This window comes from Vreelandella glaciei (genome assembly GCF_013415125.1).
Lineage (GTDB): Bacteria > Pseudomonadota > Gammaproteobacteria > Pseudomonadales > Halomonadaceae > Vreelandella > Vreelandella glaciei.
Genome location: NZ_JACCDE010000003.1, coordinates 113,481 through 171,151, shown reverse-complemented (window position 1 = coordinate 171,151; position 57,671 = coordinate 113,481). Strand labels below are relative to the sequence as shown.

General features: G+C 54.5%; 49 protein-coding genes and 2 pseudogenes (2 of these 51 cut by a window edge). 23 read left to right on the top strand and 28 right to left on the bottom strand.

Features of this window, described 5'->3' with window-relative positions; translation table 11 throughout:
- The 11 genes and pseudogenes from HZS80_RS03325 to HZS80_RS03275 form a co-directional block, all read right to left on the bottom strand.
- A protein-coding gene (locus HZS80_RS03325; RefSeq protein WP_035558471.1) for an ABC transporter ATP-binding protein crosses the window boundary here: on the bottom strand, window positions 1–17 show its 5' end (the start). The gene continues 1,144 nt to the left of window position 1, outside the view; the window shows 17 of its 1,161 coding nt (coding positions 1–17); its start codon is at window positions 15–17; its stop codon lies off the left edge, out of view.
- 42 nt (window positions 18–59) lie between these two features.
- Window positions 60–725, bottom strand: coding sequence for an ABC transporter permease (locus HZS80_RS03320; protein WP_179915167.1), 666 nt, complete (start codon window positions 723–725; stop codon window positions 60–62).
- Between the two features lie 681 nt (window positions 726–1,406).
- Window positions 1,407–2,090: an HAD-IA family hydrolase gene (locus HZS80_RS03315; RefSeq protein WP_179915166.1), complete on the bottom strand. Its 684-nt coding sequence runs from the start codon at window positions 2,088–2,090 to the stop codon at window positions 1,407–1,409.
- Between the two features lie 66 nt (window positions 2,091–2,156).
- On the bottom strand, window positions 2,157–3,464 hold the full coding sequence (locus HZS80_RS03310; protein ID WP_179915165.1) for a TRAP transporter large permease: 1,308 nt from the start codon (window positions 3,462–3,464) through the stop codon (window positions 2,157–2,159).
- Entirely contained in the window at window positions 3,461–4,084 is a 624-nt protein-coding gene (locus HZS80_RS03305) for a TRAP transporter small permease (RefSeq protein ID WP_179915164.1), read from the bottom strand. The genes HZS80_RS03310 and HZS80_RS03305 overlap by 4 nt, the downstream gene beginning before the upstream one ends.
- Window positions 4,085–4,134: 50 nt before the next feature.
- A complete protein-coding gene (locus tag HZS80_RS03300) occupies window positions 4,135–5,142 on the bottom strand; it encodes a TRAP transporter substrate-binding protein (RefSeq protein WP_179915163.1) in 1,008 nt (335 codons plus the stop codon).
- Window positions 5,143–5,203: 61 nt separating this feature from the next.
- Window positions 5,204–6,295: a LacI family DNA-binding transcriptional regulator gene (locus HZS80_RS03295; protein WP_179915162.1), complete on the bottom strand. Its 1,092-nt coding sequence runs from the start codon at window positions 6,293–6,295 to the stop codon at window positions 5,204–5,206.
- 92 nt (window positions 6,296–6,387) lie between these two features.
- Window positions 6,388–7,050: pseudogene (locus HZS80_RS03290) on the bottom strand (NAD(P)-dependent oxidoreductase); the annotation flags it as partial.
- Between the two features lie 14 nt (window positions 7,051–7,064).
- Window positions 7,065–7,490 (bottom strand): PfkB family carbohydrate kinase, encoded by a 426-nt coding sequence (locus HZS80_RS03285; RefSeq protein WP_179915160.1) that lies wholly within the window; start codon window positions 7,488–7,490, stop codon window positions 7,065–7,067.
- A gap of 28 nt (window positions 7,491–7,518) precedes the next feature.
- On the bottom strand, window positions 7,519–8,331 hold the full coding sequence (locus HZS80_RS03280) for a sugar phosphate isomerase/epimerase family protein (protein ID WP_246361683.1): 813 nt from the start codon (window positions 8,329–8,331) through the stop codon (window positions 7,519–7,521).
- Window positions 8,332–8,352: 21 nt separating this feature from the next.
- Window positions 8,353–9,375 carry a LacI family DNA-binding transcriptional regulator gene (locus HZS80_RS03275; RefSeq protein ID WP_179915159.1) on the bottom strand — a complete coding sequence of 341 codons (1,023 nt, stop codon included), beginning with the start codon at window positions 9,373–9,375 and terminating at the stop codon, window positions 8,353–8,355.
- 255 nt (window positions 9,376–9,630) lie between these two features.
- Here HZS80_RS03275 and HZS80_RS03270 point away from each other — a divergent pair.
- Window positions 9,631–10,487: pseudogene (locus HZS80_RS03270) on the top strand (IS3 family transposase); the annotation flags it as partial.
- 336 nt (window positions 10,488–10,823) lie between these two features.
- A complete protein-coding gene (locus HZS80_RS03265; protein WP_179915158.1) occupies window positions 10,824–13,490 on the top strand; it encodes a bifunctional acetate--CoA ligase family protein/GNAT family N-acetyltransferase in 2,667 nt (888 codons plus the stop codon).
- 104 nt (window positions 13,491–13,594) lie between these two features.
- On the opposite strand, the gene HZS80_RS03260 is transcribed toward HZS80_RS03265, so the two are convergent.
- From HZS80_RS03260 to HZS80_RS03240, 5 genes are all read right to left on the bottom strand, one after another.
- Window positions 13,595–15,088 (bottom strand): MFS transporter, encoded by a 1,494-nt coding sequence (locus HZS80_RS03260; protein WP_008958060.1) that lies wholly within the window; start codon window positions 15,086–15,088, stop codon window positions 13,595–13,597.
- A gap of 58 nt (window positions 15,089–15,146) precedes the next feature.
- Complete coding sequence (locus tag HZS80_RS03255; protein WP_008958059.1) at window positions 15,147–15,605, bottom strand: universal stress protein; 459 nt, start codon at window positions 15,603–15,605, stop codon at window positions 15,147–15,149.
- Window positions 15,606–15,677: 72 nt separating this feature from the next.
- Window positions 15,678–17,270: an MFS transporter gene (locus HZS80_RS03250; RefSeq protein ID WP_179915157.1), complete on the bottom strand. Its 1,593-nt coding sequence runs from the start codon at window positions 17,268–17,270 to the stop codon at window positions 15,678–15,680.
- Window positions 17,271–17,508: 238 nt separating this feature from the next.
- Entirely contained in the window at window positions 17,509–18,177 is a 669-nt protein-coding gene (gene narL / locus HZS80_RS03245) for a two-component system response regulator NarL (RefSeq protein ID WP_008958057.1), read from the bottom strand.
- The gene (locus HZS80_RS03240; protein ID WP_179915156.1) at window positions 18,177–20,075 is read right to left on the bottom strand and encodes a type IV pili methyl-accepting chemotaxis transducer N-terminal domain-containing protein; all 1,899 of its coding nucleotides are present in this window, start codon (window positions 20,073–20,075) and stop codon (window positions 18,177–18,179) included. Before HZS80_RS03240 ends, narL begins: the two co-directional genes overlap by 1 nt.
- Window positions 20,076–20,170: 95 nt before the next feature.
- On the opposite strand from HZS80_RS03240, the gene HZS80_RS03235 reads away from it, so the two are divergent.
- The 3 genes from HZS80_RS03235 to HZS80_RS03225 all read left to right on the top strand — a co-directional run bounded on the left by HZS80_RS03235 (window position 20,171) and on the right by HZS80_RS03225 (window position 21,709).
- Window positions 20,171–20,821 (top strand): hypothetical protein, encoded by a 651-nt coding sequence (locus tag HZS80_RS03235; RefSeq protein WP_179915155.1) that lies wholly within the window; start codon window positions 20,171–20,173, stop codon window positions 20,819–20,821.
- A gap of 70 nt (window positions 20,822–20,891) precedes the next feature.
- Window positions 20,892–21,284: a hypothetical protein gene (locus tag HZS80_RS03230; protein WP_008958054.1), complete on the top strand. Its 393-nt coding sequence runs from the start codon at window positions 20,892–20,894 to the stop codon at window positions 21,282–21,284.
- A gap of 11 nt (window positions 21,285–21,295) precedes the next feature.
- Window positions 21,296–21,709, top strand: coding sequence for a SirB2 family protein (locus HZS80_RS03225; protein WP_035558440.1), 414 nt, complete (start codon window positions 21,296–21,298; stop codon window positions 21,707–21,709).
- Window positions 21,710–21,723: 14 nt separating this feature from the next.
- On the opposite strand, the gene hmpA is transcribed toward HZS80_RS03225, so the two are convergent.
- A complete protein-coding gene (hmpA, locus tag HZS80_RS03220; protein WP_179915154.1) occupies window positions 21,724–22,896 on the bottom strand; it encodes an NO-inducible flavohemoprotein in 1,173 nt (390 codons plus the stop codon).
- Between the two features lie 158 nt (window positions 22,897–23,054).
- Here hmpA and HZS80_RS03215 point away from each other — a divergent pair, with 158 nt between their 5' ends.
- The gene (locus HZS80_RS03215) at window positions 23,055–24,266 is read left to right on the top strand and encodes an NnrS family protein (protein WP_179915153.1); all 1,212 of its coding nucleotides are present in this window, start codon (window positions 23,055–23,057) and stop codon (window positions 24,264–24,266) included.
- A 41-nt stretch (window positions 24,267–24,307) separates the two neighbouring features.
- On the opposite strand, the gene HZS80_RS03210 is transcribed toward HZS80_RS03215, so the two are convergent.
- Entirely contained in the window at window positions 24,308–24,754 is a 447-nt protein-coding gene (locus HZS80_RS03210; RefSeq protein WP_035558431.1) for an Rrf2 family transcriptional regulator, read from the bottom strand.
- A gap of 284 nt (window positions 24,755–25,038) precedes the next feature.
- On the opposite strand from HZS80_RS03210, the gene HZS80_RS03205 reads away from it, so the two are divergent.
- The 11 genes from HZS80_RS03205 to HZS80_RS03150 all read left to right on the top strand — a co-directional run bounded on the left by HZS80_RS03205 (window position 25,039) and on the right by HZS80_RS03150 (window position 39,398).
- On the top strand, window positions 25,039–28,821 hold the full coding sequence (locus tag HZS80_RS03205; protein ID WP_035558428.1) for a nitrate reductase subunit alpha: 3,783 nt from the start codon (window positions 25,039–25,041) through the stop codon (window positions 28,819–28,821).
- On the top strand, window positions 28,818–30,380 hold the full coding sequence (narH, locus tag HZS80_RS03200; protein WP_035558424.1) for a nitrate reductase subunit beta: 1,563 nt from the start codon (window positions 28,818–28,820) through the stop codon (window positions 30,378–30,380). The genes HZS80_RS03205 and narH overlap by 4 nt, the downstream gene beginning before the upstream one ends.
- On the top strand, window positions 30,373–31,185 hold the full coding sequence (gene narJ / locus HZS80_RS03195) for a nitrate reductase molybdenum cofactor assembly chaperone (RefSeq protein WP_035558421.1): 813 nt from the start codon (window positions 30,373–30,375) through the stop codon (window positions 31,183–31,185). Before narH ends, narJ begins: the two co-directional genes overlap by 8 nt.
- A 13-nt stretch (window positions 31,186–31,198) precedes the next feature.
- Window positions 31,199–31,882 (top strand): respiratory nitrate reductase subunit gamma, encoded by a 684-nt coding sequence (narI, locus tag HZS80_RS03190; protein WP_179915152.1) that lies wholly within the window; start codon window positions 31,199–31,201, stop codon window positions 31,880–31,882.
- A 39-nt stretch (window positions 31,883–31,921) separates the two neighbouring features.
- The gene (locus HZS80_RS03185) at window positions 31,922–32,743 is read left to right on the top strand and encodes a peptidylprolyl isomerase (RefSeq protein WP_035558415.1); all 822 of its coding nucleotides are present in this window, start codon (window positions 31,922–31,924) and stop codon (window positions 32,741–32,743) included.
- Between the two features lie 35 nt (window positions 32,744–32,778).
- Entirely contained in the window at window positions 32,779–33,357 is a 579-nt protein-coding gene (moaB, locus tag HZS80_RS03180; RefSeq protein ID WP_035558412.1) for a molybdenum cofactor biosynthesis protein B, read from the top strand.
- Window positions 33,354–34,616: a molybdopterin molybdotransferase MoeA gene (locus tag HZS80_RS03175; RefSeq protein WP_179915151.1), complete on the top strand. Its 1,263-nt coding sequence runs from the start codon at window positions 33,354–33,356 to the stop codon at window positions 34,614–34,616. Before moaB ends, HZS80_RS03175 begins: the two co-directional genes overlap by 4 nt.
- Window positions 34,617–34,669: 53 nt before the next feature.
- Complete coding sequence (locus HZS80_RS03170) at window positions 34,670–35,077, top strand: putative zinc-binding protein (protein ID WP_179915150.1); 408 nt, start codon at window positions 34,670–34,672, stop codon at window positions 35,075–35,077.
- The gene (moaA, locus tag HZS80_RS03165; RefSeq protein WP_179915149.1) at window positions 35,074–36,063 is read left to right on the top strand and encodes a GTP 3',8-cyclase MoaA; all 990 of its coding nucleotides are present in this window, start codon (window positions 35,074–35,076) and stop codon (window positions 36,061–36,063) included. The genes HZS80_RS03170 and moaA overlap by 4 nt, the downstream gene beginning before the upstream one ends.
- 802 nt (window positions 36,064–36,865) lie before the next feature.
- Window positions 36,866–38,395, top strand: coding sequence for a UxaA family hydrolase (locus HZS80_RS03155; RefSeq protein WP_179915148.1), 1,530 nt, complete (start codon window positions 36,866–36,868; stop codon window positions 38,393–38,395).
- Between the two features lie 37 nt (window positions 38,396–38,432).
- The gene (locus HZS80_RS03150) at window positions 38,433–39,398 is read left to right on the top strand and encodes a GntR family transcriptional regulator (protein ID WP_035558395.1); all 966 of its coding nucleotides are present in this window, start codon (window positions 38,433–38,435) and stop codon (window positions 39,396–39,398) included.
- 27 nt (window positions 39,399–39,425) lie between these two features.
- Here HZS80_RS03150 and HZS80_RS03145 read toward each other — a convergent pair whose 3' ends face one another.
- Genes HZS80_RS03145 through HZS80_RS03125 form a run of 5 tightly spaced genes read right to left on the bottom strand, consistent with a single transcriptional unit; the run spans window position 39,426 to window position 44,398 of the window.
- Complete coding sequence (locus HZS80_RS03145) at window positions 39,426–40,316, bottom strand: NAD(P)-dependent oxidoreductase (protein ID WP_179915147.1); 891 nt, start codon at window positions 40,314–40,316, stop codon at window positions 39,426–39,428.
- 56 nt (window positions 40,317–40,372) lie between these two features.
- Complete coding sequence (locus HZS80_RS03140) at window positions 40,373–41,419, bottom strand: Ldh family oxidoreductase (protein ID WP_179915146.1); 1,047 nt, start codon at window positions 41,417–41,419, stop codon at window positions 40,373–40,375.
- Complete coding sequence (locus HZS80_RS03135; protein ID WP_179915145.1) at window positions 41,416–42,930, bottom strand: tripartite tricarboxylate transporter permease; 1,515 nt, start codon at window positions 42,928–42,930, stop codon at window positions 41,416–41,418. The genes HZS80_RS03140 and HZS80_RS03135 overlap by 4 nt, the downstream gene beginning before the upstream one ends.
- 3 nt (window positions 42,931–42,933) lie before the next feature.
- Entirely contained in the window at window positions 42,934–43,374 is a 441-nt protein-coding gene (locus HZS80_RS03130) for a tripartite tricarboxylate transporter TctB family protein (protein WP_235272560.1), read from the bottom strand.
- Between the two features lie 43 nt (window positions 43,375–43,417).
- Window positions 43,418–44,398: a tripartite tricarboxylate transporter substrate binding protein gene (locus HZS80_RS03125; RefSeq protein ID WP_035558381.1), complete on the bottom strand. Its 981-nt coding sequence runs from the start codon at window positions 44,396–44,398 to the stop codon at window positions 43,418–43,420.
- Window positions 44,399–44,646: 248 nt separating this feature from the next.
- Between HZS80_RS03125 and HZS80_RS03120 the strand changes: the two genes are divergently transcribed.
- Window positions 44,647–45,783: an iron-containing alcohol dehydrogenase gene (locus HZS80_RS03120; RefSeq protein WP_179915144.1), complete on the top strand. Its 1,137-nt coding sequence runs from the start codon at window positions 44,647–44,649 to the stop codon at window positions 45,781–45,783.
- 30 nt (window positions 45,784–45,813) lie between these two features.
- Window positions 45,814–46,602, top strand: a complete 789-nt coding sequence (locus HZS80_RS03115; protein ID WP_179915143.1) for an SDR family oxidoreductase — start codon at window positions 45,814–45,816, stop codon at window positions 46,600–46,602.
- A 133-nt stretch (window positions 46,603–46,735) separates the two neighbouring features.
- Here HZS80_RS03115 and HZS80_RS03110 read toward each other — a convergent pair whose 3' ends face one another.
- Entirely contained in the window at window positions 46,736–47,623 is an 888-nt protein-coding gene (locus HZS80_RS03110; protein ID WP_179915142.1) for an NAD(P)-dependent oxidoreductase, read from the bottom strand.
- Between the two features lie 282 nt (window positions 47,624–47,905).
- Here HZS80_RS03110 and HZS80_RS03105 point away from each other — a divergent pair, with 282 nt between their 5' ends.
- Window positions 47,906–48,742, top strand: coding sequence for a DUF6694 family lipoprotein (locus HZS80_RS03105; protein ID WP_339934466.1), 837 nt, complete (start codon window positions 47,906–47,908; stop codon window positions 48,740–48,742).
- A gap of 101 nt (window positions 48,743–48,843) precedes the next feature.
- On the opposite strand, the gene HZS80_RS03100 is transcribed toward HZS80_RS03105, so the two are convergent.
- The gene (locus HZS80_RS03100) at window positions 48,844–49,044 is read right to left on the bottom strand and encodes a hypothetical protein (protein WP_179915141.1); all 201 of its coding nucleotides are present in this window, start codon (window positions 49,042–49,044) and stop codon (window positions 48,844–48,846) included.
- A 168-nt stretch (window positions 49,045–49,212) separates the two neighbouring features.
- Window positions 49,213–50,595: a nucleotide 5'-monophosphate nucleosidase PpnN gene (gene ppnN / locus HZS80_RS03095; protein ID WP_035558365.1), complete on the bottom strand. Its 1,383-nt coding sequence runs from the start codon at window positions 50,593–50,595 to the stop codon at window positions 49,213–49,215.
- 147 nt (window positions 50,596–50,742) lie between these two features.
- On the opposite strand from ppnN, the gene HZS80_RS03090 reads away from it, so the two are divergent.
- The gene (locus HZS80_RS03090; RefSeq protein WP_179915140.1) at window positions 50,743–51,651 is read left to right on the top strand and encodes a LysR family transcriptional regulator; all 909 of its coding nucleotides are present in this window, start codon (window positions 50,743–50,745) and stop codon (window positions 51,649–51,651) included.
- A gap of 25 nt (window positions 51,652–51,676) precedes the next feature.
- Here HZS80_RS03090 and gcvP read toward each other — a convergent pair whose 3' ends face one another.
- On the bottom strand, window positions 51,677–54,571 hold the full coding sequence (gcvP, locus tag HZS80_RS03085; RefSeq protein WP_179915139.1) for an aminomethyl-transferring glycine dehydrogenase: 2,895 nt from the start codon (window positions 54,569–54,571) through the stop codon (window positions 51,677–51,679).
- 84 nt (window positions 54,572–54,655) lie between these two features.
- Window positions 54,656–55,045 (bottom strand): glycine cleavage system protein GcvH, encoded by a 390-nt coding sequence (gcvH, locus tag HZS80_RS03080; RefSeq protein WP_008958023.1) that lies wholly within the window; start codon window positions 55,043–55,045, stop codon window positions 54,656–54,658.
- A gap of 325 nt (window positions 55,046–55,370) precedes the next feature.
- On the opposite strand from gcvH, the gene HZS80_RS03075 reads away from it, so the two are divergent.
- Together HZS80_RS03075 and gcvT are read left to right on the top strand one after the other, a co-directional pair.
- Window positions 55,371–56,777 (top strand): alanine/glycine:cation symporter family protein, encoded by a 1,407-nt coding sequence (locus tag HZS80_RS03075; RefSeq protein ID WP_179915138.1) that lies wholly within the window; start codon window positions 55,371–55,373, stop codon window positions 56,775–56,777.
- Window positions 56,778–56,903: 126 nt separating this feature from the next.
- Window positions 56,904–57,671: the 5' portion of a glycine cleavage system aminomethyltransferase GcvT gene (gene gcvT, locus HZS80_RS03070; RefSeq protein WP_179915137.1), read on the top strand. It continues 345 nt past the right edge of the window; 768 of the gene's 1,113 nt are visible here — the first part of the coding sequence; its start codon is at window positions 56,904–56,906; the stop codon falls past the right edge of the window.

The following is a 57,671-nucleotide window of genomic DNA, read 5'->3' as shown; positions in this document are numbered from 1 at the left end:
CTATCAAGTCGAATCATATGGGTGTCTCTTATAGTAGCAATTACATCAAGAAAGAGGCGTTAGGTCGCCGCAGCCTCACGGCTCATTCCTTTAGGGGTTAGGCGCTTTTGTAAATACAGTAGTGAATAGTCAACGATAATGGCCAGCAGACTCACAGCAATCGCGCCGACGATTAGCTGGCGTGGATCCGATTGAGAAATGCCCCGGCTAATAAAGGTGCCTAATCCACCGGCGCCGATGTAGGCGGCGATCGCCATGACGCCAATATTGAGCACTACGGCCGTGCGTACGCCAGCCATGATGACCGGGATGGCGAGTGGAATTTCAACCAAACGCAGGCGCTGATTGGGGTTCATGCCAATGCCTCGAGCGGCTTCTCGTAATGCCGGATTAACATTATTAATCGCCGTGTACGTGTTGCGGATGATAGGTAGCTGGGAGTACAGCAATACCGCGATCACAGCTGGCACATAGCCGATGCCATGCCCGATGAGCGATAAAACCGGAATCATGATGCCAAAAAGGGCGATTGAAGGGATGGTAACGATGATGGACGCTAGATAGAGCACACTTTGTGCGACACGCTCATTTTTAGTAATGGCGATGCCGATTGGCACTCCCGTCAAGGTGGCAATGCCAACGGCAACGCCAACAAGGGCAATATGCTCGACTGTGCGTGACAGCAGCAGACCTGCATTATTCAAGGCGAAGTGAAATAGCTCCAAACGCTGCCTCCTGATTATTAATAATTATATAAGAGCCGTTATAAAACTGCTCATGTACGCTAATGGTGGCTAGAGCGCAGTCCGTCAGGGCACACATCTCTTGATGTGTTTAGAACAAAAGTAGTTTAACAAAAGGGACGCGTGATTATTGAGTATTAGTATGATGATGGGTAATAGGCACAATCAGGGAGCGTAATAGTTAATTTTTATGAATCAGTGCACTTTACTTACGCTTCGGCTGTTCTAGTGGCTAAGCCCTTCAGTTTGATTGGGTGGCTAGGCTAAATTATTTAGTAGTGTTTTTTTTATTAATGAAAGCTGAACAACGGAATCTCTTTTTTGCTCCGATAGGGGCCGCATTCTTGGAAGTATAATCTTCACGCAAATATTCGCAGCGAACAGATTGAAGCGCAACAGCGAAAGGTGACTGGCCTTGGAGAGTAGGCATGTAGCACAGGCAGTTAGCCAATGAACAAGAACAGAGTAAGAGGCTCTGCTGAGCAGGGCGAAAGATTTTCCCCGCAAATTATTATCATGACTTATTGGTATGGCCTCTTTCGTTTGAAAACCATGCCGCTATATACCTAGTGCGTTTACGTCGCTACCAGAAAAATCCCAGCCAGCGCCCCGATCAAGCGTTGGCCGAAACCTTTATTGTAGACAGCAGGGTGGCGATGCATGTCAAAGCGGCTGAAGAGCGCTCTCCTTTGCGGTGAGCTGAACCACTGACTTGGGTAGCTCGCTGGCGTGATGGATGACGATGGCACCTTTCGGCGTCTCCTCCTCTTCGGGAAAGCGATTGAGGTGAATTACCTGCATGCCAGCGGCCAATCCAGCGACAACGCCGACGGTGGCATCGTCGATCACTATGCAGCGCTCGGGTGCTTGGCCCATGGCCTCGGCCGCCTGTAGATAGAGTCTCGGATCGGGCTTCCACACACCCAAGGTATAGGCGCTGAAGAGGTTGTTGCCGAAGTGCCGTGCCAGGCCAGCACTTTCCATGGCGCAGCGAATCTTTCGATCCGGGCCGTTGGAAACAACCGCTTTGGGGTGGGCGGCAAGGATTTCCAGAACCTCGGGTATTCCGTCGATGGGCAGCAGCTCGGCGCGCATACGTTGCTCCATCAGGCGGCGCATCTCACTCTCCATTGCCGGGAAGTGCTCTTCGTTCAGGGCACCGTGGCGCTCGCCAAGGCTGTCAACGATGGTACGAAAACGCACGCCGCGGAATTCTTCCATGTATTGACGGGCGGAGAAGGGCAGGCCGAAGGTCGGCAGAATATTGCCCATCACCTCGCCGAGAAGGATCTCGCTATCGACCAGAGTACCGTCGGAGTCGAAGAGCAGGCAGAGAGGTAAGGACATAGAGGTCTCACGATGTTGAACAATGTAGCGCCGGCTCACTTTAACAGCAACCGGCGTCGGGGTAGATCAGACGAAGTCCGGCACCAAGGCACGGGGGATCGCCAGAATTAACTGAGGGTAGACAATCAGCAGCAGGATCACCGCAAGCATCACTGCCAGATAGATCAACGTGGTACCAAGCGCTTTGAGCAGTGGAATACCACCGATCTTTGCCGAGATCATCAAGCACAGCCCGTAGGGTGGTGTAATGAGCCCAAGGCCCAGTGCCATCACGCCAATTACCCCAAACTGCACCGGATGGATGCCCGCTTGCATAGCTAACGGCTGGAAGATCGGTGCCATGATCGCCATGGCCGGTAGCGAATCCATGAAGGTGCCGATGAGCAGCATTACGGCAGTCATCACCAGTAGCAGTATTATCGGATCTGAGATGTTGACCCCAGCCATCAGCTTGGGTGGAATCTGGTAGAAGCTGATTAGGTAACCAAAAATCGCCGCTCCCACCAAGCTGAATAGCGATAGCGAGCAGAGCCTAACGGTCGCCGTGGAGGAATCCAAGACATCGCTGAACGTCAGCTCTCGATAGACAAGAAAACCTAGTGCCAGTGCATAGAGCACGGCAATCATCGCCGCTTCGGTGGGGGTGACAATACCCAACGTAATGCCGCCAATGATCACCACTGGAATGCCTGCTGCCATCAGACCGTCCTTACCTGAGTGCAGCAGCTGGCGGAAGGTGGCACGCGGTCGAATCGGTACGTTATAGCGGCGCACGTAGCCTAGGTTTAACAAGAGCTGGGCTACGCCGATCATGATCCCGGGTAATATGCCGCCGAGGAAGAGGCCAGCGATGGACGTGTTGGTCAAGGCACCCCAAACAATCATGTTGATTGAGGGAGGAATGATGATGCCCATCACCGACGAGGCTGCTGTGACGGCTACGGCGAAGTGTGTCGGATAGCCTTCGCGCTTCATGGCTGGGATTAGCACCGTGCCTATGCCTGCGCTGTCGGCAGTAGAGGAACCGGAAACGCCCGCGAACAGCATGCTGACCATGACGTTAACGTGGGCCAGGGCGCCCTTAAAGTGACCCACTAATAGCATGCACAGCGTGATCAAACGATCCGTGATACGTGCTGCATTCATTAAGTTACCGGCCAGCAGAAAGAGCGGAACGGCTAGTAGCACGAATGAGTCCATGCCGCTGTACATGCGCTGGAAGAGCACCCAAGTGGTCAGCCGCGGGTCGAGGAAGATTAGGCTGAACGAGGTAAGGATGAGCGCCATGGCGATGGGCACGCCTACCACGATGAGCACGGAGAGCAAGCCGAACAACAGCCAGGGCAATAGGAAAATCCAGTCGGCAGGCATCATGGGCGGGGCTCTCCCTGTTCAGTGTGTGTCTTACTTCTGGGGGCCGGCTCAAGGCTTTCCACGCTGTGACCAGACGCGCTGCTGACCTTCAGCGTCTCGATCTCGCTCGGCGTATTGAGTGACGCTTCCATGGCATCCAAGCCGTGAAGAAGTGTATGCAGTAGGCGCTGTATACTGAATAGCAGAATGAACACCCCACTGACCAAGAAGGTGGAGTAGACGTAGATCATTGATAGCCCCGAGGCGGTGGCGCTACGGCGCAGCCCGGATAGGGCAAATTCGTAGCCGTGGAAGACGAAGATAATACCGATGGCCAAACACGCCAGGTCGCGAATCACCCGGGTAGCGAGATCGGCCCGTGAGCCGTGGGGGAAGGCTTCAAGCACAAAGTGGTCGGCGTGAAGCACTCCCACTGCGGCGCCCAGCATTACCATCCACTGGAAGGCGAAGCGGCTGAATTCCTCGGTCCAATAGAGATTTGGCATGAACGCCAGATTTCGGCTGATCACCTGGTAGATGACCATTAATATGAAGCCGAACACTAGCGACAGCAGAATCCAGTGGAGCACACGCTCCAGAAACCGGTTGAGCTGTGCCAAGCCAGCGAGCAGTCGGGACATGGTGATTACCTATGGCAAGCGAGGCGCCGGCCAGGCCGGCGCCGGGTGGGTTATTCCGCGTTGATGATCATCTGGTGGTACTCGGTCAGTCCCATGTCGGCGATCACGCTCTCTAGCGGTCCCGCGACGGCTTCCATCATTTTCTCGCGATCCATTTCGTGCAGGGTGGCACACTCTTCAACCAGCAGGTCGAGCGCTTCGGCATCTTGTTCTAGTTGCACGCTGCGAGCGTAGCTAGCGGATTCGGTGGCAGCCTTCATAACCTGCTCTTGCTGGGATTCGTCGAGACGATCCCAGGTTGCCTGAGAGAGTGTCAGCAGTCGCACCGTAATATCGTGCTCGGAGAGGCCGATGTGTGGGGCAACTTCGTGAAAGCGCATGCGGTGAATCCACTCTGCTTCATTGAGCAGTCCGTCAATGGCGCCCAGTTGCAACCCGGTGTAGATCTCGCTCCACTGCATGACGGTGGGGTCCGCGCCGAGTGCCTCCCAAGCAGTGATCAGTGGTTGGGTGGGGTTCGTGCGGATCTTTAAGCCTTCGAGATCATCAAGGCTCTCCAACGGCTCGGTGCTAACGACCTGGCGCTTGCCGCCACCGTAGAAAGCCAATACGCGCACGTCGGTTTCCGCAGTGATCTGGTCAGCAATTGCGCGGCCCACTTCGCCGTCAAGCACCTGGCTCCAATGATCTTCATCACGATACAAAAAAGGAATCGAGAAAACGTTGGCGGTGGGAGAAAAGTCGGTGATCAGGCCGGGGTTGATGATCGACACGTCCAGTGCGCCAGCCATCTGCTGTTCAAACATTTCAGTCTCGTGGCCGAGCACTGAATTCCCCATGATCTGGACGCCCATCTCGCCATCGCTGGCCTCGGCAAGCAGCTCTTTGAAGCGCTCGGCGCCCAATTGGTAAGCGGTGTCTTCGGTACCGCCGTGGCCGAAGTGAAGATCTAAGGCCTGGGCCGTGCCAGCGAACCCTAGAGCGGCCGTCGCCAGCAGGGCGGAGCCTAACAATCCACGAGTTGAGGTGTTTTTTAGATCGATCCATTTCTTAGTCATAATTCTACCTTTTTGTTATCGCCGCTTTGAGCGGCGTTGAGTTGCAGCATGGGACAGAACGCTAGGCGTGAGTCCCAGCAGCACGGTTGGGCAGGGTTGAGTCTGACGTAGGCCTGGCGGCCCCGCAGGAGTCGCGAATCTGCAGTCGGGGCGCTAATACCACTTGCTCCCGTGCGCCTTCCGGGTTGGCGATGCGTCGCAGCGCTAAGCGTGCCGCCTCTTCGCCGATTGCATAAGGATGGGTGGCGATGCTGGTCAGTGACGGTTCGCTCAGGCTGGCTTCTTCGACGTCATCCGTGCCGATCACCGCGCAGTCGACGCCTGGCACTAACCCTAGGCGCTTCAGGCCAAGCATGGCACCGAAGGCCACCATGTCGTTGTGGCAAACGACCGCTGTGGGCGCTGGCGATTCAGCCATTAGCTGCGTAATCATGTCGACGCCATCGCGGCGAGTCACGGTGGAGCGCAGCAGGCGCTGGTAGGTGAGCTGATGGTGTTCTAATGATTCCCGGTAGCCTTGCCAACGCTCGCGGGTCGCCGAGTGCTCGCTGTGACCGCCAAGGAAGGCGATGCGTTGATGGCCCAGTCTCACAAGGTGATCCATGGCTTGGCAAACCCCTTGGTGAAAGTTGGCGCCAGCATAGTCGAAGGGCGGCTCGGCCACGTGGCGTAGTACCTGCACGCAGGCCATGCCCCAATTGTCGAGAGTGTCGATCAATCCTGGGTCGGTGCCCTCCGCTGGGCATAACAGGATGCCGTCGACGCTGTGTTCGCGCATGCGCTCCAAAAAGCGCTGTTGGCGCGCTGGTGAATCCTCGCTGTTGGCCAAAAAAGAGACATAGCCTTCGCGGTTCAGTGCGGCATCAATACCCGCCACCATAGCGCCAAAGAAGGGATTGGCGATGTCGTAAACTACCACTCCAAGTGTCGAAGTGCGGCTGCCGCGCAGGGCGGCAGCGCCGCGGTTATAGACATAGCCCAGCGCTTTGATGGAATGCTGCACTTTTAGACGGGTTTGCTCGGCGACCAATGGGCTCTCGCGCAATACCAATGACACCGTAGAGCGGGATACCCCAGCGTGGGCGGCGATATCCTTCAGAGTCACACTAGCAGTATCGCGCTGGTTCTGATGGGGTAAGGCATCAAGGTGCATGGTAGCTACCTGTATAGTTGTTTTTAGATTGATCTAAAAGTTAGCTGAGATGATGAGCTTCTACCAATCGTCTTTAGTCTAAGAGTGCCCAATTAAGCACCCCGGCGCGCCTCCCAGGCCTCTTCGTTGACTAGGCTAATAGGTCGGCTGCCGGATAGTGCCAAGGTGAGGTTGTCAACCGCCCGTTGAGCCATGGCGTCGCGGGTTTCGTGGGTCGCCGAGCCGATGTGCGGCAGCGCTACCACATTGTTCATGTGAGGTAGAGGTGACTCCTGCGACAGCGGTTCCCGAGTGTAGACGTCGAGGCCAGCGGCGCAGATGCGTCCTTCCTCCAGCGCCTCAATCAGCGCTGCCTCATCCACTACTGGGCCACGGGCAATATTGATCAGAATCGCCGAAGACTTCATACGGCTGAGCTCATGAGCGCCGATTAGATGATGGGTGGTGTCGGAGAGTGGGACAGTAACGCATACGAAATCGGACTCGGTGAGCAACTCGTCAAGTGTACGGCGTTCGGCGCCCAACTCTTCTTCCAGGGCTGGCTTGGGCGAGGCCATGGCGTAGCGCACCTGCATACCGAAGCCCAATGCGCCGCGCCGGGCCACAGCTGCGCCGATGCGCCCAAAGCCCACGAGGCCGAGAGTCTTGCCGTGTACGTCGCTGCCGAAGTGCTCAGGTCCGATACTCTTCTGCCAGTCGCCGCGCCTGACAAAGTCGGCCAGTTCCACAACCCGGCGGGCGGTGGCCATGATCAGCGTCTTGGGCCCGATCAAGCATGGTCTCGGCGAGCTCGCGGGCGCTCGATGAGAGCGCTGTCGGCGTCCGTCGGTGCCAAGTGGCTGGCGGCACTGCCACGGCGATAGTATTCCACGTGAGGATCTGCACCGCCTTGGGCAAGCTCCTTGAAGACAAGGCCTGTGGGGTGTTCGGGGTCGGTGCGCAGATGGCGGCAGTCGAGCCCCTCGGCCTCCAGGGCTTGGCGAATGAAAGGCCCAAAGCCATCGTCGCCGACCCGGCTCAACCAGCCCACATGAAAGCCTAGGCGGGCTAGGCCGATGGCCACGTTGGTGTCGGCGCCTGCAATGCGACGCTGAAAGTATTCGACGTTGGCCAGCTTACCGGGCGCTTCGGCGACGAGCATTGTCATTGCCTCGCCGAAAGCAAGAATTTCGGGAGCGGCATAAGGTCGAATCATGACGATCTCCTGTGTCGTGGGTGGAAAGTTAGAGGTGGCGCAGTCGCGACAATTGTTTAGCGGTAATGGTCGTCAAATCCTGACCCTGTAAGGGGTATTCGATAGCGCGGGGGACTTGAGTTGGTAAGTGGGCTAGCAACGTATGCCAAGCAGCGAGTTCACCATCGTCGGGCACGCTAGCTCTGAGGTGTCCTTGATCGGACACGACTCCCTTGCAGTGTAGATAGCGCACGAAAGGCCCCAGGCGCTGCGCCGCGGCCAACGGGTCATTGCCAGTCCAGTGCCAGTTGCCAATATCAAAGGTCATGCCTAGCGGGCAGCCCGCTGAAGCGGCGTCTTCCAAGCAGGCGGACAAGGGTTCCAACGTGCCGCCTTCGAGGGTCTGGTCATTTTCTATCAGTAGCGGCGGGGCGGCCGCGAGGCGTTCCCGCAGCGCTGCCCAATCGACCTGACTCCCACCGGGGTAGTGGCCCATGGGGATTTTGACCGCGCCCGCGCCAAGTTCGGTGGCCTCGATCAGTTGCTTATCCAGACACGTAGCGAACCGGTCGACCTCCCAGAGCCTTTCGGGTGCGGAGTAAACGATGGCAAGGCCTAGGTCGGCGCAGGCCTGACCTAGGCCGATGAAGTCCGCGAAGTCAGGCGGCAGCAGCTCACGGCGGATCTCTACGCCGTCGGCGCCAGCCGCGGCGAGCCACGACAGCACTGCGGTATGGCCGTGGGCAGCGATGGCCTCGTGGCCATAGGCAGAGGTGGCGACCAGGGTGGCGGGTGAATCTGTAGTGCCAGAAAGCAACAGTGGGAACGATACCATTCGAGAGCGAGAAAATTGAAGGGACATGAGGAGTCCTGAATGAGTGGATTAGCGGCAGGTAGAGCCACGTGGAATCAGACTGGCCTGAAAATGTACGCGGCGTGCTGGCATGGTGCGGCCACCGGTGTCACGGCGACGCATTAGGCACTCGACTGCAGCACGACCGATCGCCTCGGTGGGCTGGGCCAGCGTGGTGATGCCGGGGCCAACGAGTTCGCACCAGTCGAGCTCGTCGATGCCCAGCAGCCCAGTCTCGCCAAGTCGGGCGCCTAGGGAATGTAGTGCCCGGGTAGCGGCCAGGGTGGCGTTGCCGTTGGCACAGAGCAGCGCCTTGGGTAGCGTGCCGGGACGTGCCAAAAAGTTGCCGATAGCACGGTTCAGAGACTCAGTCTCGCCGAGTGTCTGGCAATGAACCTCACCGGCCAGGGCGCGCGCAGCGACCCCTTGCTGGAAGCGAGTAAGGCGTGCCTGGCGTGGACTGGCCAGGCCCGGGGGTTCGCTCAGGTAGAGCAGTTCTCCATAACCCCTGGCTTGGAGGTGGTCTAGGGCTAAGTCGAGCGCACGAGCGTTGTCTAGGCCCACCACTTCAGCCTCTACCTGGCTCAACTCTCGCTCAAGGAGGACTAGAGGGGTGCCCTGTTCAACCAGCGCCTGCAGTTCGCGGTCCAGGCTGCCGACAGCGTTCATTACCAGACCCTCTACTCGGTAAGAGGTGAGTAGGGCGAGATGTTCGCGCTCTAGTGCCGAGTCATTGTCGGTGTTGCAGACCATCAGTGAGAGGCCGCGCTCGCGGCAGGCTTGTTCCACACCGTGCATCACTGCCACCGAGAACGGGTTCCGAATGTCTGCCACAAGCATGCCTATGATCCGCGAGCGACCACCCTTGAGGCCACTGGCCATCCGGTTGGGGTGGTAGCCTAGGCGCTGGGCCGCGGCGGCGATGCTCGTCTGCAGGTTCGGAGATAGCCGCTCACGTTCTCCACTGAAGTAGCGGGAAACGCTGGTCTTGGAAGCCCCTGCCTCGCGTGCAACCTCAAGGATTGTCGCGTGTTGATGAGTAGGTGTTGTCATTTTATCTCTACTTATGGGACCGTTCCCATCGTAGGCTCCAGATGTTAATAAGGCAAATGCACGTTGTTTAAGTCGTTCGAATGAAATTAGGATTGCATCAGCGTCTTAATGGAGTATTAGCTCTGTCCTCTCACACGTGATAATGATAATCTCATTATTATTAATAGTTTATAGCTATGTAGCAAGGTAATCCCCCGAAAAACCAGGGTGCTCAGAAGTAGAATGTTCCGTAAGCTAAACGAAGGGAGATTCTGCATAAAAAAATCACGTTTTTCAGACAGCCAAATACTGTCGATCCTTAAGCAAGCCGAAGGCGGTGCCCCGGTTCCGGAGCTATGCCGTAAACACGGTATGAGCAGCGCGACCTTCTATTAAGTGGCGAGCTAAATTCGGCGGTATGGATGCGTCCATGGTGGCACGGCTGAAAGAGCTAGAGGATGAAAACCGACGGCTCAAGAAAATGTATGCCGAGGAACGATTGAAAGCGGATATCCTCAAGGAAGCGATCGAAAAAAGTGGTGAAGCCGTCTCGTCGCCGTGAGATGGCGCAGAAAGCCGTCATGGAAAAGCACGTCAGCATCCGCCTGTCCTGCTGGATGTTTAGCCTCAGTGAAAGTTGCTATCGATACCAAGCGAAGCTCAGCGGCGAGAACGATCAAATCGCCGACTGGTTGATCACGCTGACGCATAACCAGAGAAACTGGGGCTTTGGCTTGTGCTTCCTGCACCTGCGTCATGTGAAAGGCTTTCGTTGGAACCATAAGCGGGTCTACCGAATTTACCGCGAGCTGGAGCTGAATCTTCGGAACAAACCGAAGAAACGGTTAATCCGCGAGAAGCCTGAGCCTTTAAAGGTGCCCGAAACGATTAATGACAGCTGGCCTATGGATTTTATGCATGACCAACTGAGCGATGGTCGTCGCTACCGCCTACTGAATGTGACCGACGACTTTAACCGAGAAGGTCTTGGTATCGAAGTAGACATCTCGTTGCCCACTGAACGAGTTATCCGGGCGCTAGACCAGATCATTGAATGGCGTGGTAAACCACACTCTATTCGTTGTCACTACGGGCCAGAATATATCAGCGGTAAGTTATCGGCATGGCCTGAACTCTACTTTTGAAACCCTCTGAAAATAGGGGGATTACCATTGTCTTGGTTTCTCCTGTGAAGTTAAACCTTCTGTGAAGTTAAAACAGTATAAATGTCCTTGGCCTAGCTGCCTTACGCGATACACGATGACTTGACGGTCATCATGGTTCGTTTAAATAATTTCAAGTTAAATTTTATGTAGCCATCTCGGTATACTTTATTAGATAGTCGTCTTGATGTTTTTTCGATGCAAGGCGTGAGAACGGCGATTTAGCTGTAATATTTCTTCCTTAACTAACGTTGATGAACGCGCAGCATACCGCGCTGACCTGCCATTGCTAGACGGAGATGTTTAATGTCAATTCGCAATTTAGATGCGTTGTTTTCTCCCACCACGATCGCTTTGATTGGTGCCAGCAATCGCCCAGGCTCAGTAGGTGCTGTGCTGGCGCGTAACTTGTTTGATGCCGGATTCGAAGGGCCGATCCTGACCGTGAATCCAAGAGAGCGGGCTATCCGCTCGGCTCTCAACTACCACACGGTAAGTGAGCTGCCGCTAGCGCCTGACTTGGCCATTATTGCGACGCCACCAGATACGGTCCCCGGGCTTATTCGCGAGCTTGGGGAGCGTGGGTGCCGGGCTGCAGTGGTGATTACCGCGGGCTTCGGTGAAGGTGAGCATGCCGATGGCCAAGTGCTCAAACAGGCGATGCTTGATGCGGCAAAGCCTTACTTGATGCGCATTGTTGGCCCTAATTGCTTGGGGGTCTTGGCACCGCACCGGGGAATCAATGCCAGCTTTGCGCATATCATGCCCCAAAAGGGGAATGTCGCCTTTGTGACGCAGTCAGGCGCGGTGGCTACTTCTATCCTCGATTGGGCGTCAGCGCGGGGGGTCGGCTTTTCGCATGTGGTGTCCCTCGGTTCGATGAGCGATGTCGATTTCGGCGATATGCTCGACTACTTGGCCCTCGACCCCAAGACGCATTCCATTCTGCTTTATGTTGAGGCCATTACCGAGGCACGCAAATTCCTATCGGCGGCCCGCAAGGCCTCACGTAATAAGCCTGTGGTGGTGGTTAAAGCAGGGCGCAGCGATGCTGGCGCCAAAGCCGCACTGTCACATACTGGGGCGCTGGCGGGTGCTGATGCCGTTTACGATGCAGCGTTTCGGCGCGCAGGTATGCTGCGGGTCAATACACTTGATGAACTGTTTCAAGCCGCAGGCACCCTGGCCACCGGTATTCACGTTAAAGGCGACCGGCTAGCTATTCTCACCAATGGAGGGGGAATCGGTGTGCTGGCAGTGGATGAGCTGGCCGAGATGCAGGGTCGCTTGGCCGAGCTTTCTGAAGCAACGCTAGCGCGTTTGGATAGTGTGCTGCCACCCACGTGGTCGCATGCCAATCCGGTCGATATCCTCGGCGATGCGCCGGGGGAACGCTACACAAGCGCACTTGAAGCCTTGCTTAACGAGAAAGAAGCGGATGCGATTCTTGTTATGAACTGTCCCACCGCGGTCGCAGATAGCCTGGACGCTGCCCAAGCGGTGGTTGATACCCTGGGGTCGCAACGTCCGGCCGTTCTTACCTGCTGGCTGGGAGAAGGGGCGCCAGCTAAGGCCCGCCATTTGTTTGCGGCACAAAAAATTCCAACCTACGAAACGCCTGAGCAGGCCATCCGGGCCTTCTGGCACTTATCCAGCTACTGGCGAAACCAGCAAACGTTGATGGAAACGCCACCGCCCATTTCCACTGACGGTACCATCGATAAAGCCAGCGCGAACGCTATTATTGACCAAGTCCTTAAAGATGAGCGCAACGTGCTGACCGAGCCAGAGGCCTCGGCAATATTGTCGGCTTATGGGATTCCAACCGTCCCTGCCATTGCTGTGCATACACCTGAAGAGGCGAGTGAGGCAGCAACGCAGTTGGGCTTCCCGGTCGTGCTGAAGATCCTCTCGCGTGATATTTCGCATAAGTCTGATAGCGGGGGCGTGCAGTTGAACCTGGCCTCGCCCGGTGCGGTGGCACAGGCGGCCGAGGATATGCTGGCGACGCTGCGCCAAGTGGCGCCTGAGGCGCGGTTAGATGGTTTTAATGTGCAGCCGATGATTCGTCGCCCTGGGGCGCATGAGCTGATTTTAGGTGTCGCGGAAGATAGCGTTTTCGGGCCGATTATTATGTTTGGCCAGGGAGGCACGGCAGTAGAGCTAATCGGTGACCGGGTGGTGGGTCTCCCGCCACTCAACCCGCTGCTAGCACAAGAAATGATCCAGGCGACACGTATCTCACGTTTGCTGCGCGGCTACCGTGACCGCCCTGCGGCCGACTTGGAAGCGATTTCTCTCACGCTCATTAAACTGTCACAGTTGATCAGCGATCTGGATCGCGTGGTTGAACTGGATATCAACCCGCTACTGGCCGATGCTACCGGAGTGATTGCCTTGGATGCGCGCATCGTGGTCAGGGCCGACCGTGAAGGGCGGCCTCCTTTTGCCATCCGACCCTATCCGCAGCAACTTGAGCAAACTATCGAAACACGCATTGGCCAGCATTATTCACTGCGCCCCATTCGTCCCGAAGATGAGGGTGCGCTGGTGGATATGCTTCGTCATTCCACGTCCGATGATGTGCGCCTACGCTTCTTTGCCGCCATCCGGCGGTTCGACCATGCCTTCGCCGCCCGGCTGACTCAGATCGATTATGATCGGGAAATGGCGTTTATTGCGATGCCACAAGGTAAACAGGAAATCGTGGGTGTTGTCCGTTTGTCTGCTGATCCCGACAAGGAAAAGGCGGAGTTTGCGATCATGGTGCGTAGTGACATGAAGGGCACCGGGCTTGGCTATCGGCTTATGCAGCAGATGATCGACTATGCGCGTGAAAATGGCCTTCAGCAGGTCTTTGCCGATGTTCTGCGAGAAAACCATGCCATGCGAGAAATGGCGAAAGAGTTTGGTTTCGTGGTCCAGTCAACCAAAGATGAAGCAGATACCGTCATGATTGTGCTTAATCTGTAACGCCGCTATCCGGCAACTGCCTGAGTTGGTAACCCAGGGAGCTATCTTGGTCATCTGCTCTGACACCCCGGGTTATGTGTGTTAATTAACGATGGTCTGAATGTTCAAGGTTTCGCATTCTGTAGCGCTTGTTCTTCGATGGCCCTATCGACTGAAGAGACATAGTACTCGTCGTCGAAAGCGCCTTCTGGTTCCTTGAGCCACACTAGGCAGATCACCCAACTGATGAAGGCACCCGTCGCGATGATGTAGAAGAACTGCGAGGGTGTGACAAACGTAAAGATGGTTAGGTAGACCACCGCGCCAACATTACCGTAAGCGCCCGCCATGCCCGAGATCTGCCCAGTGATGCGGCGTTTGATGGAGGGAATGATACCGAAGGTTGCCCCCTCAGCCCCTTGCACGAAAATCGAGGTGCCGATGGTCACCGCAATGGCCAGAATGAGTGGCCAACTCGAATTGAGCATGGCCATCAGCAAGAACCCAACGCTAATGCCAAACATGTAGCACAGCATTACGAAACGCCGGTTACCCATGCGGTCGGAAACCATGCCGCCCATGGGGCGTGCGACCAGATTGACGAAAGCGAAAGACGCCGCGATCAGGCCGGCCGTGGCGGCATTCAACCCCCAGGTCTCCTCAAAGAACATGGGCAGCATCGATACCACCGCCAACTCAGCGCCGAAATTGGCAAAGTAAGTGCTGTTAAGCGCGGCCACGCTGTTGAATGAGTACTTATCATCCTCAGGTACACCCTTGCGTAGAATCGGCAGATTGACCCGTAGGATTTGTACTATCTGATAAATGACGATCGCTACGATGGTGAGGTAAGCGATGACCGCACCAGTGACCGATAAATAGCCCATGTACTGGATGCGCCAGACCAGAATCGCGAGTACGCCGACCAGCGGGATTGTCCAGATAATCAGCTTGATCATATCGCCCCAGGAGCTCACTTCCATAGCGGCGGTTTTGCGTGGCTTGCGGTGGGCTTTAGCGTCCGGGCCATCGGTGATCGCGAACCAGTAGTAAACGCCGTAGGCTGCCATCACAATAGCGCTCTGGGCAATTGCCCAGCGCCAGCCATCGGGGCCGCCGTACATGCTCAAGGCGATGGTCGGCAGCGACATGGCCGCGACGGCGGAGCCGAAGTTACCCCAACCAGCGTAAAAGCCCTCGGCGAAACCGATGTCTTTCGGCTTGAACCACAGCGCGGTCATGTGGATACCGACCACAAAGCTGGCACCAATCGAACTCAGCACCAGGCGCGCCACCAGCAGTTGCGTCATGCTGTTACCGAAAGCGAACGCCAACGCCGGTAGCGCCATAGTGACCATGAGCACCGAGAACACCCGTCGCGGGCCGAATCGATCCAGCGCCATGCCGACGATGATGCGGGCGGGAATGGTCAAGGCCACGTTGCAGATGGCGAACAGCTTGAGATCATCCGTGGTCAGCCAGTCGACGCTCTTGAGCATGCTCGACGCGAGCGGCGCCATGTTGAACCACACGTAAAAGGTAATAAAGAAGGCAATCCAGGTCAGGTGCAAGGCCCGAATCTCGGGGCTGCGAAACTTGAATACAGCGGAAACTTTCATGGTCGTATCGTCCTGTGTCCCAAAGGTGGTTTGTACCAAAAAGAGGGGGAGGGGCTGTTCAAGGGCTGGGTAGGATCAACAAGGGACACTCGGCGCGCCGGGCCAGGAACGAGCTGACGCTGCCGAAAGTCATGTAGTCGAGTTCATCAACAAAATAAGTTAACGACTTGGCGATGATGCCGCCGTCCGGCTGATGGCTATGGCGGGCAATAACCAGTAGGTCTGGCGAGAGTTTGCGAGTGGCCTGCAGCAACATCTTGCGCGCATCCCCTTCGGCGAGAAGCTGCTCGGCCTGGAAGCCCTCGCCGATGGCGAATGCCACACCCTCTTGAAGGTGCCGTTTAACCTCATCGCGTTCCTGCTGAAAAAGCGTTTCGTTGCTATCGGTAGCGTCGAGTGGGTTCTCCACCACGCCGACCAGTACCAGCAGGGGTTGGTTACAACGGAACATAGTGACGACTTGAGCGAGTGCCAGCTTGGCGTTTCGCGAACCGTCATAGGCGATCATGATTTTCATGGTGTCCTCCCGCAGTGGGGTAGGGAGTGAAGACCCGGAGCTTGGCTCCGGGCGTAAAGAGGCAAGTTGTATTCAAGGGTTTTTGACGTAGGCACCCTTGCGTAGGTAGAACCACCAGTTGATGACCAGGCAGATGGCGTAGAAGACCGCAAAACCATACATGGCAAGTTCCGGTGTGCCGGCCTGGATTTGCTCGCCCATTACCCGCGGGGCGATAAAGGCGCCATAGGCAGCGACGGCTGAGGTCCAGCCAAGTACCGGGCCTTTCTGCTGCTGGTCGAAAATAACCCCGATGCTGCGGAAGGTAGAGCCGTTGCCGATGCCACTGGCGGCGAATAACACGATGAATAGCAGCAGGAATAGCCAGAAGAATTGATTTGGATCGGCGGCGTTGTAAGCCAGCATCATCACGTAGCCGGTGGCGATAGAGGCGACCACCATGACCGCGGAGATTATTTGGGTAACGATGGAGCCACCCACTTTGTCGGAGATCCATCCGCCCAGCGGACGGATCAGGGCGCCCACGAAGGGGCCTATCCAGGCCCAGGTTAAAGCGCTGGGCGCCTCTGGGTTAGCCACGCGAATCAGCGTGCCATCGGCAGTGGCTTCCATCATGTTGCCGAAGATCACGTTGATGGAGAGCGGCAGGGCTGCAGAGAAGCCGATAAAGGAGCCGAAGGTTAGAATGTAGAGGATGGTCATTGACCAAGTGTGCTTATTGGAAAATATCGCGAACTGCTTCTGAATATTGGGCTTGATGTCGCCTGGAATCAGGCGCAACAACACTAGAGTCAGAACAATGGTTAACGGCAGGGCAATCCACATATTAAGCCAGCCAAGTGCCAACATACCGACGATGGCGGTCACCAAGCCGACGCCGTAAAGCCCTAATATTTTGCCGAAAGCCGCCAGCGGCGAACCAGGGTTGGGCGTAATAGTGCGAAGATTGTTCATGCCGAACCAACCGGCGAACGCCAGCGGAATCAGAAAAACGAGCCAGATAAAGCCAGCATTCTGGATCCAGGTATCAGTTCCCGCTTCGATGCGACCAATCAAGGTGCCGCTGGCGCTTTGCAATTCCATCGGCGAACCGGCTATAGCGCCGAAAATGCCGACGGTCATTACCAGCGGGATGACAACTTGCATGGCGGTGACGCCGAAATTGCCGAGGCCTGCATTCATGCCCAGGGCGTAACCTTGCTGCTTGCTGGGATAAAATGTGGAGATGTTGCTCATCGAGCAAGCGAAGTTGCCACCGCCGATACCGGAAAGTAGCGCCAACGCCTGGAAAACCCAGAACGGCGTGTCTGGGTTCATCAAAGCGATACCAGTTCCTGCGGCGGGGATCATCAATAGCGCGGTGGTCAGAAAGATAGTGTTACGCCCGCCAGCGATGCGGATCATGAACGATGCTGGGATGCGCAGTGTGGCACCGGCTAAACCGGCAAGTGCGGTCAGGGAAAATAGCTGGTTAACCGTGAACGAAAAACCCAGGTTCTGCATCTGGGTGGTAATCATTCCCCACATCATCCAGACAGCGAATCCCATCAGCAGACTGGGAATGGATATCCATAGATTGCGGTTGGCAATGTGCTTGCCTTCCTGTTCCCAGAATTGGGCGTCTTCGACATTCCATTTCTCAATGTCGGCATTTCTCTTGCTCATGGCGGATTCCCCTTGGCTTCAAACCTTTCTGCGTTTGGCAGTTAGAAGGCAAGATACGCTTGCAAAGGGGATTGGGAAACTAAGAGAAATAACCTATAAATCAGCGACATACCTCTTGAGAGGTAGCCGCTGGAAAGCCCATGTTCATTGTTTTTAAAGACAAAAAATAGAGAGGGGGTAAGCGCGGGTCAGAGCAAAAGTATGCTGTGAGTCTTTGGAGGTAACCACACAGAATCGACTAGTGATCGATACCTTCCTGGACTGCCCAGACGGCGGCTTCGACACGCGAGCGTAAGTTGAGCTTTTTGAGCAGGTGCTTGACGTGAACCTTGACCGTGCCTTCGGTAATATCCAGCTTGCGCGCGATGAGCTTATTGGAGAGGCCGCCAGCAAGCTGTTGCAGAATTTCGCGTTCACGCAGCGTTAAGCTATGAATATCCGGGGTGGTGGGCGCATTGCGCTGATTACGCAGGGCTTCAGCGAGTAGGGCGGTCAGGCTTTCGCTGATGACCATGCGCCCCAAAGCAGCCTGACGCAGCTGGCGAACCATGTCTTCAGGCTCCATATCCTTTAACAGGTAACCGTCGGCACCGTTGCGCAGCGCAGCGACAACATCATCCTCATGGTTGGAAACAGTAAACATCACCACCCGGCCGCTATAGTTAGCTTCCCGTAGGCGGCGCAAGGCTTCTAAGCCATTGACGCCTGGCATGTTCAAATCAAGTAGAACCAGGTCAGGCTCAAGTTTGAGGGCCAGCGCAATGCCTTCTTCTGGGTCGCCCGTCTCACCAACCAATTCAAGGTCGTCTTCTAGTTCAAGCAGTTGAATCACGCCACGCCGTAGTAGCGGGTGGTCGTCGATAATCATCAGGCTGGCGGGTGTATCGTTGGCGGTGGTCAGCGTCATTAAGAAGTCCCTGTACCTAAGTGAGAGTCGGGGGCAGCCGTCACAGGCTGCTGCTGAATTAAGCGAGCGGTCAACGGCGTAAACACAATCTCAACACTGGTGCCGCCCGTGGGGCGATTGGCGATGCTCAGCTTCCCGTTCAGGGTAGTGGCACGGTCGCGAATGATCACCAAGCCGTAGTGCATCGGCGGCGAACTATCGTCTTCAAGGCCGATGCCGTCGTCCTCAATACGCACTAGCAGGCGAGCATCGGCGAAACGCACAGTGACCCCAGCCCAGTGGGCTTGGGCATGCTTGTGGGTATTGGCCAGCGCCTCGCGAATGATCTGCAGGACGTGAATTTCTTCATTGGGGTTAAGCAGATAAGGCGGCACATCGTAGTCAAGGTCGACCGCTACCCCCATGCGCTGGCTAAACTCCTCGATGGTCTGGCGCAAGGCAAACTGCAGCCCCGGTCCCTCAAGTTTGAGCCGGAACGTAGTGAGTAGCTCACGCAGTTGACGATAGGCGCTGTTCAAGCCGGTACGTAGTTCGTCGAATACCGCAGACTGCGCCTCGCGGGTTGCCTCTTTTTGCTGCATGCGTTCGAGACGGGCGACCTGCATCTTGAGATAAGAGAGTGATTGGGCTAGAGAGTCGTGCAGTTCGCGCGCAATGATGGTTCGCTCGTTGATCAACGTGACGTGCTGCTGCTCCTCGATACGCCGCTGCAGGTACACCGCCGTGGCGAGCTGGTCGGCTAACATGGTGAGCAGCCGACGGGTGCTATCGTTGAGCCGCTCCTGGGGATACCACACTTCTAAGGTGCCTAGTAGCGTATCGCCTACGCTGATAGGTAGCAGTAAGCATTGGGACCGGTTATTGGCCACTATTTCCAAGGGGCGGGGATCGATTAGGCAGGCGTGGCATTCCTGGTCACGGCAATACTCTGGTCGGGTACGCGAGTGGGTTTCTAAAACCGGCATTTCCCGTTGATCAAAAGGATCGTTTAGGGAAAGCCGTATCGGGCCAATATCCAGCAGCTTTTCAAGTTCGCGTAACATGGGCGCTGCGCTAGAGCAGAGATCATTACCGCCCCCATACAGCGAGCGGCTGGCATCGTGCATTACCCGCAGCGCCTGATTGCTGCGTTCAAGCTCCTGCTCCTTGCGCGACACCTTGTCTTCTAATGCGGCATAGCTTGTTGCCAACTCGGCAGACATCTTGTTAAAGGTGTGTCCCAACAATGCCAACTCGTCGCTGCCGCGAAGCTGTGAACGCGGCTTGAAGTTGCGCTGAGCCGCCTCGCGGGCAAGTACCATAAGCTGGCGTAAAGGCACTACCAGATTGAAGCGAACATCGTAGAGGGCTATCGAAACGACAATAGCGATCAGTACCAGGAAAAGCACTTGCATCATGCCTAGCAGTCGCACCTTGGCCTCGGTGCTCTGCTCCAGATAGGTCACTAGAATTTCGATGTCACTGACCATCGCCACGATCATCATTTCTAGCGTATCCAGGTCAAGCGCTGTGGCGGAGGGTGGTGTCTCTAATGCCGGGCGAAGCGTGTGCTGCCAGTAGACCTGAAGTTTCTCCAGTTGACGGCGGCGCTCATGGCTATCATCAGCAGGGATTGTTTGTTGTAGCGTTGTGCCATACAAACGCTGATCGAAGCTCGAAATCAGGCCGTCGAGTTGTTCTTCGCTGGCCCCCTCTGGGACATACGCCAGGCGCTGCAAGGCCCCCATGATCTGATAGGCATTCATGCGTAGTGAGCCAGCGACATTGATCGCGGCCGCATCGCCACGGCTGCTGTTAGACATTGCCATGGTCAGGGTGATGCTGATGAGTGCCATCCCGCTAATGGCAAGTAAGGACGCAATGATGCGAGCAACCAGGGAGCGCTGAAGTAATTTCATGGCATTTCCGATAGCGCGGAAGAGGTAAGGGAGTGTGGCACTGTCTGCATTTCGATACGAGGGCTATTCCTTTGGGGATAGCTGGCCTACCTCCGATGTTTTTTGACCTACACCCGGTATTTGCCGACAATTCTGGCATGTCTTCCGATGCCTTTATACCTTTGCTGGGAAACGCCATGCCGTCATCTGTGCCGCCTCCCACGTTGAAGGCATCAATACAGCCAGTTGATGGTTATCAAATGCTGGTCGCTATGCTGTTAATGCCACTGGCAAGCGCTTTAGCGGTGGCTAGCTGGACACTTTATGCCCTGCTCGCAAAACAACCAATCTATGTGCTGATACCGCTGTGTAGTGGTGCCCTGCTGGTGTGGCCGGCTTTGTATATCGCCAGGCTAGGTGACACTTGCCGCTTGGTGCAGTGGCTATTACTGGGGCTAGCGTTGGTGCTGGGCGGGTTTGGGATGGCAAGCCAGCCGTGGGAATTTCTGCTGGTGGGCGTTGGGCTCGGATTAGGAGGCGCGGTGATTGCTACCGGTATCGCCCACGCCAAAGGCTGGATGCCTGGTCGTTGGGTGCATCTTTGTGTGGGGCTTTGTCTTGCCTTAGCGGCAGGGGTAGGGCTTTCCTTGCGGATGGTGCCCCTGGTCGTCCAAGCCTATGGTTGGCGCGCAGCGCCATTCAGTCTGCTGATCCCACTGTTGATGATAATGCTGCTGCTATGGCTTTTTGTAGAGTCACCCGAGTAACGTCATCTACTAGTCTCACCTACTGATTCTTAACTACTGATTCTTAACTACTAGCGATAAGGCTCCTTTTATGACTATAGCGACGTTTGCCGATTTACTGCAGGAAGCACGTAAACAACCTAAGCCCCAGCGACTGCTGTTTGTGTTCGTTCGCGCAGAGCTGCCTGATTTCCCTGATGCTGACCAGCGGCGCCGCTTCGAACAGGGTGAAGGGGGTGTGTTGGTGCCTGTGGTATGCGTAGACAAGTCGATGGAGGCGCTGAGCAGCATGGCTGCTTTGGTCGAGGAGTCTCGCCGTACCGAGATTGAATGGGATCTAGTCTTCGCTGCAGCCATGGACGACCCAGAAGATGATACCGAGGTTGAACGGCAGCTCCAGCGTATGATGGAGTCGCTGCAAATGGGTAATATCACCGCCTATCTTGCCTTCGATCACCACGGCAATGCGGTTAACGTCGGCTAGGGACGGTTACCATGGAGCACTATTTCCTCATCAAGCACCTGCACATGACGGCCGCTGCGCTGAGCATCACGCTCTTCGTAGTGCGCGCCTGGTGGTCGGTGCAGGAAAGCCCGCGACTCAACGCCCGTTGGGTCAAGGTATTGCCCCATCTCATCGACACGGCCTTGCTGGGGCTTGGGGTGACCTTGATGGTATTGCTTTCCGTATGGCCCTGGCAGCTTCCTTGGCTTGGCGCCAAGTTACTGGCGCTGCTGGCCTATATCGGTATTGGCACCATTGCGATTAAGCGCGGGGCAACGCCAACGGTGCGAGCCTTGGCAGCATTAGTGGCGTTGGCCATCTTCGCCTATATGATGGGGGCCGCTATTTGCCACAGCCCGCTTTCCTGGTTGGCATGGGTTAGGGCAATAAACCCTAAGCTCTAACCAGGGGACAGGTGTCAGGCTGCTTCGAGAGGGCGCGATGGGCCAAAGTGCTCGAAGTGGCGGCGATCCTCATCGACACCCAATTCAGACAAAGCACTATTGATTGCCGTCATAAATCCTTGGGGACCCACAAAATAGCAGCGTGTCTTAAGGTCTGGTAGGTAGTGAGCTAATAAACTGCGGTCGATACGACCAATATGCTCGGCTTCGTTGCCGCGCTCATGAATGCGGACAGCCTGAAGGTGTTCAGGGTACTCGCTCTCTAGCGCTTCTAATTCGCCTTTAAAAGCATCATGCTCGGCATCCAAGGCGGCGTGTAGATAGATGACCTGCCGCCCAAGTGACAAGGCATGGCGAGCCATGGGGAGCAGGGGCGTTTGCCCAACGCCGCCGCTGGCAAGCAGCAGAGGCTCGTCACCTTCAATCAGTGTGAGGTCACCTGCTGGCGGTAACAGTTCCAAGGTGTCGCCGGGTTGTAAGACATCGTGGAAATGGCGGCTGACTTGGCCCTGTTCTTCGCGTTTGATCGAGATTCGATAGCTTTGGCCATTTGGCGTGTCTGAGAGGCTGTAATGCCGATAAACCCGCTCGCCATTAATGGTTAGACGTACACCGATATACTGACCTGGCTCGTGATCAGCCACGCGCTCCCCATCCTCGGGCTCAAGAATAAAAGAGCGAATTAAGGCACTTTCCTGCTGGGTGCTGGCGATCTTGAAACGACGTGTACCGCGCCAGCCGCCCGGACGCTGCTCAAACTCACGATAGCGCTGGTCTTCGAGGTCGATCAAAAGAGCGGCGAGCTCGTTATACAGAGCGCCCCAGGCGTCGGCGATTTCTGGTGTCACGGCATCACCGAGTACTTCGCCAATCGCCGCCAGCAAACATTCACCGACGATAGGGTACTGTTCAGGGAGAATGCCTAGCGAGATGTGTTTACTGACCACAACATCCAGCGTGGCCCGCGCCTGAGCTGGGTTGCTGCGTAGTTGGACATAGGCCAAAACAGCGTTGGCCAGGGCACGGGGCTGACCACCGCTTTGCTGATGAACCTCATTAAAGAGCGGTTTGACCTCTGGGTAGCGGGTAAACATTAGCGGATAGAAGCGCTGGGTAATCGCATTCAGGTGTTCGGCCACAACGGGAGCGGTTGCGTTGATCAGTTTTTCCTGCTCATGTGTTAGCACTGTTAATCCCTCGGCATATTAAGAAGTATTTAAAATGAATCTTAATGCCTTGGGTCTGTAAACGCCAGCCATAAGATGTATTTTTGATACATGTCATGGTCTTTGTTGATGGCTAGGCGCACAATCATATTTCCAAGTAATTTAGTCGGGATTACGCCATGCCAACGACCACCTCATCCCAGCCTGCTTCTAAGGTTGAGCATCTGCCATTAATGCGTCTGGCTTTTCGGCCCTTCTTTCTGCTGGCCGCGCTGTTTAGCGTGGTGTCCCTATTGGTGTGGTTGGGCTTCTGGCACGGCAATATTTTGCTGCGCCCTTATGGCGGCCTGGTGTTCTGGCATCAGCATGAGATGCTGTTTGGCTTTGCCACGGCGGTGGTAGCGGGATTTTTGCTTACTGCCGTACGCAACTGGACCGGATTGCCGAGCTTAAGCGGCGCGCCGCTACTGGGTCTGGTGGTGCTATGGCTATTGGGTAGAGTGCTGATGGCTTTTCCCATGGATTTGCCAGGATGGCTGCTGCTGGCGGTTGACCTTGCATTTCTTCCAGTGGTCGCCATTACTATGGCGCGTCTGGTTATTACCGCAAAGCGTTGGCGCAACTTGATCTTTATACCTGTGCTGTTGCTGTTTGCCACGGCTAACCTGGCGATGCACTTAGGGGTGATGCAGGGTGACGCCGAGCTGATCCGCCAAGCCGCCTACTTGGCCGTACTGTTAATCACACTGATGATGACCGTAGTGGGCGGACGTGTGATTGCCATGTTCACTGCCAATCGTTTGGGCCGCACCAAACCTGAACCTATTGCTTTGCTCGAAGGGGTGACGCTGGTGAATACGGCTGGCGTAGTCGTGCTGCAGTTGGTCATCATGTTGGGGGTTGCCATTCCTGCTTTATTAATGGGGGGAGTGATGCTCTTAGCGGCGTTGGCCAACACTGTTCGCATGGCGCGTTGGGGTGGGTTACATAGTTGGCGTGAACCTTTACTTTGGGGGCTGCACGGCAGCTACGCCTGCATTCCGCTAGGGCTTATCATGTGGGTCTTGGCACTCATGGGGCTGATGCGCGTTGAACTTGCCGTGCACGCCCTGACCATTGGTGGCATGGGCACCATGATGCTGGCCATGATGGCCAGAGTTTCGCTAGGTCATACGGGCCGCCCCATACGCACTTTGCCCGGTATTGGTGTGGCGCTGGGCTTAATGCTAATAGCCGCCCTGGTGCGCTCACCTCTATTAGCGTTATTTCCCCAGATCACCCACTGGACTTACACGCTGAGCATTATCTTCTGGTGCGTGGCCTACGCAATATTCCTAGTGCACTACACTTGGCCGTTGATGCAGGCGCGCGTTGACGGGCAGGATGGCTAGAAAGTGCTAAGTGCTAAGTGCTAAGTGCTAAGTGCTAAGTGCTAAGTGCTAACGGTAGGAATGCGCATAAGTTGCGCCAATTGAGATTGTTGGCTGCCCAGCAGGTCGGCCAATGTGTAGCGGTCGAGCACGTCTAGAAATGCTGACAGTGCATCATTAAGAATCGGTTGAAGGCGACATGCTGGTGTAATGATGCAGGCATTGTCGCTATGAAAGCACTCCACTAACGCCATGTCATTTTCCATCTCGCGTACCAGCTCGCCTAACCCAATGGTTGCGGGGTCACGTGTCAGCAGTAAGCCGCCATTCTTGCCACGAATAGCGGTAACGTAGTTCTTCTGACTAAGCTCCTGAACGATTTTCATCAAATGATTGCGGGAGATATCAAAGGTCTCTGCGATCTCATTAATAGTTGAGCGCTTTTCTCCCTTTACAGCGAGAAAAATCAATACGCGTATCGAATAATCGGTAAATCGGGTGAGATGCATGGAGTGAGCTTTGCTCCGAGGGCTAGCTAGTTATTAAACAAGTATGTTGTATGAATGTTCAGTAAGTTGCAATGAGAAAAGCCAACACTGGCGCGCGGCGCACGGTGTAATTTCAACAACACCCAGCGTCTATTCCTTTACGTTGGCCGCTCTATCACCTTGGGGGTAGACAGGGTGTATATGGAGGTAATCACGCAGTAATTCGCTTGTCGATCACGCAGAATCCACTCCATGGAACCCGCACTGTCGGGTATGCAAATTTCCGAGGAGCCAGGAGATCGACCATGAGTCACTTCATAGATCGGCTGAATTTCTTCCGCAAGTCCCGCGAGCCTTTTGCCAACGAACACGGTGAGCTACGCAGCGAATCCCGCCAGTGGGAAGATAGTTATCGTGCCCGCTGGCAGCACGACAAAGTAGTACGCAGTACCCACGGGGTGAACTGCACCGGCTCCTGTAGCTGGAAGATCTACGTTAAGAACGGTTTAGTTACCTGGGAAACCCAGCAGACTGACTACCCCCGTACCCGTCCCGACCTGCCTAACCATGAGCCGCGTGGCTGCCCCCGCGGCGCCAGCTACTCCTGGTATCTGTACAGCGCCAATCGCCTGAAGTACCCATTAGTGCGCAAGCCGCTGCTGGCGCTATGGCGCGAAGCGCTGAAGGCTAACCCAGACCCGGTAGACGCCTGGGCGTCTATTGTCGAAGACCCCGCCAAAACTAAACAGTATAAGCGTGCTCGCGGCATGGGCGGCTTCGTTCGCGGTAATTGGGACGAGCTCAACGAGCTGGTGGCGGCCTCTAACGTTTACACCGCCAAGCAGTACGGCCCCGACCGTATTCTCGGCTTCTCGCCGATTCCTGCCATGTCGATGGTCAGCTACGCAGCGGGTAGTCGCTATCTGTCGCTGATTGGTGGCGTCTGTATGAGCTTCTACGACTGGTACTGCGATCTGCCGCCAGCGTCACCGATGACCTGGGGCGAGCAGACCGACGTACCTGAGTCCGCTGACTGGTACAACTCCGGCTACATTATCGCCTGGGGCTCCAATGTGCCCCAGACGCGTACCCCGGATGCCCACTTCTTTACTGAAGTACGTTACAAGGGCACCAAGACGGTCTCAATCACCCCGGACTACGCCGAAGTCTCCAAGCTGACCGACGAGTGGCTGTCCGCCAAACAGGGCACCGATGCCGCCCTGGCGATGGCCATGGGCCATGTCATCCTCAAAGAGTTCCATCTCGATAACCCCAGTGCCTATTTCACCGACTATGTGCGCCGCTATACCGACATGCCGTTCCTGGTGGAACTTGAAGTGCGTGAAGATGGCAGCTTCGCACCGGGACGCCAACTGCGTGCCAGCGATTTTGATGCTGCCTTGGGTCAAGAAAACAATCCCGAGTGGAAAACCGTTGCCTGGGACGAAACTCGCGACCAGCTGGTGGTTCCGCGCGGTTCCATCGGTTTCCGCTGGGGCGAAACTGGCGACGAAGTGGGCAAGTGGAACCTGGAATCGCTGGACGCCGCAGGCACCGAAATCAAACCGCTACTGAGCCTGGCTGACCATCACGACAGCGTCGCGCGCGTGGCGTTCCCTTACTTTGGTGGCATCGAACACGAGCACTTTGAGCATGTCAAAGGAGCTGGCGTGGGTGCTGCTGACGACCTGCTATTTCACAATTTGCCCGCCAAAAGGCTTAAGAGAGCCGATGGCAGCGAAATGCTGGCGGTCACCGTTTTTGATTTGATGTGTGCCAACTACGGTATCGACCGTGGCTTTGTCGGCGACGGCGAAGATGATGGCGCAACCTCGTTTGATCAAATTCGTCCCTATACTCCCGCGTGGCAGGAGAAAATCACCGGTGTCTCAGCAGAGCAGTGCACCCGCATAGCCCGCGAGTTTGCTGACAACGCTCACAAAACCAACGGCCGTAGCATGATCATCGTCGGTGCCGGTATGAACCACTGGTACCACATGGACATGAACTACCGCGGCCTGATTAACATGTTGGTCATGTGTGGTTGTATCGGTCAGAGCGGTGGCGGCTGGGCCCACTATGTGGGACAGGAAAAACTGCGTCCGCAGACTGGCTGGACGCCTTTGGCCTTTGGCCTCGACTGGCAGCGTCCGCCGCGTCATATGAACTCCACCTCGTTCTTTTACAGTCACTCCTCCCAGTGGCGCTACGAGAAGCTGGAGATCAAAGAGATTCTTTCGCCGTTGGCCAAGGCCGAGGATTACCCCGGCAGCCTGATTGACTTTAACGTGCGTGCTGAGCGCATGGGCTGGCTGCCGTCAGCACCACAACTGGACACTAACCCGCTACGCCTAGCGAAAAAAGCCGAAGCGGCGGGCATGTCTACTGCCGACTATGCCGTTCAGCAGCTCAAGAGCGGTGAACTGCGCTTTGCAGCGGAAGACCCGGATGCACCGGAGAACTTCCCGCGCAATATGTTCATCTGGCGCTCCAACCTGCTGGGCAGCTCCGGTAAGGGCCATGAGTACATGCTCAAGTACTTGCTGGGTACTCGACACGGCATTCAGGGTAAAGACCTGGGCGACTTCGGCGGCCAGAAGCCTGAAGAAGTCGTATGGCGTGACGAGGCGCCGGAAGGCAAGCTCGACCTGCTGGTGACGCTGGATTTCCGCATGTCCACCACCTGCCTTTACTCGGATATCGTGCTGCCTACGGCAACCTGGTATGAGAAGGACGATCTTAATACCTCCGATATGCACCCTTTTATTCACCCGTTGACTGCGGCGACCGACCCGGCTTGGGAATCGCGCAGTGACTGGGATATTTACAAGGGTATTGCCAAAGCATTCTCCAAGGTGTGTGTAGGCCACCTGGGCGAAGAGACCGACCTGGTCACGCTGCCGATGCAGCACGACTCGCCTGGAGAGTTGGCCCAGCCGGCGGTGATGGATTGGAAGAAGGGCGAATGCGCGCCGATTCCCGGCAAGACCATGCCATCGCTTATTGAAGTCAAGCGCAACTACCCCGACACCTATGAGCGCTTCACTTCTGTTGGGCCGCTGCTGGAAAGTATCGGTAATGGCGGCAAGGGCATCGCCTGGAATACCGATGCTGAAGTCGAGCTGCTGGGCAAGCTCAACCATCGCAAATTGGATGGCCCGCATAAAGGGCGCCCGTTGATCGACAGCGCTATCGATGCTGCCGAAATGATTCTGACCCTGGCACCCGAAACCAACGGCGCCGTGGCAGTAAAAGCGTGGGAAGCGCTCTCCAAAATTACCGGGCGTGACCATACCCACCTGGCAAGGCCCAAACATGACGAAAAAATCCGCTTTCGCGATGTCGTCGCCCAGCCACGCAAGATTATCTCCAGCCCTACCTGGTCCGGCCTCGAAGATGAGCATGTCTCCTATAACGCTGGTTACACCAACGTTCACGAGCTGATCCCCTGGCGCACGGTAAGTGGCCGTCAGCAGTTCTATCAGGATCACGCCTGGATGCGCGCGTTCGGCGAAAGCCTGCTGGTCTATCGTCCACCCATCGATACCAAGGCAGCCAAAGGTTTCCGGCTTCCCGCCGACAACGGCTTCAAGAGCAAGGCGCTGAACTTCCTCACGCCGCACCAGAAGTGGGGCATTCACTCCACTTACTCCGACAACCTGATGATGTTGACGCTCAACCGCGGCGGCCCGGTGGTGTGGCTCTCCGAGGCGGACGCGGCGGAAATCGATATCGAGGACAACGACTGGATCGAGGTCTACAACGCCAACGGCTCGATTGCGGCACGGGCAGTGGTCAGCCAGCGGGTCAAGGCGGGCATGGTGATGATGTACCACGCCCAGGAGCGCAACGTGAACGTCCCTGGTTCTGAGGTCACCGGCACGCGGGGCGGTATTCACAACTCGGTCACCCGTGTCTGCCCCAAGCCAACCCATATGATTGGGGGCTACGCGCAGCTCTCTTACAGCTTTAATTATTACGGCACCGTCGGCTCAAATCGCGATGAGTTCGTGTTAGTGCGCAAGATGAAACACGTTGACTGGCTGGATGGTGAAGGCAATGACAGCGTTCAGGAGGCCGTGAAATGAAGATTCGTTCCCAGGTAGGCATGGTTCTCAACCTTGATAAGTGTATCGGTTGCCACACCTGTTCGGTGACCTGCAAAAATGTCTGGACCAGTCGCGAAGGTATGGAGTACGCCTGGTTCAACAATGTTGAGACCAAGCCCGGTATCGGCTATCCCAAGGAGTGGGAGAATCAGGCCAAGTGGAAGGGCGGCTGGATGCGCCGTACCGATGGCCGGATAGAACCCCGTATTGGTGGCAAATGGCGGGTGCTGGCGAACATTTTCGCCAATCCCGACCTGCCCGAAATGGACGACTACTATGAGCCGTACACCTTCGACTACCAACACCTGCATACCGCCAAGATCGGTGAACACCAGCCGGTGGCGCGCCCACGCTCGCTGATTTCCGGCAAGCGCATGAAAAAGATCGAATGGGGACCCAACTGGGAAGAGATCCTGGGCACCGAGTTCGCCAAGCGACGTAAAGACGCCAACTTCGACAAGGTGCAGGCAGATATTTACGGCCAGTTCGAAAACACCTTCATGATGTACCTGCCGCGCCTGTGCGAGCACTGCTTGAACCCCACCTGTGTAGCGGCTTGCCCGAGCGGTGCCATCTACAAACGGGAAGAGGACGGCATCGTTCTAATCGACCAGGACAAGTGCCGCGGCTGGCGGATGTGTATCTCCGGCTGCCCCTACAAGAAGATCTACTACAACTGGAAAAGCGGTAAGTCCGAGAAGTGCATTTTCTGTTACCCGCGTATCGAGGCCGGTCAGCCGACTATCTGCTCCGAGACCTGTGTGGGCCGCATTCGCTACCTTGGTGTGCTGCTGTATGACGCTGATCGTATCGAGGAAGTGGCAAGCTCACCTGACGAACGTGATCTCTACCACCGCCAGCGCGAGATCTTCCTTGATCCCAACGATCCGGAAGTGATTGCCCAGGCCAAACGGGATGGTATCCAGGATAACGTTATCAAAGCCGCCCAGGCCTCACCGGTCTACAAGATGGCTATCGACTGGGGATTGGCACTGCCGCTGCACCCGGAATACCGGACGCTGCCGATGGTGTGGTACGTGCCGCCGCTGTCACCGATTCAGTCCGCCGCTGAGGCGGGGCATGTAGAGTTCGATGGCATCCTGCCCAAGATCGAATCACTGCGTATCCCGGTGAAGTACCTGGCTAACCTGTTGACAGCCGGCGAAGAGGCGCCCGTTGTGTTGGCACTCAAGCGCTTAATGGCGATGCGCGTTTATATGCGCGGCAAGCATGTGGACGGCGCCCCCAATGCCGAAGTGCTCGATGCCGTGGGGCTGAGCGTCTCCCAAGTAGAGGAGATGTACCGCTACCTGGCGATTGCCAACTACGAAGACCGTTTCGTGATTCCCACCAGCCATCGGGAAATGGCCACCGAAGCCTTCCCCGAGCGGGGGGGATGTGGCTTTACCTTTGGTGATGGTTGCCACGGTGAGAGCCAGCCCAGCCTGTTTAATGGCCGTAAGCAGACCAGCGTGTTGGTAAAACCGGTAGAGGTCTTCGACCCGCAGCCACAACTTGAGGAGTCTCGTCATGACTGAAGCCGCTACCCAATCGTCTACCCCGGTAGAGCCGTCGTTCGAGCCGCTACAGGGCATGCGTAGCCTACGCGTACTGGCCCGTTTGCTCGATTACCCGACCCAGGAACTGCAGGATGCGTGTGGCGAGCTAATCGAAATCCTCAATGCCGAGAGCCGCTTGGGGGCGGCTCTCAAGTCGTCGCTAATGGAGTGGTGTCAGCGTCTCCAAGAGGGCGACCTGCTTGAACTGCAGGCCGAGTACGTCGCCATGTTCGACAAGGGGCGCGCTACCTCGCTGCTGCTATTTGAGCACGTTCACGGCGAATCCCGTGATCGTGGTCAGGCCATGGTGGATCTGATGGCCGAATACAGCGCTGCCGGTTTCGAGCTGGATGCCCGTGAACTGCCCGACCATCTGCCGGTGTTCCTTGAGTACCTCTCGATGTGCGATGAAGCCGAGATCGGCCGCTGGCTGGGGGAAATACGCCATATCTTGGCGCTGCTGACCGCACGACTGGAGGAGCGGGGAGCGGATCACGCGCTAATACCGCTGTCACTGTTGGCGTTAATCGGGGCCGAGGACGATGTCGAAGAGCATCGGCCCCAGGTCAAAAAAGAAGCGCCTGACAACACGCCCGAAGCATTGGACGCCGTGTGGGAAGAAGAAGCGGTGCGTTTCTCGGCAACCTCTGACGAAGACTGCGCGCTGCAGTCTGCCGAAGGGCGGCGGCTTGCCGAGCGCAAAAAAGCAGTGCACAGCGACCCCGTCAAAATCATGCCGTCCGCCTGGAGCGCTTCCCCTTCCTCAACCGTGGCCGATCGCTAAAAGGAGAATCGCCATGTTCATAGAATATCTGCAGCATCTTATCTACGGCTATTACCCCTACCTGGCCGGTACGGTGTTCTTGGTCGGCAGTCTCGTGCGTTACGACCAAGGCCAGTTCACCTGGAAGACCGGCTCCAGCCAAATGCTGTCCTCAAAAAACATGCGCCTGGCCAGCAATCTGTTCCATATCGGCATTATCGTGATTTTCTTTGGTCATTTGGTGGGCATGCTCACGCCGCACTGGGTCTACGCGCCTTTCCTGCATGCCGGTACCAAGCAGCTAATTGCCATCGTGGTCGGCGGTATTGCCGGTGCCATGTGCGTGGTGGGCGGCGCCATGTTGCTATATCGGCGATTGGTCAATCCTCGCGTAAAGGCGTCGTCGAGCTTAATGGATACCTTGATCCTGGGTTTGATCGTCTTACAGGCATGCCTTGGCATGGTGACCATCATCTTCTCGTTGGGCCATATGGACGGCGAAATGATGCTGACGCTTTCCAGCTGGGCGCAGTCGATAGTCTTCTTCAGCGGCGGTGCGGCGGATTACATGCAGGAAGTGTCGTGGATCTACAAACTGCATATCTTTATTGGCCTGACCATCATTCTGCTGTTCCCGTTTTCGCGCCTGGTGCATGTGTGGAGCGTGCCGTTCGGCTATTTGACTCGCCGTTATCAGATTGTCCGTAGGCGCAGTTAAAACCGGCTTGTGCACGTCCAGGCCTAGAGGAGAAATAACATGCAGATGATTGATATCGAACAACTACCAGGGGGTGCCGCCCCGCCTCCGGTACGTGTCGGCGACACACCCATCGATGAAGCAACGATTGCGCTGGAGATGCAGTACCACCCCGCCGAAACGGCGGGGGAGGCCCAGCTTCAGGCAGCTCGGGCGTTGGTGGTCAGGGAACTACTGCGCCTGCGTGCTAGCGTCCTGGGCCTACTATCGACACAGGAAGTTAGCGAAGCACAGGAAGATGCGGCGATTGCTGCCTTGCTCGAACAGGAGCTTGAGGTGCCGGAACCGGGGGAAGCCGATTGCCAGCGCTTTTTTGAGACCCACCGCGAGCGCTTCAGCGAACCAGTGCAGTTACGCGTGCGGCATATCCTGCTCGCGGCCGCACCCGATGATTCCCAGGGTCGCGACGACGCTTACCAGCTGGGCGAAAAGCTACTCGAACAGCTTAAGCAGATACCCGAACGTTTTGCCGAATTTGCTCAACACCACTCCGCGTGCCCTTCAAAAGAGCTGGATGGTGATTTGGGCTGGCTGGTATCGGGGCAGACTGTTCCAGAGTTGGATCGCGCTTTGCAGCACTTGCCCGAAGGTCTACACGAGCGCCCCTTGGCGTCTCGCTATGGCTGGCATGTGGTGAGTATTGACGAGCGGCGAGACGGTAGGGCGTTACCTTTCGATCAAGTTATTGACCGGGTGCGCCATAGCCTACGGGAACAGGCAACGCGACGCGCGCTGCGTCACTATTTGCTGGCGTTAGAGAGCGAAATAGGCGTTGAAGGAATTGTTCTGGATGACGATGCTGGCGGCAGCTTGATGCAATAGCTTGAAGCAATAGCAAAGCTAATAGGAGAGGCTTGATGTCCCATGTTCCTGAAGATGCTCTTTTCACTCCGCTTGGCATCGCGGTGCTAACGGTTTCCGATACGCGTGGCTTCGATGAGGATGGCAGCGGTGACCTGCTGGTTAAATATCTGAGCGAAGGCGGCCATAGCCTGGTAGAGAGGCGCATTGTTGCCGATGATATCTATCAGGTTCGTGCCGTGGTCTCGGAATGGATTGCGCGAGCAGATATTCACGCAATTCTTGTTAATGGCGGCACTGGCTTTACCGCCAGGGATACCACCCCCGAAGCATTGATACCGCTGTTCGACAAAGCGATTGAGGGGTATGGCGAGCTGTTCCGCCACTACTCTCTGAAGACCATCGGCACAGCGACGATCCAGTCTCGCGCCGTCGCGGGGGTGGCCAACCGAACGATGATGTTTGCGATGCCCGGCTCGCCCAAAGCGTGTGCGTTGGCGTGGGACAAAATAATCGCTTTGCAGCTGGACTCCCGCACTCGGCCCTGCAACTTCGCCGCCATGGTGCTGCCTTCAGCGACCCCGTGCAGTGGACGCCAGAAAGCGACTTCTTCCAATGAGGTGGAGCGCTTATGAACTGTCACTGCGCAGAAATAGTCACGCCCGGCTTGTTAGATCTGTTTGATGCACGCCAACGGCTTATCGATACAGCCACGCCCATTAATGCAGTAGAAACCATCACTCTAGAACAATCGGCGGGGCGAGTGCTGGCAGAAACGCTGGTCGCACCTCTCGATATGCCAGGTGTGGATAATAGCGCTATGGATGGTTACGCACTGTGTCTGGCTGATTACCAAGCAGCACCTGGCGGTGCAGGTTTACCCATTCTTCAACGCGTACCGGCTGGCGCAGGCGTCATGCTGCTACCAGAAGGAGGCTGCGCGCGTATTTTTACCGGCGCGCCGGTGCCCATGGGGGCAGATATTGTAGTGCCTCAAGAGCGGGTAACCCTTGATCAGCGCGGGCATATACACCTCGAGGGTAGCTTGGTGCTAGGCGCTAACATTCGCCGCCAGGGCGAGGAGACTCGCATAGGCACCCCGCTGCTCGCTGCGGGTAAGCTTCTTGATGCCGCGTCGATTGCGCTGCTGGCAAGCCATGGAATCAATGCCGTGACCGTCAAACGGCGCCTGAGGGTGGCACTGCTTTCCACCGGCGATGAGCTGATTGCCCCAGGTACGGCACGATCACCGGGACAGGTATACGACAGCAATCGCGCCATGCTTAGCGTACTGCTAGCGCAAGCTCAGTGCGATGTGCTGGACTTGGGCGTCATCGCTGATTCGCCGCCGTCATTGCATCAGGCTTTTGAGCACGCACAAAACGCTGCAGATGTGGTGATGTGCACCGGTGGCGTTTCGGTAGGCGAGGAGGATCATGTACGCCCGGTGATCGAGCAGCGCGGTGGGTTACATTTTCATGGTGTCGCCATGAAGCCAGGGAAGCCCTTTGCGTTCGGTTATCTGGGCGCGGAGCCTTCTTCCTCCACACCGTTAATGGCGCTGCCGGGTAATCCCGTGGCTTCCCTGGTGGGCTGGCAACTGCTCGCGCTGCCGTTTATTCATGCTATGCAAGGTAGAGCCGTAGCGGCTCTACAGTGTTACCCGGTAAAAGCGGGCTTTTCTCAGCGTGGCCCCCAAGGGCGCTGCGAGCTATTACGGGTGGAGCTGGATTGGTCACAGGGGACTCCCGTGGTGCAGTTAGCGGGCGGCCAGGGCTCGCATATGCTCAGCGCGGCTAGCCAGGCCCATGGTTATTTAATGATTAACCCCGCCACGCAGGTAACTGAAGGGGCCACCTATCACTATTACCCCATCCATCAGTTCGCCGCTTGAACAGCTTTTCCTATCGTGGCCACTGACCTCGTTTGTTTTTCATAGGAGAGGGTATGTCTTCACAATACAAACCTCGCACACTGATTTATGCCTGCTCCGGCTGCTCTGATGTGGCGCAACTGGCCAATAGCGTTGCCCTGCGACTTGACCATGCAGGAGAGGCGGAAATGTCCTGCATTGCCGGTGTGGGCGGTGGTGTGCCCGGTCTGGTGCGCATTGCCCGCTCCGGGCGCCCTATCGTAGCCATTGATGGGTGTCAGATGCATTGCGCCAGCCACTGTCTTTCCAAAGCGGGCGTTATACCCACTGAGCACGTCAAGATGTATGAGAACGGCCTGCGTAAGCGGCGGGGCCAATTTTATGATGAGGAAACCATTGAAGAGGTCACTGCCGAAGTTAAAGGGCTCATAGCTCGGCTACCCGTTAACGCCAGTGCCCAAGCAGAGGAGCCCTCAGAATGAGTGCGCTAGTCGATGGGTTTGGCCGTACGGTGCGTTACCTGCGCATATCGGTGACTGATCGTTGTGACTTCCGCTGTGTTTATTGCATGGCTGAGGAGATGACCTTCCTGCCTCGGGCCCAACTGCTTACCCTTGAAGAGATAGCCACGCTGTCGCAGGCCTTCGTCGAGCTGGGGGTGGAAAAAATCCGCCTAACTGGCGGGGAGCCGCTGGTACGCCAGGGCGTATTAACGTTAGTGCAAAAACTCGGTGAATTGGAAGGCCTGCGCGAGCTGGCCATGACAACCAACGGCTCAGGACTGGTCAAACATGCCGATGCATTGCGGCAAGGTAGGTTAGATCGACTCAATATCAGCCTCGACTCGCTTAAGCCCGAACGCTTTAAAGCATTAACCCGGATGGGTGATCTTGGCCAAGTGATTGCGGGTATCCGCGCAGCTCGCCGCGCTGGCTTTCAGTCGATTAAGCTCAACGCCGTATTGCTCAAGGGGCGCAATGACGACGAAATTATCGACTTGGTAAACTTTGCCCGGGATGAACACGTCGATATAAGCTTTATTGAGGAGATGCCGCTGGGCGCTATCAGCGAGCATAACCGTGGTAAAACCTTTCTTTCCACTGATGCGGTACGCGAGACCATAGAAAACCATTACCAACTCCTACCCACCACCGAGACTACCCTAGGGCCATCCCGTTATTACCGCATGGTAGACAGCCAGTCGCGGATTGGCTTTATTTCTCCCCATAGCCACAATTTCTGCGCTGCCTGTAATCGTGTTCGGGTGACGGCTGAAGGGCGACTACTCCTTTGCTTGGGCAATGAGCACTCGGTAGATTTACGCGCCGTCATGCGACGTTATCCGGGGGACACCCAGCGGCTTAAATCGAGCATTGTGGCGGCAATGAAGAAAAAACCTGAGCGTCATCATTTTACTACCGATGGTGAGGTTCAGGTTGTGAGGTTCATGAATGCAACAGGTGGTTAATTTAGTTTTGAGTTTGGCCGCTATTAGCCGTGTCAGTGGTTAGCAATTGCAAGCGCCCTGTCGGGAAAGTAGTCAAAAGCCCTCTTAACAAGTTCTTCTGCGGAAGTTTCAGGTTTCCCATCTATGCAAACCAAGTTGCCTAGCGTTTAAGGACGATTATCGATATTGCCAGGGCGCTGTGCTGTTGTATCGCGAGGGGTAGCCTGCGGCTGTTGAGGCGTCCGCTTTGCATCATTGCGACTACGAACATCTTTCCAAGCGTCCTTGGCTTTCTGTCTGTTTGCTGGCTTACGCAGCCAATTGACGACTGCCATTACGATCCATTTCCTCATGCGAACCTCCTGGTACCTAACTGCTTAGGAGCATATTCGTTATAGCATTGGTGTTAAGTCCCAGCCATTCAAGATGGACTAGGGTTTGTAACAATATCCGATGCGCCGTATTCCTCTGAGTTCCTGATTTTCTACTTCAACCTACCTCAGGCTAAGTTTTCAGCCATCCATATGCTATTTCACTATTCTCTATGCGGTCATGCCCTTAATCTTCCTTTTTCGCTCCTTAAGCGTAGCAGAGAACCCATTTTACACCTGTGTGGCTAACCAGCTTCCTCGCTCTGTTTTATAGCTATCGACATGCGCTTCGGGAGAAAGTAAACTGACTTTGATTGAATATTGCACACAATGATCATTAAATCGACGATAGTATAATATGCCCAGTACAACAATTCTAAACGCGCTGGTGAAAGACTGATGGCGGGGTACTGAGTGATTTGCAAACGTCATAGAGGCTTAGGGAGAAAATAATGGAGCTTATCAATAGTGTACCTGCGGTCATTAGGTTGAATCTTCATGACAATGTTGGCGTGGCGAGCAGGGCTGTTCCGAAGGGATACCCCATAGACGATGAACAGCACACTGCCCATGAGAATATTGATGCTGGTCATAAGGTTGCGTTAACGGTCATTGAGCCAGAACAGCCCATCTTCAAATATGGTCAGATTATTGGGCTGGCAACGCGGCGTATCGAGGCCGGTGAACATGTGCATACGCACAATATTGTTATGTTGGAACGTGACACATCACTGGAGCATTTCAAGCCAGCGCCAAGGACATCGGTGACTGACAGCCAGCGCACCTTTAATGGCTACCATCGTGCCAATGGACAAGTAGGCACCCGCAACTACATCGGCATTCTTTCCACCGTGAACTGTTCAGCCACGGTCTCAAAAGTGGTTGCAGAGCGGCTCAATGCCAGCGGTGAATTTGAGGCATTAGGCTTTGATGGCGTCGTGCCGGTCACCCATGGCTCAGGCTGCGCAATGAATACGGAGTCTGAGGGGTTTGCTTTTCTTGAACGGGTATTGAATGGCTATGCGATCAATCCGAATTTTGCCTTTGTGCTTATTATTGGTTTAGGTTGCGAAGCGAATCAGGTTAAGCAACTGGTTGAAAAATATGAACTGACCGATACATCAAGAATATTTTATTTCAATATTCAGAGCGCTGGCGGTACCCGAGCGAGCATTGAGAAGGCGTCGGAAAAAATCCGTCAAATGTCGAATGATTACCGTCATGCCGAGAGACGCCCGGCCCCGTTGAGCCACCTTACCGTGGCACTGCAGTGTGGCGGGTCAGATGGTTACTCTGGTATTACTGCCAACCCCGCCCTGGGACATGCGGCTGATCTTATCGTCCAACATGGCGGTAGCGTTATATTGAGTGAAACGCCTGAAATCTATGGTGCCGAGCATTTGCTTCTCGATAGAGCCATCAATGAAGACGTTGCGCGTAAGTTGCTTGAAAGGATCGAGTGGTGGAAGCACTACACGCAAATCAATGGGGCAGAATTAAACAATAATCCTTCACCTGGAAATAAAGCAGGGGGGTTATCCACCATTCTTGAAAAATCGCTGGGCGCCGTGGCTAAGAGTGGCTCCTCCAGCCTGAATGACGTGCTTGAGTATGCCCAGCCGTTGAAAGAGCCCGGTTTTAATTTTATGGATAGCCCTGGCTATGATCCGGTATCCGTCACGGGTCAGATTGCTTCAGGCGCAACCGTCGTGTGTTTTACCACGGGACGCGGCTCTGTCTCCGGGTTTAAGCCCGCGCCGTGTATTAAGCTGGCTACCAATACGCAGATGTACGAAAGCATTCTCGAAGATATGGATATTAACTGTGGCACCATTGTGGATGGTACCGCCACAGTAGAAGAAGTGGGCGAGCATATTTTTGAGAAGATCATTGCGATTGCCTCGGGCGAGCAGAGTGCCAGTGAATCGTTGGGTTATGGTAACAATGAATTTGTGCCGTGGATGGTGGGTGCCGTTACTTAACAACCCTTAACTAACACCTATGTAATGAGTGGCTTGAATGTCGCAGTCGTTAAAAGACCAGCTTTACGAGGCGCTTAAGCGAAGTATCAACAGTGGCCACCTTGAGTCAGGCTTAGTGCTGCTCGAAGGCAATATTGCAGAAATATTCGGTATGAGCCGCTCTCCTGTTCGCCAGACATTAGGACGTTTGCATGATGAACAGTTAATTTGCCGTTTCGATGGCCGTGGTTACTTGGTGGGGGCAACGGCCGTTGAGCCTATCAGGCGGAATCTAACCACGGCCGATTTCAGTGCGTTGGGCGAGGACGCCAAGATTGAGCGCACGGACACTTGGCGCGCTATAGCTGATGTTGTGGAACATGATGTTGTCTTGAGTTCGATGAAGGGCAGGTTCGAACTCAACGAGCTCCAGCTGGCAAGAAAATACAGTGTCAGCCGTACGATTACGCACCGAATTCTACTCTATCTGCAGTCCATTGGGGTGGTTGAAAAAGTGAAGTACACCAGTTGGTCCATTGTGCCGCTGGACAATGATCGATTGCATAACCTTTATGAAGCGCGTAGGCAGTTGGAGCCCTTTATGATTGCCAGGGCGACGCAGATTATGCCCGAGCAACAAATCTCCCATTTCATTGAGAAGTTAGAGCAGACGGCGGCGAAGTATCCTAACGTCGCAGGCGCGACACTGGATGAACTTGAAAGCGATCTGCACTACAGAACCGTGAGCATGGGTGGCAATCAAGAAATTTTTGACATGCTAAGGCGCACCCATCCTGTTCTGCTTATGAGCAAGCATCTGCTGGGCTCTAGCATGGCACTGCCAGACAAAGATCCGTTCTTTCATGACCATCTGAAAATCTTCGACAGAATGCGTCATAAAGAGGGTGAGCAAGCAAGCCAAGCGCTCTCTGCTCACTTGGCAGGCTCCGAAGCCAAGGTTCAAGAACGTCTTAGCGATTTTCGTGACCACGGCGTTCTCGACATCCCCGATTACTTGCGCTAACGATCACGATAAAGATAGTTTGCGTCGTTAATCGAGGGGCATTTCGTTTCGACGCCGGAGTTCTCGAATCAAGGCACTATGGTCGAGCTCTCCATCGCCATGGGCAACAAGGTCCGTGAACAGGCTATTCACCAGCGATGTGACGGGCAGGTCAAGCGACAGCTCTTTGGCGAGCGCAATGGCCGTTTGGGTATCTTTTAGTTGCCATTTGGCGGGGCCGCCCGGTGCGAAGTCATTGGCAATCATACGGGGGGCATGGGCGCGCAATATGGTGGAATCCGCGAACCCGCCTAAGAGAGCCTCGCGAACTTTAGCGGGATCAGCGCCACCGTGCTCTGCAAGAAGCACCGCCTCTGAGACAGTGGCGATCGTATTGGCGACGATTAATTGATTGGCTAACTTCGCCAGTTGCCCGGTACCTGCAGGGCCGACATGAACCGGGTTGCCCATTATCCTAAGTAGGGTACTTGTGCGCTCGAATGTGGCTACTTCACCGCCGACCATAATCGCCAAATTACCCGCTTGGGCACCTTTTTCACCTCCTGATACGGGGGCGTCCAGATAACCGATCCCGCGCTCAGCCGCGGCCTTGGCTTGCTGCTGTGCAGTTTCAACCGGGATCGAGCTCATCACCACCAGCGTGCTGTGCGGCTTCATGGCTGCCAATAGACCGTTGGGTCCCAGGATCACCTCATCGCAGACAGGGCCTGAACTGAGCATGACCACCACAACGTCTGCTTGCTCAGCCGCCTGCTGGAAAGTCTCGCTTACCTCGATGCCCAGTGAGGTAAGGGATTGTGCTTTATCCGGGGTGCGATTCCAGACGCGCACCTGATGTCCCGCCTTGGCAAGATTGGCGGCCATCGGCCCACCCATAATGCCTGTGCCAATAAAGCCTATTGTTGTTGGTTCGCTCATGATGATTGCCTCACTGCTCTGGTCCTACGATGATCAATTTTTTGCCGCAGCTATCTTTAATAACGACCCTTCAGTGATGAGTCATCAATCGCCTTTTGTAGCTCAGTCACCACATCGTCAGGCAGCGGAATACCTTGTTCCAAGTACTTATCTCGACGACTAAGCCCGGCTTGTCCAGGCATTCGCACTGGATACTGTGGGTTGACCGGCTTGGAACTCAGGCATGCTTCGATTAAATGATCTGTTTCATCAAGGAAAGCACTCTGTCCCGAGAAAAGGGTGGGGTCGATCACCATGACAGTCACCGAGGCCCCCCAACCAGTGGGCGCATCTTTACGCCCAAATCCGCCTAATGCGGAGGTCAGTGCTTCCACCATCAACCCCATCGCAAAACCTTTATGACCGAACTCCTGGCCGCCGAGCGGCAGGATGCTACCTTGTGGGTCGCTGAAAAAATCCGCTGGATCGTCGCTGGCAAGCCCCGTATTGGTAAGGATGACGGGATGTGCCATTTTGGTTTGCTCAGCGTGTGCTTTACCCACACTGCCATTAGTGACGGTCGACATGCTAACGTCCATCATGATCGGTTGGACGCGACTGGGGATGCCCATGGCAATAGGGTTCGGTGTGTAAACCGGCGAAACGCCTCCATAAGGGGCGACCGATTTCACCGCTGGATCCGAGGTCATAATGATCGGCATCAACCCTTGCTCAACAAAAGGCTGTAAATACGAGGCCAAGCAGGCGATATGGTGCGAACGTTTTATGGTCACAATACCAATGCCAGACTCTCGTGCTGCATCAGCACTTCGCTCAAGCGCTTTTTGCACTAAGTAGGGGCCAAGAATATAGTGGCCATCAACAAGGGCAGCGACTGAGCTGATCTCTTTTGAGGTCATCACGTTGTGATCACCGCACGCATGCCCCGATTTCAAATCTCTTAAGTAACCGTTCGCCAGTTTGACGCCATGGGTATGGTGCCCCAATAAATCGCCTTCAATAAGAATACTGCTGGTTGTCTCACTCACTTCACGTGAAGCACCGGCCTCCATGAATAGGGTAACCAGTACCTCTTCCAACCAATTTTTTGTATAGCGTTTCATGAAATCCTCGGCGCTTTGTGCTGACTGTTATGTTTGAATTTTTTGTAGGCCATGGTGATTAGCGGAGAGAGCCATAGCAAAATAACGAGGGCACCTAGACCTGCACTAATAGGGCGGGAAAAGAAGCTGAGTAGATCGCCATTGCTTTTGAGCATTGAGCTCATAAAACTGTTTTCCAATGTCGTTCCTAACACCAAGCCAAGAATCGCAGGCGCCATGGGAAAGTCACATCGGGCGAGAATTGAGGCGATAAAGCCGATCAGCAACATAATCCATACATCAGTAATCGAATTATTGATGGAGAAGGCGCCTACAATGCAGAAGCATAAGATGATCGGCATTAGGATTTTACGGGGCGTTAAGATAAATACCTTGGCGGATTTTATCGCCGCATAGCCAATCGGTAGCATGATTAAATTGGCAAGAAAGAACACGATGAAAAGGGCATAGATCAAGCCGGTGCCATCCATAAAAATGGTGGGGCCAGGGTTCATGCCTTTCATATAGAGCACGCCGATTACAATGGCGGTTATCGAGTCACCCGGAATCCCGAATACCAGGGCCGGCACCCAAGCGCCGCTAATCCCCGAGTTATTGGCGGAGCTGGCATCGACAATGCCTTCAATATGGCCGGTGCCGTAGGCCTGTTTCTGTTTAGAGCGGCCTTTGCCAACGGCATAAGAGATCCACGCCGCAATGTCAGCCCCCGCGCCGGGAAGTGCGCCAATCAGTGTTCCAATCGAGCTCCCTCTTATCATGTTCGGCCAATAAGCTTTTATATGCTTTGGTGCCTGTTTGAAAACGCTGTCTTTGGATAACGACGGCAGCTCTCTTCCTTCATTGCGTGAACCATAAAACAGCATGAGTTCGTTGAGGGCGAACATGCCGATCATGACGGGAATGAAGTTAATGCCCCCCATCAAGTCTGGAATGCCGAAAGTGAAGCGGGGGGCGCCGCTCATCATATCCAGACCAACCGTCGAAAGCAGTAAACCGATCATCAAAGAGAGAAATGCTTTAACCCTGGAGCCAATAGAGATAAAAATCGAGCAACTTAGCCCCAGTAGTGCCAGCCAAAAATATTCAAAAGAGCTGAATTGGAGTGCCACTTCAGCTAATGAAGGTGAAACAAAGACCAGTACTAGCGTCCCGAATAGACCGCCAAATACCGAACAGATCAAGTTCATGCCCAGTGTTTCTCTGGCTCGGCCCTTGTGCGCCAATAGATGTGAATCGGCGACATAGGCAGCCGAAGAGGGCGTACCGGGAATGTTCAAATAGGTGGCGGGAATATCCCCGGCAAAGATAGCCATGGCCGATGTGGTAACAATGGCGGCAATAGCGGGGGTCGGATCCATGTAGAAGGTAATCGGTACCAAGAGTGCAACCGCCATCGTGGCGGTTAACCCTGGCACCGCTCCCACGAACACACCAAATATGGCGGCCGCAAAGATAACCAGCATGGTTTCTACATTGAAAACGAGCTGCAGCCCTAACAGAAAAGCTTCCATAATCTAACCCCAAAAATTCATTAGCCCTTCAGGAAGGGGGATCAGCAGGTATCGCGAGAATAGGAAATAAATCGTTAGCGACGCGACGAAGGAGACCAGTAGTGCTAAAGGTAGGGAAGTTTTTCTCACCAGCATCAGTACGAACATAATGATGGCTAGGCAAAGGGCCGCGCCAAGAAACTCGCTCGCGAATATATAAAAAATAATGAGTGCTATAGGGAGGAGCGAGACAAGCACGGAGCGTAAGTCGAAGAAATTTCCCACATTCGCATTGGTGCCTGACAGTTGACGTTTTAGCGTAGGTAGCTGCGTTGCCGAAAGTACTAGGCCCCCTATGAGAAACCCTCCCCCAATGAGGGAGGGAAACAGAGATGGACCATATTGAAGACTCGCCATTGTTGGGTACTGACTAGCGACAGTTAACACGACGGCGCCAAGCAGCATGAAGGCTAGCCCCAAGAGGAGATCTCTCATGTTGATTATCCCCTTATTGGCTCAGACCAACGCTCTCAACAATGTCGCCATACACGGCATCCATTTCGACCATTAGCTCACCAAACTCTTCGGCATTGCGCCACTCAGTACCAAAGCCTTGTTTAGCCATGAAGCCTTGATAGGTATCGCTGTTGTAAGCGGCCTCTAGCGCTTCCTCAAGGGTCGCTACGATTTCCTCATCCATCCCCTTAGGACCGGTGATGCCACGCCATTCACCGACGAGATAATCGCTTCCGATCGCTTCATTAATCGTAGGGACGTCGGGGAAGCTGTTAATGCGCTCTGGTGCCATTACGCCAAGGCTTTTGGCACGCCCGGCTTCGATCATTGAGCGACCTTCGGGAACAGAGCTCGGCACAATATCGATACCACCGGCAGCAAGTTCCGTCATTGCTGGCGCCGCGCCCTGGCTGGGGATCCAGGTCACACGGTTGGCTTCAAGCCCCTGATCCATTAAGAAGCCTGCAAAGGCTAGATGCCATACGCCACCTTGACCTGTACCTGAGGCTTTAAAGGTGCCCATGGGTTGCTCAGCAATAGCATCAACGAGTTCTTGGACTGAATCGTAAGGCGCATCGGCGGCTACTTGAATGCCGGCGTAATCAAAGTTGATCTGGCCAATCGGAGTGAAATCTTCATACGTCAGGTCGGTCAGGCCCTGCCAGTGCATCATATTGAGCTCACCGGTAGCCAAGCCCAGGGTATAACCATCCGGTTTGGCACTCGCCATAGCACTGTGGCCGACCACACCGCTACCACCGGTACGGTTAACCACATTCACCGTTTGACCCAATTGTTCTTCTAACGCCGCGGCAATAGTACGCGCGGTTGCATCGGTGCCGCCACCTGCGGCCCATGGAACGATGATAGTGATGGGTTTTTCAGGGTAGGCCGCCAGCACCGAGCTGGATGCCGTCAGCAGTAGCAGAGCAGTAATGCGCTTGAGCGATTTTGTTTTGGTGCTTGTTTTCATGTGAGCCTCGGGTTTTTGTGTATTTGTAGGTTGGCAAAACAAATCTAGCATTAACGACCATTGTGTTCAATAATCATATTTTGTAGACTTTAGTTCAATTTTGACGCTACTTCTCTGACTTTTCTGAACGGGGACTGGGTCGAAATTACGCTTCGCGATATCGGCTTGTGGCGTTGCATCAACAGGCTTGTTAGCAGAGCGAGAGTAAGTTATTACTTAAAAACACTAACAATTCCAAAGGTAATGAAATGGCAATAATCAACTACGTCACTCAAATTCAATTTGATTTCGGGGCCGCCTCGTTGCTGCAGCAGGAGTGTGACCGCCTGGGTATTCGACATCCCATGGTGGTGACCGATGCGGGAGTGCGGGCTGCGGGTATTGTCGACCAGGTACTGAAGCATCTCCGTGATCCTCATCCAGCCATTTATGATCAAACGCCCCCCAACCCCAATGAGGCCGCCGTTCGTCAAGCCGTTGCGCAATACCGTGAGGGTGGTTTCGATGGCATCATTGCCATTGGTGGCGGCTCCTCCATTGATCTTGCTAAAGGCGTGGCTATTTGCGGTACCCATGAAGGCCCTTTGAAGTCCTTCGCTGTGGTTGAGGGAGGCTCAGAGCGAATTACCGCTGCGACGGCACCGGTTATCGCGATTCCAACAACGGCAGGCACCGGGAGTGAAGTCGGCCGGGGGGCGATTCTGATTCTGGAAGATGGGCGTAAAGTCGGCCTGTTATCACCCCACTTGGTACCTAAATCCGCTATTTGCGACCCCGAGTTAACGTTGAGTCTGCCCGCACAAATGACGGCAGCCACGGGGATGGACGCCTTATCCCATTGCCTTGAGACGTTTATGTCGGCGGCCTTTAATCCACCTGCCGACGGCATTGCGTTGGATGGTCTGCGCCGCGGCTGGCTGAATATTGAGCAGGCGACACGAAACCCCGATGATCGGGAAGCACGCATGAATATGATGAGTGCCTCAATGCAGGGGGCGATGGCCTTTCAGAAAGGATTAGGCTGCGTACATAGTTTGAGTCATTCGTTAGGCGGTATTAATCCGAGGCTTCACCACGGCACGCTCAACGCCATTTTCCTGCCCGCGGTTATTGAGTTCAACTCCAGCTGCGATTCTGTAAAGCATGAGCAAAAGCTTGAACGCATCGCTCAGACGATGCAGCTCAATAGCCCTACTGACATTGGGCCTGCTATTAAAGACATGAGTAGGCGTCTCGATTTACCCATGGGGTTAGCGGAATTGGACGTGTCTGAAGAGTTATTCCCCCGAATTATTAAAGGCGCCTTGGCTGATCACACTCATAAAACGAATCCCCGCGTTGCGAGTGAACAGGATTATCAGTGGATGCTTGAGCAATCCCTATAAGTCGATCACTGGCGAAACAGGAGCAGAATAATGGAACTGGGAATTGAAGGACGTTGGGCACTCGTGTGTGCCGCGAGTAAAGGTCTCGGAAAAGGGTGTGCAGAGGCGTTGGTCATGGAGGGAGTGAATGTCGTCATCAACGCACGCTCCTCCCAGTTGTTGGAAGAAACAGCGGCACATTTACGGCACCTGAATCCGAACGTGACGGTGCTCACCGTGGTGGGGGATATTTCACAAGAAACGACACGCCAAGCGGCGCTAGCCGCTTGCCCGCAAATAGATATATTGATTAACAATGCAGGCGGTCCGCCCCCTGGTGACTTTCGAGATTGGTCACGTCAAGACTGGTTAGACGCTGTCGATGTCAATATGGTCACACCGATTGAGCTCATCAAGGCAACGGTTGATGCCATGGCGGAACGGGGCTTTGGCCGGGTGATCAATATCACCTCTGCAGCCGTTAAAGCGCCCATCGATATTTTGGGGCTATCCAATGGGGCCCGCAGTGGATTGACGGGCTTTATAGCGGGCTTGGCTCGTCAGCCTCAACTTGCCGGGCGAAACGTAACCATTAATAATTTATTGCCCGGCTCATTTGATACTGATCGCTTAAAGAGCACTCATCAAAACGTCGCAAAATCGTCCAACCAGGAATACGAGAGCGTACGGGAGACCTTTCGTAAAAAAGTACCTTCACAGCGCTTCGGCACTGCGGAAGAGTTTGGCGCCTTCTGTGCGTTTCTGTGTAGCGCTCAGGCCAGTTATATGACCGGCCAAAATATACTGTTGGATGGTGGCAGTTACGCGGGTACGTATTGAGCAACACGCGTAGCGGATAGTGCGATTTAACAACATCGACGTGGCGAATTTAGTTAATGTGCATTCGTTACGCCGATGTTGTATCTGCTTTTAATCAGCAGACATCCAATGTCGGCTCGCTGAACGGGGCGGCTTACTGATTTTGCTCATTACGCAGCATGCTTGCGTCGTAAAGCCGGGGCACATATTGATCGTTGCCCAACGCCTGTTCAGCTTGCTTTAACACCTCGCGCAAGGCGGGCAGCATCATACTATTAAAACCAGACGCAGCTATCGTTTCGCTTAAATACCCCATGTCCTTACCGGCATTACCCAAGCTAAAGCGCAAGCGCGTTTCATCTGCTTCAAGCACCCAGGGCATCACGGCGTTGAACATGGCGCTATTGGCGCCTCCTTGTGAACACACTTCATATAACTTGTGTTGATCAACATCCAAGTTAGCCGCCATCGCCGCGGCTTCCGCCGCCAGAGCAGCGGCGCCAAGCGAGAGATAGTTATTGATCAGTTTGAGTTTGTGCGCTGAACCTAGCTCTCCAACATGAAATATATTTTCAGCAAAGGCTTCTATGGCTGGCCAGGCCTGGTCCACTATCTTTTGGCTACCTCCCACCATGACATTGAGGCGTCCTTCGCGTGCCTCCTTTGGCGTTCTTGCTAATGGGGCGTCCAGCAGGTGGCATCCTGCGGCTTCGATACTCGCGGATAACCGTTGTGTCGATTGAGGTAGCGATGTCGAGCAATCGACGATAATTAAACCAGGATTCGCGCCAGCAAGAATACCCTCAGTGCCCAGAGTAATGTTTTCCATTTGCTCACTGGTACTGACACAGACAAAAACTAAATCACTTCGTGAGGCAACTTCAGCAGGAGTTCCTACCTCGTTTGCTCCCAACTGACATAGTGCTTCGATTGGTGCACGATTTCGATGCGCCATGATAGTCAAAGGAAAATTATGCTTAATAAGGTTGGTGGCCATACCCTGGCCCATCAAGCCAAGTCCTATAAAGCCAATTTTTAGCATTTTCTTACTCCCTTTTATAAGGTTGTTAGGGTGGCAATAAGAGTAAAAAGAGAAGGCGGTTGTGCATCGCTATGAATTCAGGTTACACCCTCTTAGGCAAGCCAGCATCTCACTTTGATTTTGTTTGTTCTGCAACGTAACTACTAGTAAAGAGAATACGATGACGGCGTGCCACTATGGTGATGGCAAATTCATCCTGCTAGCACCAAAGGGTAGTGATAAATAGTACTTTCCGTTAAGCTCCTCAGCAATTTTTACCATTGTCTGCGTTGAGGTGAGTGTATGTGTAGCCTTCTAAGGCTGTCTGCAATAGCACTATCAGTACTCATGATAGCGGGTTGTTCAGACCCTAAAATTGACACAAGCTCCATGCCAGCGTCAGTCGTCTCGGTCGAAAAAGTGCGCAACTCGCTGCCTACTTATAAGCGCGACGATTTTGATCAAGGGCTCATCATTATTTCGACGGCATCGACATTTAACAGCATTGACATTCTTAATCCTAACCGTATGAACGCGGCGGAGATCGCTGAGTCAGCCAATATGCAAATGCATGGATTGACTGGCGATCAGGTTATTGAGCGCGCCGATCAAATACTTCGCGAGCGCCGGTCACGAGAGCGTGAGCAGGCTATGCGCACGCTAACACGATTGGAAGAGAAGCAAGCTAAGGCGAACAGCGACCAGCAGCAGTTAGCGCGTTTCAGTATTGATAATGCTCGCTATTATATGAGTGAGAGCCCTTATGGTGCTCCTGAGCCGGTGATTGATCTTGAAGTAACGAATGCCACTGATAAGGTCATATCCGCGCTTTCTTTAAGAGGGCGCGTTATCAGTCCTGACCGCTCACAGCCTTGGATCGATGAGCAATTCTACTACGTTATGCCAGGGGGAATTGAGCCGGGAGAGACGCTGGCCTGGAGTCTTGCGCCTAATCGTTTTGGCCCCTGGGGAGAACCTCAGATACCTAGTAATGCAGAACTGACAGTTAGCTTGGAAGGCCTGCGAGGAGCTGAAAAGCAGCCATTATGGGACTCCCCAGCGCTGAGCGAAAGCGAAGTTACCAAGCTAGAGCGTCTTCGGGAGGAGTATGGCGGTGTGGCGTTATCGAATGTGGAATAAGCATCGTATGGAATACATAAGGGAGGCTGTACTATAAAACGCCCTAACGTTTGAATGTTAGGGCGCATATATTTTAGCGGTTACCCGCTATTTGAAGTTATTTACTCTTTGGCTTCATGATCTGCCAACGCAGCCACTATGGCTTCTTCCCACTGTCCTTCCGTTAGCCCCCAATGTTCCATTTCTGCTTTGTCGGGGCTGCCTTCGGCGGCATCGCGTAATTTATCAACGCTACTACTTTCATAGCAGTGTTTGGCAAAATCCTTTGTTTTTACGTCTTGTAACTGATTAATCATCGACATGGTGAGTTCCTTTCAATAGTGATGGGGGCAATAGTGACTGGTGCATTGTCCACGCTAAGTGTAGCTAATCAGGCCAATTTTTTCTGAAATGGTTCCTGTTGCCAGGGGCTGATCGCGCCAGCAGCACACAGCCGCCACCTAATCGGCGGCTGTGGTACGGTTTTGCTGTTATTTAAGTACATAGCAGGGCGTGTAAGGCTGGCCATCTAGCTTCATGCGACCCTGTGCCACAAATGAGGTCAACAGCTCATCCAAGCGCTGCATTAGTTCAGGTTCAGCTGTCAGCACAAAGGGGCCATGGGCTTCAATGGCGCGAATACCGTCTTCTTTAACATTGCCCGCTACAATCCCGGAGAACGCCCGGCGGAGGTTAGCGGCTAGCTCATGAGTCGGTTGGAGGCGGTGAAGCGCTAGCGCTCGCATCGCTTCATGGGTCGGTTGAAACGTTGCCTGAAAATCGCGCGCAATGGTTAACCGCCAGTTGTAGTAGAACGCATCCTGGTGCGTACGCCGGAATTCAGCAATTTCGTCGATGCCATGGCGCATGGTGCGCGCCACCGCCACCGGGTCGCCGGTAATAATCGTGTAGTAGCGACGGATTTCTTCACCGAGCGTATAGACCAGGAATTCATCGATTTTCTGAAAGTAGGCGGCAGAATCGGCAGGGCCAGTGAAAATTAATGGGAAGGGGATATCTTTATTGCTTGGGTGCAGCAAAATACCCAATAAATAGAGAATCTCTTCCGCTGTGCCAACCCCGCCTGGGAAGACGATAATGCCGTGGCCGAGGCGCACAAATGCTTCCAGGCGTTTCTCAATGTCCGGCATTACCACTAGTTCGTTAACAATGGGATTGGGCGCTTCGGCGGCGATAATGCCAGGTTCTGAAATACCTAAATAGCGGCCCTCTTTACGGCGTTGTTTTGCATGGGCGACGTTTGCGCCCTTCATGGGGCCTTTCATAGCCCCTGGCCCACAGCCGGTACAAATATCTAAATCACGCAGACCTAAGTGGTAGCCGACGTCTTTGGTGTACTCGTACTCTTCACGAGAAATAGAGTGGCCGCCCCAGCAGACCACTAGGCTAGGGTCGCGGCCAGGTTTCAACGTGCCCGCTTTGCGCAGAATATGGAAGACCGCATTGGTAGTGCCTTCGCCAGTGCTAAGGTCAAAGCGGTTGTGATGTTGAATTTCGTTATAGACGTAAACGATATCGCGAATGATTGAGGAGAGGTGTTCGCGGATGCCGCGGATCATACGGCCATCCACGAACGCTTCCGCTGGCGCGTTAGTCAGCTTTAAGCGAATGCCGCGATCTTGTTGCAATACTTCAATATCAAAATCTTTATAGGCTTCTAAAATCGCCAGACTGTCGTCACTTGGGTTACCACAATTTAAAACCGCCAGTGCACAACGCCGAAGTAAATCATGAAGGCCACTTTGAGAGGTTTTATGTAGGCGATTAACTTCATGCTGAGAAAGTACTTCCAGGCTTCCTTCTGGGGAAATGATGCTGGAAAGGGTGGCGCGGGGTTGAGCAGTTGCGGTCATCAGTGGGGCTGTCCCTAGTCGTTTGAGTGCTATTGGCAGTTTACCATGCCCTGGCAGTCGGTACAGCGGCGCATCGGCTACCCAGGCCGCTGTGCTACTATGAACCCTGTTTAAAAGGATGGCTGCTAAAGACAATGGTTCTTTACTATGTTTAACGCTCAATACTTCCGTACGTTTATTACGTTAGTGGAAACAGGCAGTTTTACCCGTACCGCTCATCGTTTGGAAATGACGCAGCCCGGCGTAAGCCAGCATGTTCGCAAGCTAGAAAGCTACTTAAATAAAGAGCTGCTGGAGCGCAAGGGGCGTAGTTTTACGCTAACGGAAACGGGGCGGCGAGCTTATGATTATGCGTTGAAGTTGTTTGCTGAGCATGAACAGTTTCGTCATGGCTTAGATGACGACTCACTAGACAGTGGCGACTGCCGTATTGCGTCACCGGGAAGCGTGGGTCTGATGTTTTATCCGTATATTTTGGGCCAGCAGCAAATGCACCCCAATTTAACGGTCAACTATAGTTTCGCTTTTAACCATGAAATTGTGAATGATCTGTTAGATGGACGCTACGATATTGGCATCGTCACGGAGGCGATGAACCATCCTGAACTTCATTGCTCTATTTGGCACCAGGAGCCTCTCTGTTTAGTGGTGCCCGCTGATTTTGCTGGCAGCACACTGTCAGATCTAATGGGCATCGGCTTTCTCAATTATTACGACGGCATCAACCACGCTAATGCGCTATTACGGGCTAATTACCCGGATGAGTTTCGCTCCATGACGCATTTCCGCCATCAGGGCTTTACCAATGAAGTCAGTATGGTGCTGGATGCGGTCGCCAGGGGGCTAGGCTTTACTGTTGTTTCGAGACTGGTGCTGGAAACGTCTCCTTGGCAGCGCCAAGTCAAAGCACTCAATCTGCCCAATGCGGTCAGTGAAGTGCTTTACCTGCTTCGCCGTCGCGACTCGGTACTGCCGAAACGCTACGAAAAGCTGTTAAACGGTTTTCACGCCCAGCGTGTGCAAGAAAAAACGCCCCTGATGCCATCGAACAGTTAAGGCAGCAGGGGCGTTTGAGTGGCGTTTAGTCGCGATACTCGTCAATGCTGGGGCAAGAGCAGATCAACTGACGGTCGCCAAACACGTTATCAACGCGGTTAACGGCGGGCCAGTATTTAGCGGCTTGCACAGCAGCGGTTGGGAAGGCTGCCAGCTGACGGTTATAAGGCCGTTCCCAGTCACTATCCATCAGATCCGCCTGAGTGTGCGGCGCATTGACCAGCGGATTATTATCCAGCGGCCATTCACCGTTTTCCACCCGGGCGATCTCGTCACGAATGGCGATCATGGCATCGCAGAAGCGATCAATTTCATACAGTGACTCCGACTCGGTCGGCTCGATCATTAGCGTGCCTGGCACCGGGAATGACATGGTCGGTGCGTGGAAGCCGTAATCCATTAAGCGCTTGGCAATATCCTCTTCGCTAATCCCGGAGGCCGCTTTGAGCGGACGAATATCGATAATGCATTCGTGGGCGACGGTGCCGTTCTGGCCGCGATAGAGAATGGGGAATGACGCTTCCAAACGCTTGGCAATGTAATTGGCGTTTAGGATGGCAAGCTCGGTGGCTTCACGCAGGCCGCGCGCACCCATCATCTTAATGTAGGCCCACGAGATAGGCAGAATAGAGGCGCTACCAAAGGCCGCCGCGGAGACAGCACCGCTATCGCTATTGACGCCGTTGATCGGCGTAACCACATGATTGGACACATAGGGCGCTAGGTGCGCTTTAACGCCGATAGGGCCCATGCCTGGACCGCCGCCGCCGTGGGGAATACAGAATGTTTTATGCAGATTGAGGTGGGACACATCGCCGCCGAAATCGCCGGGACGCGTCAAGCCCACCTGAGCGTTCATATTGGCACCATCAATATAGACCTGGCCGCCATTGTCGTGAACGATCTTGCACGCTTCGCGCACGCTGGTTTCAAACACGCCGTGGGTCGACGGGTAGGTGAGCATAATGGCAGACAGCTGATCGCGATGCTGCTCGGCTTTCGCGCGTAAATCTGCCATATCAATATTGCCATTTTGATCGCATTCAACCACGACCACTTTCATCTGCACCATCGCCGCGGAGGCAGGATTGGTGCCGTGAGCGGAGCTAGGAATCAAGCAGACATCACGATGACCTTCGCCCTGGGCCGCTTGGTAACGGCGAATCGCCACTAAGCCTGCATATTCCCCCTGCGCGCCGGAATTAGGCTGCATGGAGAGATGATCATAACCGGTGACTTCGACCAAAAATGCCGAGAGCTCATCGATCATCTGATGATAACCAGCTACTTGGTCGCGAGGTGCAAACGGGTGAAGATGCGCAAACGAGGGCCAGGAAACGGGGATCATTTCGCTGGTGGCGTTGAGCTTCATGGTGCAGGAGCCGAGCGGGATCATCGCGTGAGCAAGCGACAGATCCTTATTCTCCAGGCGCTTCAAGTAGCGCAGCATTTCAGTTTCGCTGCGGTAACGGCTAAAGGTCGGGTGGCTTAAAAAGTCGCTTTCGCGCTGGCAGGTAGCGGGAATACCTGTGGTGCCGTTCGCCACCACCTGCTCGTCCAATACTGTAACGGCAAGGCCGTGCTCATCGCCCAACAGCACATCAAACAAGGCGGCTACGTCGTGAGCGGTGGTGGTTTCATCCAGGCTGATGCCCACATTACCATTGGCGAAATAGTGCAGGTTAATATCATGGGTCATGGCGCGGCCATGAATCTTGCCTGCATCTACGCCCGTCAAACATAGCGTATCAAACCAGCTGTCATGAGCTAGCGTGACGCCTGCCTGCTTAAGGCCTTCAGCCAGTAGGGTGGTCAAACGGTGAACACGGCCCGCAATTTTGCGCAGCCCCTCAGCGCCGTGATAGGTGGCATAAAAACCGGCAATATTGGCCAGCAGTGCCTGGGCGGTACAGATATTCGAGGTCGCTTTCTCACGGCGAATATGCTGCTCGCGAGTTTGCATCGCCATGCGCAGGGCGGTATTGCCTCGGCTATCTTTGGAGACGCCGATAATCCGCCCTGGGAGTGAGCGCTTGAGCTTATCTGACGTGGCAAAGAACGCTGCATGAGGCCCACCAAAACCCATGGGTACGCCAAAACGCTGGGAGTTGCCCACCACAATGTCGGCGCCAAACTTGCCGGGCTCTTTCAGCAGCACCAAACTCAAAAGGTCGGTCGCCACGCAGGTCATGATGTTGCGATCGGCGGCCGCGCTCAACAGCGGTGCCAGGTCACGAACTTCACCGCTGGCAGACGGGTACTGTACCAGGGCCCCAAACACATCGTGGGCTGCCAGTTCTTCAGCCGGGCCCATCATCAGTTCGAAACCAAAGAACTCCGCACGGGTTTTAACCACGTCCAGTGTTTGTGGGAATACATCGTCGGCGACGAAGAAAGCGTTGGATTTGCTCTTCTTATTGCCGCGCTTACACAGCGCCATGGCTTCGGCGGCAGCGGTGGCTTCGTCAAGCAGTGAAGCATTCGCAAGCTCCATGCCGGTTAAATCCATTACTACTTGTTGGAAGTTCAGTAGGCCTTCCAGGCGGCCTTGAGAGATTTCCGGTTGGTAAGGCGTATAAGCCGTGTACCAACCGGGATTTTCCAGCACATTGCGCTGAATGACCGCTGGCATGTGCGTGCCGTAATAGCCCTGGCCAATATAGCTTTTAGCCACGCGATTTTGCCGCGCCAGCTGAGCTAAGTACTCTAACGCTTCGGATTCACTGCGCGGATCGTCTAGCGACAGTTCGCGCCCAAGGCGGATATCGCTTGGCACGGTCTGCTCGATCAGATCTTCCATGTGCTGCATATTGAGCGCTTTTAACATCGTGGTAACGTCATCACTACTTGGACCATTATGACGTTTGATAAAAGCATCGTGGTCGGCCAGCTCGGCCAGGCGGCGTGTTTCAAGAGACATGAAGAAGATTCCGAACGTTAAGAGAGAGCCGTGCAGGATAATAAGCGAAGCGCCTGCCAGAAAAGGCAGGCGCCTGAGTATGCTTTATTCGTCAGCGCTGAGCGTTGCCTGGTAGGCATCGGCGTCTAACAGGCCATCAATGGCATCGCTGTCTAAGCGAACTTTCATAATCCAGCCGCCTTCATAAGGCGCGTCATTGACTGTTTCGGGAGCGTCTTCAAGGGCTTCATTCACTTCAATCACTTCGCCCGCAACGGGGGAGTAAAGATCAGAAGCGGCTTTAACCGATTCAATCACACCAAACTCTTGGCCTTTTGTCAGCGCCGCGCCCACTTCCGGCAGTTCCACAAAGACGACATCACCCAGTGCTTGTTGGGCGTGATCGGTAATACCGACGGTAACGGTGCCATCTTTGTGGTCAAGTACCCACTCGTGGCTTTCAGCGTAACGAAGATTGGCAGGAAGGTTGCTCATGATGTTTTCCTATATGAAACAGTTTTCTGGACCCGGGCATACTAGCGGTTGTCGCTCGCCTTGGCGACTGTCGGCTAGCGGAAAGCGAGCGAATAAAGATGCATGTTAACGTGTTTCCAATCGGAAACAAATTTCTTATCTGCTCCCTTTAAACGTAGTAGAGCGAGGTATTTTGATTCCGTTATTCTTTTGTGTTTGGTTATGAAAAAAGCGGCATCCTCTATGCGCAAGCGACATCACCATAGAAGACCACTAGCCACATAGTGTAAAACATGCAGATTCTGGGTTAACAAATGCAACAAACTAACAGGGTGAGGAGAAGCACATGGAAACATTAACTAGCCTCTTGGGGGCAATCAACGGCGTGGTGTGGGGACCCATCATGTTGATCTTGCTCCTGGGTGTAGGTATCTACCTGCAGATTGGCTTGAAACTGATGCCGATTAGAAAACTCGGTATGGGTTTCAAGCTAATGTGGGCAGGACGTGAGCCAAAACCCAGCGCTGATAAAGCGGTGAGTAAAGAGGGCGATGAGGGGGAAATATCTCCCTTTGATGCGTTGATGACAGCGCTGTCGGCGACCATCGGTACCGGTAACATTGCTGGTGTCGCCACCGCGATTGCACTAGGTGGCCCTGGCGCGGTTTTTTGGATGTGGATTACCGCGCTAGTAGGGATGGCGACGAAATTTGCCGAAGCGGTATTGGCTGTCCGTTACCGTGAAACCGATAGCACTGGTTTCCACGTCGGTGGGCCAATGTTTTATATCAAAAACGGCTTGGGCAAAAAATGGCTCTGGCTGGGCGGTGTCTTTGCTTTCTTTGGCGCCGTGGCTGCTTTCGGTATTGGTAATACCGTGCAGTCGAACTCGGTAGCCGATGCCATGGATGCCACTTTTGGTGTGCCGCACTGGATCACGGGTGTGATCATTATGGTGCTGGCAGGGGCGGTAATTCTAGGTGGCATCAAGCGTATCGCTAAGGTGGCGGGTAAACTGGTCCCCATCATGGGCATTGCCTATGTGGTGGCAGGCCTGCTGGTATTGATCATTAACGCCGGACAGATTGGCGAAGCTTTTGGCTTAATCTTTTACTACGCCTTTAACCCGATGGCGGCGGCCGGTGGTTTTGCCGGTGCAGCGGTTATGGCGGCGATTCGCTTTGGTGTGGCGCGCGGCATTTTCTCTAACGAAGCGGGTTTAGGTAGTGCGCCGATTGCCCACGCAGCGGCAAAAACCAAAAATCCGGTTCGCCAGGGCTTAATCGCGATGCTGGGTACCTTTATCGATACCATTATTGTCTGCACGATTACCGCTCTGGTGATTTTGACTTCTAGCGTATGGATCGACGGTGAAGCCGGCGCATCGCTGACCGCGCTCTCTTTTGACGCCGCACTGCCAGGATTCGGCAATCAAATTGTCGCGGTCGCCTTGGCAATCTTTGCTTTTACCACCATTCTTGGCTGGTCATTTTATGGTGAGAAGTGCTGCCAGTTCCTGTTTGGCACGCGTTCTATCATGATCTATCGCGTGCTGTTCGTGCTGGCGATCCCGCTAGGCGCCATCGCTCAGTTGGGCTTTATCTGGTTAATGGCGGATACCTTCAATGCCATGATGGCCATTCCCAACCTAATTGCCTTGGCACTGCTTTCGCCGGTAGTCTTTAAGCTAACCAAGGACTATTTCGATGGCAAAGATGTGCTGCCGGGTGAAGAGCTGGAACACGATCAATAAAACCTTCAGCTTGTTAGGTGAGCTGCAAGTATGTGTTTGATGTATAGCTAAATGGAGTCGGGAAGGCACACAGGTGGCTTCCCGTTCTCTTTTGAGAGTGAAGAATTTCTAAGTGAGGAATCCCCCATGTCTGACTTAAAGCAAACGCCGCTGCACGCGCTGCACCTCAAGCTGGGTGCCAAAATGGTGCCTTTTGCTGGCTATGAAATGCCTGTGCAGTACCCGCTGGGGGTCAAAAAGGAGCATGAACACACTCGCCAGAAGTGCGGCCTGTTTGACGTCTCACACATGGGCCAGATTAGTGTGTCCGGCAATAATGTTGCTGAAGCGCTGGAAACCTTGATACCCGCTGATTTAGTGGGGCTTGCAAAAGGCACTCAACGGTATGGGCTATTCACCAGCACTGAAGGCGGCATTATTGATGACCTGATGGTGGTCAACGCAGGCGATCATTTTTATCTCGTAGTGAACGCTGCATGCAAAGATCAGGATTTAGCGCATTTGCGTTTAAATTTAGCTTCCACCCATGAGATTGAAACATTAGACCGTGGCTTGCTGGCGCTCCAAGGGCCCCAGGCGCGAGATGTGATGCAGCGGTTGTGCCCTGAAGCGTGCGAGCTAGTGTTTATGCAGCATGGCCGCTTCACTATTGCGGGGCAGGAAGTGTGGGTGAGCCGCAGTGGCTATACCGGTGAAGATGGCTTTGAAATTTCAGTCGCGGCTGATGCCTGCGAAGCCTTCGCCGAGCGGTTGCTGGCAGAACCTGAAGTAGAGGCTATTGGCTTGGGCGCACGGGATTCATTGCGTCTGGAAGCAGGGTTATGCCTCTACGGGCATGATATGGATATGCAAACGACGCCTGTTGAAGCCGGGCTTATTTGGGCGATTGGTAAA

Excerpts from the sequence above, each read along its gene's own strand:
- HZS80_RS03105 (WP_339934466.1), top strand. The coding sequence starts at position 47,906 with ATGTGTAGCCTTCTAAGGCTGTCTGCAATAGCACTATCAGTACTCATG.
- HZS80_RS03280 (WP_246361683.1), bottom strand. The coding sequence starts at position 8,331 with ATGTCCCTTCAATTTTCTCGCTCTCGAATGGTATCGTTCCCACTGTTG.
- HZS80_RS03250 (WP_179915157.1), bottom strand. The coding sequence starts at position 17,270 with ATGAGCAAGAGAAATGCCGACATTGAGAAATGGAATGTCGAAGACGCC.
- HZS80_RS03175 (WP_179915151.1), top strand. The coding sequence starts at position 33,354 with ATGAACTGTCACTGCGCAGAAATAGTCACGCCCGGCTTGTTAGATCTG.
- narJ (WP_035558421.1), top strand. The coding sequence starts at position 30,373 with ATGACTGAAGCCGCTACCCAATCGTCTACCCCGGTAGAGCCGTCGTTC.
- HZS80_RS03265 (WP_179915158.1), top strand. The coding sequence starts at position 10,824 with ATGTCAATTCGCAATTTAGATGCGTTGTTTTCTCCCACCACGATCGCT.
- HZS80_RS03110 (WP_179915142.1), bottom strand. The coding sequence starts at position 47,623 with ATGCTAAAAATTGGCTTTATAGGACTTGGCTTGATGGGCCAGGGTATG.
- HZS80_RS03315 (WP_179915166.1), bottom strand. The coding sequence starts at position 2,090 with ATGTCCTTACCTCTCTGCCTGCTCTTCGACTCCGACGGTACTCTGGTC.
- HZS80_RS03185 (WP_035558415.1), top strand. The coding sequence starts at position 31,922 with ATGCAGATGATTGATATCGAACAACTACCAGGGGGTGCCGCCCCGCCT.
- HZS80_RS03225 (WP_035558440.1), top strand. The coding sequence starts at position 21,296 with ATGGAGCACTATTTCCTCATCAAGCACCTGCACATGACGGCCGCTGCG.
- HZS80_RS03145 (WP_179915147.1), bottom strand. The coding sequence starts at position 40,316 with ATGAGCGAACCAACAACAATAGGCTTTATTGGCACAGGCATTATGGGT.
- HZS80_RS03285 (WP_179915160.1), bottom strand. The coding sequence starts at position 7,490 with ATGATTCGACCTTATGCCGCTCCCGAAATTCTTGCTTTCGGCGAGGCA.
- HZS80_RS03170 (WP_179915150.1), top strand. The coding sequence starts at position 34,670 with ATGTCTTCACAATACAAACCTCGCACACTGATTTATGCCTGCTCCGGC.
- narL (WP_008958057.1), bottom strand. The coding sequence starts at position 18,177 with ATGACGCTGACCACCGCCAACGATACACCCGCCAGCCTGATGATTATC.
- HZS80_RS03100 (WP_179915141.1), bottom strand. The coding sequence starts at position 49,044 with ATGTCGATGATTAATCAGTTACAAGACGTAAAAACAAAGGATTTTGCC.
- HZS80_RS03235 (WP_179915155.1), top strand. The coding sequence starts at position 20,171 with ATGTTTTTTGACCTACACCCGGTATTTGCCGACAATTCTGGCATGTCT.
- HZS80_RS03300 (WP_179915163.1), bottom strand. The coding sequence starts at position 5,142 with ATGACTAAGAAATGGATCGATCTAAAAAACACCTCAACTCGTGGATTG.
- HZS80_RS03215 (WP_179915153.1), top strand. The coding sequence starts at position 23,055 with ATGCCAACGACCACCTCATCCCAGCCTGCTTCTAAGGTTGAGCATCTG.
- narH (WP_035558424.1), top strand. The coding sequence starts at position 28,818 with ATGAAGATTCGTTCCCAGGTAGGCATGGTTCTCAACCTTGATAAGTGT.
- HZS80_RS03295 (WP_179915162.1), bottom strand. The coding sequence starts at position 6,295 with ATGCACCTTGATGCCTTACCCCATCAGAACCAGCGCGATACTGCTAGT.
- HZS80_RS03140 (WP_179915146.1), bottom strand. The coding sequence starts at position 41,419 with ATGAAACGCTATACAAAAAATTGGTTGGAAGAGGTACTGGTTACCCTA.
- HZS80_RS03130 (WP_235272560.1), bottom strand. The coding sequence starts at position 43,374 with ATGCTGCTTGGCGCCGTCGTGTTAACTGTCGCTAGTCAGTACCCAACA.
- moaA (WP_179915149.1), top strand. The coding sequence starts at position 35,074 with ATGAGTGCGCTAGTCGATGGGTTTGGCCGTACGGTGCGTTACCTGCGC.
- HZS80_RS03255 (WP_008958059.1), bottom strand. The coding sequence starts at position 15,605 with ATGAAAATCATGATCGCCTATGACGGTTCGCGAAACGCCAAGCTGGCA.
- HZS80_RS03125 (WP_035558381.1), bottom strand. The coding sequence starts at position 44,398 with ATGAAAACAAGCACCAAAACAAAATCGCTCAAGCGCATTACTGCTCTG.
- HZS80_RS03150 (WP_035558395.1), top strand. The coding sequence starts at position 38,433 with ATGTCGCAGTCGTTAAAAGACCAGCTTTACGAGGCGCTTAAGCGAAGT.
- HZS80_RS03120 (WP_179915144.1), top strand. The coding sequence starts at position 44,647 with ATGGCAATAATCAACTACGTCACTCAAATTCAATTTGATTTCGGGGCC.
- narI (WP_179915152.1), top strand. The coding sequence starts at position 31,199 with ATGTTCATAGAATATCTGCAGCATCTTATCTACGGCTATTACCCCTAC.
- gcvP (WP_179915139.1), bottom strand. The coding sequence starts at position 54,571 with ATGTCTCTTGAAACACGCCGCCTGGCCGAGCTGGCCGACCACGATGCT.
- gcvH (WP_008958023.1), bottom strand. The coding sequence starts at position 55,045 with ATGAGCAACCTTCCTGCCAATCTTCGTTACGCTGAAAGCCACGAGTGG.
- HZS80_RS03210 (WP_035558431.1), bottom strand. The coding sequence starts at position 24,754 with ATGCATCTCACCCGATTTACCGATTATTCGATACGCGTATTGATTTTT.
- HZS80_RS03310 (WP_179915165.1), bottom strand. The coding sequence starts at position 3,464 with ATGATGCCTGCCGACTGGATTTTCCTATTGCCCTGGCTGTTGTTCGGC.
- HZS80_RS03155 (WP_179915148.1), top strand. The coding sequence starts at position 36,866 with ATGGAGCTTATCAATAGTGTACCTGCGGTCATTAGGTTGAATCTTCAT.
- ppnN (WP_035558365.1), bottom strand. The coding sequence starts at position 50,595 with ATGACCGCAACTGCTCAACCCCGCGCCACCCTTTCCAGCATCATTTCC.
- moaB (WP_035558412.1), top strand. The coding sequence starts at position 32,779 with ATGTCCCATGTTCCTGAAGATGCTCTTTTCACTCCGCTTGGCATCGCG.
- HZS80_RS03260 (WP_008958060.1), bottom strand. The coding sequence starts at position 15,088 with ATGAAAGTTTCCGCTGTATTCAAGTTTCGCAGCCCCGAGATTCGGGCC.
- HZS80_RS03305 (WP_179915164.1), bottom strand. The coding sequence starts at position 4,084 with ATGTCCCGACTGCTCGCTGGCTTGGCACAGCTCAACCGGTTTCTGGAG.
- HZS80_RS03240 (WP_179915156.1), bottom strand. The coding sequence starts at position 20,075 with ATGAAATTACTTCAGCGCTCCCTGGTTGCTCGCATCATTGCGTCCTTA.
- HZS80_RS03115 (WP_179915143.1), top strand. The coding sequence starts at position 45,814 with ATGGAACTGGGAATTGAAGGACGTTGGGCACTCGTGTGTGCCGCGAGT.
- HZS80_RS03075 (WP_179915138.1), top strand. The coding sequence starts at position 55,371 with ATGGAAACATTAACTAGCCTCTTGGGGGCAATCAACGGCGTGGTGTGG.
- HZS80_RS03090 (WP_179915140.1), top strand. The coding sequence starts at position 50,743 with ATGTTTAACGCTCAATACTTCCGTACGTTTATTACGTTAGTGGAAACA.
- HZS80_RS03205 (WP_035558428.1), top strand. The coding sequence starts at position 25,039 with ATGAGTCACTTCATAGATCGGCTGAATTTCTTCCGCAAGTCCCGCGAG.
- HZS80_RS03135 (WP_179915145.1), bottom strand. The coding sequence starts at position 42,930 with ATGGAAGCTTTTCTGTTAGGGCTGCAGCTCGTTTTCAATGTAGAAACC.
- HZS80_RS03275 (WP_179915159.1), bottom strand. The coding sequence starts at position 9,375 with ATGACAACACCTACTCATCAACACGCGACAATCCTTGAGGTTGCACGC.
- HZS80_RS03230 (WP_008958054.1), top strand. The coding sequence starts at position 20,892 with ATGACTATAGCGACGTTTGCCGATTTACTGCAGGAAGCACGTAAACAA.